We start from the raw sequence: 57671 nt of genomic DNA, 5'->3' as shown, positions 1-57671 counted from the left end.
AAGTGCAGGAACAATTCAGGTTACCCCTTTATTTGCTCCAGGTGGTCAAAGCCCTTGAAACTGATTTTATAAAGCAGTGAATAAATCACTGGCAATACAATCAGGGTCAATACCGTAGCAAAGCCCAGACCAAAAATAATAGTCACCGCCATGGATTTGAAAAAGGCATCGAACAGCAGGGGAATCATCCCCAGCATGGTGGTCAGTGCTGCCATACAGACGGGCCGGACCCGGCTGACCGAGGCATGGAAGATGGCTTCATGTTTCTCTCTTCCCTCTTCCAGTTCCAGCTTGATCTGTTCCACCAGCACAATGCCGTTTTTGATCAGCATGCCGGAAAGGCTTAACAGACCCAGCAGCGCCATAAAGCTGAAAGGGGCATTCAGTAACAGTAACCCTGCTACTACACCAATCAGTGCCAGGGGGACGGTACACCAGATAGCCACCGGCTGTCGTACTGTATTGAACAGCAGAACGGTGATCAGGAACATAAATAGATACCCCATGGGGATGGAGGCAAAGACCGCTTTCTGGGCATCACTGGAGGTTTCGTAAGAACCGCCCCATTCCAGCTGGTAGCCCTCAGGAAGGGGGATTGCCTCAATGCTGCTCCGTACCCGGCGGAAGACACTGTCGGTGGTCTCATCACTCATCAGGTCCGGGTCAGCCATGACCGAGAGCATTCGTTTGCGGTCCCGGCGGACGATCAACGGGTTTTCCCACTCAGTGTCAAAACTGGATACCGCCTGGGTGATGGGCACAAAGCTCTTGTAATCAGCGCTCCATACCTGCAGGTCGGTGATGCTGTCGGCATTCAGTCGCTCAGCTTCAGGGGCCCGGACAATCAGTGGCAGCAGGTGGCTGCCTTCCCGGTAGACGCCCATCTGCTGGCCGGAGTAATTCATCAGCAGAGCGCTGTCCAGGGCCTGCTTGGACACTCCGCTGCGTCGTGCACTGGCTTCATCCAGGTGGGGGCGAACGATGCTGACCTGGTTACGCCAGCCATGCTGGATACTGGTGGCCAGGGGCTCATTGCGAAGCACTTTCATGGCTTGTGCGGCCAGTGAGCGAAGGACCGCCGGGTCAGGGCCATAGAAACGGGCTTCGATTTCCGCTTTGGGGGAGGGACCGTTCTGAAGCCGCTTGATGCGATACTCCACGTTGGAAAAGTCGTGTTTCAGAACGGTTTCCACCTGGGGTATCAGAGAGTGGATGCTATCCAGATCGCTGGCTTCAATAATCAGTTGTCCGTAACTGTTGTATTGCTTTTCCGGCATATAGGGCAGCACAAAACGCTGGGCCCCCCGGCCAATCACTGAGGTTACATTACGGACCCCTGCCATCCCGGTCACCTGTTGTTCAAAGCTGAACAGCTCTGCTTCGGTGGCCCGGATATCGGAGCCTTCCGGCATCCAGAAATCAACGAAGAAGATCGGTGTGTTGGACGGTGGAAAGAAGACGTTTTTAACATGTCCGAACCCAAGGATTGCCAGGAACAGTGCCAGTACGGTCAGGCTAATGGTGGCAGGGCGGTGCCTTAGGGAGCGTGACAGCAGCTGTTTGTAAAGGGTAAACAAGGCGCCTTGATAAGGATCAAAACCTCCATTGTCGTCCCCGGTCGTTTGCTTTTCCGCACTTTTGCGTTCTATGTTTTTGAAGAGGATGTGACAGAAAAAAGGCGTCAGCGTGATGGCTGTGATCCAGCTCAACAGCAGGGAGATCATCAGCACCTGGAACAGGGATTTACAGAACTCACCGGAAGCGTCTTCAGAAAGGCCAATGGGGGCAAAGGCCATAATGGCAATGACGGTTGCTCCCAGCAGGGGCCACTGAGTCTGGCTGACCACTCGTCTGGCTGCCTCCAGGCGGCTCAGCCCCCGCTGAATGCCCACCTGGATGCCTTCAGTGACCACAATTGCGTTATCCACCAGCATGCCCAGGGCAATGATCAGCGCCCCCAGGGAGATCAGCTGCAGGTCAATTCCCAGTACCTTCATGACGATAAAGGTGCCGAGAATGGTGAGTAGCAGTACGGCCCCCATAAGCAGTCCGGAACGAACACCCATAGCCAAAAGAAGTACCACAATCACAATGGCAATGGATTCTGCCAGGTTGACCAGAAAGCCATTCACGGAGGCGGAAACGGCCGCGGGCTGGTCATAGACCGTGATCAGCTCAATGCCGACGGGGCGTTCGGATTCCAGGTCGGACAGTGCCTGGCGAATGGCATTACCCACATCCACCACATTGACTCCGGAGGAAAAGGAGATTCCCATAGACAGCGCCGGCTGGCCGTTAGAGTGATAAAGGGTATCCGGGGTTTCATCGTAGTCCTTGCGAACGCTGGCAATGTCTCCCAGCCTGACCAGTTGTGTGCTGCCGGGAGGGCTGACAATCAGCTGTTCCAGTTCGCGGATATCATTGAACTCACCGGTGGGGTGAATCCGGATGGAGTGGCCATCCACAAACATCCGTCCGGCATTGGATACCACATTCTGGTTCTGGATCAGGGAGAACAGCCAGTTGGGATCGATGCCCAGAGCGGCGGTTTTGGACCTGGACAGTTCCAGAACCACCTGTTCCTGCCGGGCGCCCACCACAGAGACCTTCTTGACTCCGGGCACCATCACCAGTTCCCGCTTCAGAAAGTCCGAGTAGTTCTCCAGATCTCGTGGGGAGTAGCCTTCACCGGTGATGTTAAACAGCATGCCGAACACATCACTGTAGTCGTCCAGGGTGATGGAGGGATAGACGCCGGGAGGCAGGTCTTTCTGGGTATCGTTCACCTTTCGTCTCAGCTCATCCCAGATCTGGGGCAGCCTGGTTTTGTCGTATTGGTTCTTCATCTCCACGGCAATCTGTGACGTACCACCGCTGCTGATGGAATCAATGTGCTTGACGTACTCCAGTTGTTGTATTGCCTCTTCCAGGGGCAGGGTGACTTCCTCTTCCACCTGTTCCGGTGAGGCGCCCGGATACTGGGTGATCACCATGGCCTGTTTGATGGTGAACTCCGGAAACTCCAGCTGGCCCAGGCCAAAAAAGGAGAGACTGCCCCCCACTAGCAGGATGGCCACAAACATCCAGCTGATGACCCGGTGGGAAATGGAATATTCAGCGATATTCATGGTTACAGCCCCCTCTCTTTGCGAAGGGGTTTTACTTGCATTCCGTCGTGCAGTTGGCTGAGGCCTGCGGTGACAATCCGGTCTCCGGGGGAAATACCCGACAGGATCTGAACGCCGGACTCGGTAATGCGCCCTGCCGTGACCTCAACCGGAGCTACCTGGCCTGATGCTTCATCGTAGCGCCAGATAACCGTTCTGTTGCTTTTGTCATCCCGGGTGATGGCGGAAACAGGCACCATCATAAATGCCTTATGGTGGCTGGCGTCCATAACTTTGGTCAGGTCAATAATCACGGTGGCGCTCATGCCCGGTAATACATTCAGGCCCTCTGGCGTTTCCCGGGTGAAGATGACCTCATAACTCTGGGTACCCGGAGTGACACGGGTTGCATGCTCTTTGTAATTGACAGGAAACAACTTGCCGGGGGCACCTGGAAATTTGACCATGGGCTGATAACCCTGTTGAACGGACTCGCTGTTGACATGGGAGACAATGCTTTCAGGTACCTGAATGCTGATGTCCAGCATGTCACTGCTCTGCATGATCAATACCGGTTGCTGGGCCTGAACCTGCTGATGGTTTTCTGCCAGTTTCTGGGCAATCCGGCCACTGAAAGGTGCTTTGAGTGTCGTGTATTCCAGCTTGTCCCTGGCCAGCTTGAGGGCTGCCTCTGCGGATTTCAGTCGGGCGCTGGCGGTGTCAAAGTCCGCCTGGGAAATCACCTTCTTACTGATCAGGGAACTGGCCCGGTCAAACTCTACCTTGGCCAGCTCAAAACTGGCCTGGCGATCCTGAAGTTCATTGCGGATATCCCGGTCATCCAGATGGGCAAGTACCTGACCCTGCATGACCTTATCGCCCTGATTGACCATCAGGCGATCCAGCAGGCCTGGAATACGAAAGGAAATTTCTGCTTCTTCTGTGGCCGTCACTTTACCCGGGAAGCGTCGCAGCTGCTGTTTTCCCGGGTCTTTCACCTCAAACAGTTTTACCGGGCGAATCACCGGCTCGTGAATGACTTCTTCCTGGTTACAGCCTGACAGAAGACTGGCCAGGAGCAGAGGGAGAAGTGCCCGAAGGGCTTTTGGCTGAAAGCCGGTTCTGGAGGAAAAATGAGCTTGCAGTCTGCTCAGGACTGAAAGCGGTGGTCTTGTTATAGCCTTGAAAACAGCCATGGTTGTCTGACTCCGGTTAACTTTGCTTCGTCCAGTCACCCTACTCAAAGGGGGGAAAGGCAGGAGGGGGGACGGAATAGAATATAAAAAGGGTTTGGAGGGCAGCTTTACTCAGAATCCTGCATGAGTTCAGTGACCAGCCGCTCTGCAGTTGTGCGACTGTTGTCGATCAGATCTTCAGAAAATGGCTCTGGCCAGCCCCAGCCCTTTAGCAGGCTGTCCAGGTTGGTCAGCAGTATGGAAAAGCGGTTGTTGTTCTCCGCCTCCTGGTGCTTCAGGCCAAAGCCTGAAATACTCAGCTGGAAAAGCCCCTCACTCATGCCCCGGATGCCAATCAGTAGAACATTTTCATCAAGAGTACTCTGGTTGCCTTCGCTGGCGGGGCGGCTGTTGATGAGATCCCTGATCAGACCTTTCACCACACCGACGGTCTCCAGATAGATGCTGTCAAGGGCCAGCAGTTTTCCCTGGGAAGCCCTTTCGCAGACATCAGGGCTCATGGCAATGTGTCTCAGGCAGTAGTGATGGGGTTTGCCAGTGTAGTAAAGCCAGGCCGCCATGTTCAGAGTCACCAGCCTTTCCATGGCGCCAGACGGAGCGTCGACAACCCGTGAAAACAGCTGCTGAATGGTGATCAGCACCTTTTCTGCGCAGCCCAGCAGCAGATCCTCCTTGCTGGAAAAGTGGGAGTATACGGTTCCCATGGAGTATTCGGCCTGGCGGGCGACTTCGGACATTTTCAAATCCAGAAACCCCTTCTGTTCCAGCAGGGTTAGCGTGGCCTGGATAATGTCAGACTCGCGCAGAAGCCTTTTGTCCAGTTTTGACATGGTGGTTGGCCCACAGTAAACGTTCGATGGCAGTAGCTTAGGTGGTTTGCAGATTTTTGTCGAATAATATTCGAATATTGTTTTTGCGTGGCCCTCACCCCGGCCCTCTCCCAGAGGGAGAGGGGGAGAAGAAGTGGGTCCCTCTCCCCGGGATAGGGAAAAAAGATGCGTTGGTGTTTAACTCCGGTCTGCCCCCTCTCCCTTCGGGAAAGGGTTGGGGTGAGGGAAGAGGTGAAGAGTGGGGAAAGGCTGGATTTGCTTCATCCTCTGCCAGGATATAAGTTAATAAAAGAGCGTCCTGGCCGACAGGAATAAGATTCCAGGTTTGTTTTTCATGGAGGAATCAATGCTTCTGGCCGTTGTTGTTGCTGTACTGATTGTTGCTGTTACTGCTTACCTCTCTCTTCTTGAGTCTTCGGTTATCGGAATTGATGAATTAAAACTGGTGACGATTCTGAGCCGCAAACCCCGCAACAAAGAGGCTATCAAGGCTGTCTTCAGGCACAAGCGGGAACACCTGTCTTCTATCGTGTTACTGAGTACTCTGGTGAGTATTTCAGGCAGTACCTATATCGGTGCTCTGGCGGCCAGGGAGTTCGACGATATGGGGTTGGCGGTATTTACGGCGCTGCTCGCCTATTGCATGCTGGTGTTTGCCAAGATGTTACCCAAGGTTCGGGCGGTGCAGGTGGCAGAAGAAGTGGTGATCAAACGGGCCAGTCTGATCCGGTTGATCTACAGGATGACCCGGCCCGTGTTGATGCTGGCGCTGTTCTGGGTAAAGTTATTCCCGGGTAAAGCCAGTGAGAAGCAAAGCAGTGATGAGCTTCGCAGCATTATCAAGCATTACAACAAGCGGGGAGTGATTGGCAAAAGCCAGAGGCGGATGGCAGAAGCGGCCCTGGTGGCGAACCAGCGAACACTGGCTGACCTGCTGGTGGAATCGGGCCCTCTGGTCTCCCTGCCGCTCAATGCCACTGTGGCCACCATTGAAGACACTCTTCGAAATAACCCCTGTAAGCGGTATGTGGTTCTGGACGGTGACCAGCCTGTGGGAGTGGTACTTTATCGCCACCTGGCGCGATCCCTGGTCAGTGGTCAGGCTGACGTGGCCATTGGTGAGTTGGTTCGCAGAACCATCAGCCTGCCACCGGACACCCCCTTGTCCGAAGCGGTCAGTGAATTTCAGGAAGCCCGGGTGTCCGTGGCGATCCTGCCGGGAGAAACCCCGGAAAGCACCCGGTTTATTACGGTCAAGCAGGTCTATCGGGCGTTGTTGGGCGCCGCCTGAAACCAGGCCCCCGATGATTGTTGCTGGTTTTGTCCGGCTCACTTCATAAGTTGAAGGTTCTGGCAACCATTGGCTCCGATTGCCTTCTTTTTTTGCTCTTCGGTCCAGGGTAATGCGTTCAACCGTATCGACGCTTTTTGGCGCTATTATTCAGTTTTCTACTGTCTTGGTACGGTTAACCCAACGTTCATGTTATTTCCTACCGATTCCGCTGTTCTCCTCATTTTTGTACTTTCCTGGTCAACAGGAGACAAGCAGTGGTGCAGTTTACAGGAAGTGCCAATCAACGGTCAGCCGTTGAAGGTTGATGAAAGCAGAGGTCTTGAGGCTTTTGGTGTCCAGCCGGTCCCCACCAGCAGTACGGTTATTGTAGGCATGATGGCGGGCGTCGATGGAGAGCCTCCTGAACCGCCCGGTGGCTCCAGTTGGCCAAAAGAGCCGGAAGACTTTCTGGGGGATACAGAAGAGAGACCCGTTGAGTCATGGTGGAGCTGGCTTGCCAGACTGTTCTGGTTGGGGGTAGAAGGTAAGTCAGCGGCTGCAAGCCTGGAGAGGGAGGTTGATGGTTCTTCGGATAGCCTGTCACCTGAACAAGGCTATGCTACCAGCGATGATCTCTCCACAGGCCTCACTGAACAGTGGGGTGACGATCAGGTAATGGTGGCAGGGGAAGAGTCAGCCTTGGGGGATGATCTGAGCTCTGATGAGGTGGTGGAAATGCCCTCGTCTGTCTCATTGGGCCTACAGGAGAACGAATGGTCCCAGGCTTCGGACGCCACAACTGTCATTTGTTTGGGTTCTGAAGAGGGGAGTATCGGGGGGGCTGGAACCAGTATCGCCCAGCTCTTGCGGCAGGTTTGTGAGGAGACGGATGCTGCACGAAGGCGTTTGGCTTTTCAGAGGCTGTTACAGGCGCTGCAGGCAGAAGTGTCATCTCTGGAAATGGAGAAAGAAGTCTTAGAGAACAGGCGGTCTCAGAAAAAAACGGAACGGGCTCGGCGTATAAGAAAGGCGGCCTCGGAAGTGTTGAGGTTGAGGGCGGAAATGCTGGAACAGGAAGCCGGGCGTGAGGCTCTGCGTAGACAGAGTAGAAAGCTGACGCGCAGAATTTGGCGGCAGTTCAGGCAGTTGTTTTGTTGTAAAGCCCCTGATCCGGAAACAGCGGGCTCTCAGGATGAGTTGAACCATTGACCTGGCTGCTCCGGGTACAGTCGTCTATGGATTATAAAGCCTTCAGTTCTAAAATAACGTGCCCCCAGTCGTCTTCAACGATTCCTGTTTCTCTAACCTCCAGGCGCTTTTTGAAGTTGGGGGCATTGACCAGCAGCGTGTGAAACTCGCCATCTTCCCCGGTTGGGCAAATACCGGCCTGGCGGATTTCATCGGCAATCTCTGGTGTCAGGATTTGCCCCAGCAGGTGCTGGCTAAGCCTGTCTTTTTTTACGCTGACAATCAAGGTTTCAAACCGGGCGGCAAACAGGTCTTTCAACAGCTGTTCCCTGTCGTATTGCCAGAGGGGGAAGTGAGGTGTCACTCCTGAATCCCGCAGGATTTTTTCATACCAGTCTTTGTGGGCCTGCAGGTCAATGTCACCAAAAAACAGCTGGTGGGTGTGATGGTCTTTCTGTACCCGCTCAAGCGCTGTTTTCAGACCTGCTTCGTATTGTCCGAAGCCTGCCTGACCAAATACGATGGGCAGACCAAGACAATCGGCCTGGGCTTCCAGTACTTCACGATGCAGGCCGTGGGCACTGGTCTGTTCGCTGTCTTCCTTCAGCATGGTCAGCAGGCAGGTAGGGGTAAATTCTCGGTTCTGGCTGTGCCAGAGGGCAAAGCTGGCGTCTTTGCCGCCACTCCAGGAGGTGCAGAAGTGTTTATTGATTTCAGGGACTGGTGTCATTGGTCATTGGAGGGGTCATTAAGGGATCGGGTATTCTACCGTAATGGCGGCCCGGCAATCCAAGGAAAGAATGCCGCTTAAAGCATAAGTCATAAAAGAAAAGCCAGGTCGTAACGGCAGCAGATGGCACCCGGTTCAAAGTCAACTTCCAGGTTCATAAAGTCAGCAGGACTTTGCTCTTTTAAAACAATTGTATTTCTTGCTTCCGCTGAACGGCTCTGAAATACAGTATCTTTTGGCGCAATCCTGTCATGGGATGCATTGTTAAAATAGGCTTCTGTTGTCAGTACTCCATGATCAATATGTTTCATTTTGATATGGATATGAGCGGCGCGAGGAATGGGCGTTTTTCTGGACCCCATTGCCATTAGAAGGTACCAGCGTGGCTGAATGGTTTTGAAAATGTAAAAGCCGTTACTGTCGGTTTTGACGCGGGCAAAATAGCCAAAGTGAGGGTCCAGCTCATCTTGCCTCCACCCGCGGGGATGTTTGTAGTTGCCGTTGATGTCCGTTTGCCAGATTTGAACTTCAGTATTTGGCAGGGGGGATCCATTTCTACTGAATATCGTTCCGAATAAATAGAGCCTTTTCCCTTGAGCCTTTCCCTTTCCGATTGAAGTGAGGTCTCGGTTCCAGGGAATCTCAACGGGTGGGTACAGGGGGCCATCTTCTGTTGCAGCTATAAATGGAAGGTCTGTTCTCTTTTGAGCGGGTGAAAGAAGCGCCTCGTTAGCGTGTGAATCATGAAAGAGACACTCTGTCCCAACCAGTAAAGAGCTGTATTTTATAAAGCGCCTGCGGGAAAGCAGTTGATTGATTCCGGTCTGTTTCATTGAGAGTAAGCCAGAACTGACATATACAACTGTTAAAAGGCTAGCCCCCTTTCCTGCAAAATCAAATGGTGACTCATATAGAGCGCCTGGCACCGATACGATATCGCCTTAATGCTCTTTGCACTGTGAACGCTGATGTTCGCTAACGGGTAGGCAGAAGCCTGCTTCTTATTCTCTCCAGGCAGGACATACCAGCCGTTCCGGCGTATACTGGCGGCCATTCTAGTTTGTTCCTTCGTATTGACTCCCCAAGATGACTCAAACCCTTGAAACTGATGTAGTGGTAATTGGTGGCGGTATTGCCGGCCTGTGGCTGTTCCGTTCTCTCAATCTGAAGGGGTACCAGACGGTGCTTCTTGAACAGGGCGATCTGGGCGGTGGGCAGACCATCAAGTCTCAGGGGATTGTCCATGGGGGCACCAAGTACACGTTGACCGGTCAGCTGACCAAGGCCTCCCAGGCCATTGCCTCAATGCCGGAGCGGTGGCGGAAAGCCCTTGCGGGCAAGGGAGGGGCAGAAGAGCCGGATCTCAGTCCAGCGAACATTCTGTCGGAATACCATTATCTCTGGTCTCCGGGTGATATTGGTTCAAGGATGACCTCATTCTTTGCCAGCAAAGCCCTCAGGGGGCGGGTGGATGCCCTTGGCAAAGAGCAGTTTCCTGCCATCTTCCGGCATGATGGGTTTCGCGGCAAAGTGTATCAACTGAACGAGATTGTGCTCGATATCGCCTCAGTGGTGAAGGCCCTGGTGGCGGGTCTGGAAGACAAAACCGTTCGAGTCCGCTGGGGAGATGAAGGTAATGCCCGGCTGATCAAAGGGGCTGATGGATCCATTGACGGTATCGAAATCCATCAAGGCAGCAAAACGGTTTTGTTGAAAGCCCGCCGTTATGTGATGGCGGCAGGGGAAGGCACAGCCGGACTGATGGAGGAGTGGGGAATTGAGGAACCCAAAATGCAGGTGCGTCCATTGCACATGGTCATGGTCCGGCACCGTCACCCGGAGCCTATTTATGCCCACTGCCTGGGTACGACCCCTCTGCCGAGAATTACCGTCACCAGTCACCCCGATAAGGATGGTCAGTGGGTCTGGTATCTGGGAGGAGGCATTGCCGAAGATGGGGTCAATCTATCACCGGAAGCTTTGATCGCCACGGCCCGTAAAGAAATGAAAGCACTGCTTCCCTGGGTGAATCTGGATGAGGCGCAATGGGGAACGCTGAGAGTCAATCGTGCGGAGCCGAAGCAGAGTCGTTTACTGCGACCGGATGCCGCGTTCTGTCAGGGAATGCACAACGGCATTGTTACCTGGCCCACAAAACTGGCTCTGGCGCCCAACCTCTCTGATGAGGTAATTGGAATGCTGCAGGAAGCGGGCATTGAACCAGGAAGTCAGGCTCAGTCCCTGCCTGAGGGGGTTGACCGTCCCGGGATCTGTCCCAACTTCTGGCAGAATGTTTTTGTATAACCGGACTGAAAGGTAAGCAGGCGGATGACCAGGCTGGAACCAAAACGCATTGCCGGAACGACCATCAGTGTGTCGCCCATGGGGTTTGGCACCGTGAAGTTTGGCCGTAACCAGGGCGTCAAATACCCGGAGCGGTTTACCATTCCCGATGACCGGCAGGTACTGGATTTGCTGTCCCTGGCCAGCGAGCTGGGGATGAACCTGCTGGATACGGCACCAGCGTACGGTACCAGCGAAGAACGCCTGGGAGCGCTGTTTGCCCGAAATAAGGGGCTTCGGGACCAGTGGGTGATCTGCAGCAAAGTGGGAGAGGAGTTTGAAAACGGTGAATCACGCTTTGACTTTTCTGAGGAACATATCCGCTATAGTGTTGAGCGCAGTCTGAAGCGACTGAATACCGATGTGATCGAACTGATGCTGGTTCATTCCAGCGGTGATGACGTCCGGATTATTGAGCAAACCGGTTGTCTGGATGTGCTGGCCGACCTGAAGCGGGAGGGAAAAATTCTGGCTTCCGGTATGTCTACTAAAACCGTTGAGGGGGGGATTCTGGCACTGCAGCACTCGGATGTGGCCATGGTCACCTATAACCTCAGCGAACAGAGTGAAAAGCCAGTGATCGACTTCGCCCATGAAAACGGGAAAGGCATTCTTATCAAGAAAGCCTTTGCCAGTGGCCACGCCTGCCTGGATGGAAAGGACCCTGTGAAAGAAAGCATGAAGCTGGTGTTTTCCCATCCCGGGGTGTCTGCGGCGATTGTGGGAACCATAAACCCGGAGCATATGCGACAGAATGCTGAGGCCTGCTTTCTGTCCCGGTGTTGAATAAAGCTGGCAGCCCTTTCTGTGATCAGTTCTCGGGAATTGCCAGAACCTGAATCAGCTCCTGGTGGTTCCCGACGAGATCTTGAAGGGTGTATTGATCCAGAACCTTCAGGAAGGCTTCCAGTGCTTCCCCCAGAACCCCCTTAAGCTGGCAGGCCGGTGATATGCGGCAGGCAGGCTCTTCACAATTGACCAGTGACAGGCTGTTTTCCATTTCGCGAATCAACTGGCCGATGTTGATGTCCCGGGGGTTTTTGCCAAGACGAAACCCGCCCCCCTTACCTCTCAGGGTGTTCAGGTAGCCAAGCTGCCCCAGCTTCTGGACAATTTTCATCACATGATTTCGGGAGAGTTGATAGATGTTCGTCACTTCTGTGATGGACAGCAGTGTATCGTCCGGTTGTACGGCTGCGTATATCAGTATTCTCAGGGCGTAATCGGTTTGTTTATTGAGCTTCATTCCTCTCCCGGGATGTCTATGCTTTTCTGTGCTTTCAGTCAGGAGTGCTGTCCAGTGGGCAGAATAATAGCATTCACTGACCCTGGTTGGCATCGTGGAGAAAACGGAGGTGGATTTGATGATGAATCTATATAGACAACCACAAAAGAAGTATATAGGATGCATCTTAAAAGGCGCATATAAAATGCATGTTTTTTGTTGCAGAGGTATTCCAGGATGCTCAGCCCTGAAACTGTTCGAGTTGTAAAGGCCACCGCCCCCGTTCTGGCTGAACACGGTGAAACCATCACTGCTCATTTTTATCAGCAGATGTTTCACCACAATCCGGAGTTGCTGGATATTTTCAACTCCAGTAATCAACACACCGGTGATCAGCCAAGAGCTCTGGCGGCGGCAGTCTACGGTTATGCGGCCAATATTGACAATCTTGGTGCCCTGACGGGTGTCGTTCAACGCATTGCTCATAAGCACGCCAGTTTCAATATCAGGCCGGAGCATTACCCCATTGTCGGCAGGCACCTCCTTGAGGCGGTGGCTCATGTTCTGGGTGATGGGGCGACGGATGAGATTGTGTCTGCATGGACGGAGGCCTATCAATTTCTGGCAGATCTGTTTATTTCGGTGGAAGAGGGCATCTATCAGGACAGTGAAGACCGTGAGGGGGGCTGGAGAGGGACCCGGGAATTCCGGGTGGTCAGAAAAGTGCGGGAAAGTGACGTGATTACGTCTTTCTACCTGGAACCTGCGGATGGCGGTCCTGTGGTCAGCTTTCGACCAGGGCAGTATATCGGCATTTATCTCAACCCTGAGGGACATCCCCACCGGGAGATTCGTCAATACAGCCTGTCCGATGCACCCAATGGGAAGTACTATCGTATTTCAGTCAAGCGGGAAGTCCAGGAAGGGTTCGAAGGACTGGTGTCCAATTACCTCCATGACTGGGTTTCTGAAGGGGATGTGGTGGAGTTAAGCCCACCGGCCGGGGATTTTTTCCTGAATCTGGAGACTTCGAAAGTATCTCCTGTGGTGCTGATCAGCGGTGGCGTCGGGGTGACTCCAATGATGAGTATGTTGAATACCCTGGTGGATCAGAGTTCGACACGACCGGTCCGGTTTGTCCACAGCGCCATCAACCCCAGTGTTCATGCCTTCTCAGAGTGGGTCAGGGAGTTGGCAGAAGCCCATGACACTATTGACAGTGTCGTCTTTTACGATGAGCTAGCAGCTGCCACGTTTGACGGTGATGTTCTGGAGGGGCGTGCCAACCTGGATCGGATTCGGGAGCGAATTGAGCTGGCCGATGCGGACTACTATTTCTGTGGCCCGGTGGGCTTTATGTCCATGGTCAACAAGACCCTGAAAAGCTGGGGAGTTCCTGAAGAGCGAATCCACTATGAGGTATTTGGACCCCACAAGGATATTTGATGCCATTGCAGGCTCTGTTGACTACCTCTGATTAACAGAGCCTTTCCCTGGTTACTTAAGGTAAGGCAGGAACCGTTATGCGGTTTCCTGCTCCTGCTCCTCCCGGATTTTCTCGACAATGGCTGTGGTTGAGCAGTTGTCCAGAAAAGCCAGAACCTTCACTTCGCCACCGTATTCATGAACGATGGGGGCGCCCACTACCTGATCCAGGCTGTAATCTCCGCCTTTCACCAGAACATCCGGCTTGATCTGCCGCAGCAGGTTTTCCGGGGTATCTTCATCAAAACTGACTACCCAGTCCACCGCTTCCAGCCCGGCAAGCACTGCCATTCGACGATCCACCGGGTTGATGGGGCGACCTTCGCCTTTGAGCCGGGTGACGGAATCATCGCCATTAATAGCCAGTATCAGGCGGTCTCCCTGCTGGCGGGCCTGCTCCAGATAACCCACATGCCCGGCATGAAGAATGTCAAAGCAGCCGTTGGTGAAGACTATTTTTTCACCGTGGGCGCGAGCATCTTCAATGGCAATCAGTAACTGTTCAGCGGTGACAGCCCCCCTTTCCACTCCAAGTTCGCGGTGCACTTCCCTTCGGAGTTCCGGCATGGAGATGCTGGCCGTACCCAGTTTACCCACCACAATACCTGCAGCAATGTTGGCCAGTGCTGCGGCCTGGGGCATTTCAGAACCCGCGGCCAGGGCAGCTGCCAGTACCGAAATAACCGTGTCTCCGGCACCAGTGACGTCAAATACTTCACGGGCACGGGCAGGCAGGTGGACTTCCGGCTCATCTTCCCGGATCAGAGTCATGCCATGTTCACTGCGGGTAATCAGAAGGGCTTTCAGCTCCAGATCTTTGAGCAGCTGCTGCCCCTTGCTGACCAGTTCCTGCTCGTTTTTGCACGGGCCTACCACCGTTTCAAACTCCTTAAGGTTTGGCGTAATGATGGTGGCTCCACGGTAACGGTCAAACGCAGTCCCTTTCGGATCCACGAGAACGGGGATATTGAGGGTTCTGGCCTGGCGGATCAGTTGCTGACAGCCTTTGAGTGTCCCCTTGTTGTAGTCCGAGAGGACGATGGCACCGGCATCGGTCATCAGCCTTGTGGCTTTTTCTTCAATAATGTCGGGGCTGAGGCCTTCAAACGACTCTTCGTGATCCAGCCGGATCAATTGCTGGTGTTGAGAAATGACCCGCAGTTTAGTAATGGTGGGAATGTCACTGAGTCGGGCAAAGTCACAGGCGACGCCTGCGGCTTCCATCCGGGTATGCAAAGCGTCTGCAGCCTCATCATCACCGGTGGCGCCGATCAGCCAGGCCGGGGCGCCCAGGGTGGCAATGTTCAATGCCACGTTTCCGGCCCCTCCGGGCCGATCTTCAATCTGGCCAACCTTGACCACAGGAACCGGGGCTTCCGGGGAAATCCGGGAAGTGGCTCCGTGCCAGTATCGATCCAGCATCACATCACCAATGACCAGTACTCTGGCTAGGTCAAAACGGGGAAGCGTCAGTTTCATCAAGGGGTTCCAGTCTGCTCAATTCAATCCGGTGCCTGACAGGTTTTCACGCCTGCTCAAGGATAACACCTTCGGTATTACACTCAGGGCTCAGTTCGTCCTGAAACTGCATTCTGTGCAGTTTGGCATAATGCTCGCCCCGGGCGAGCAGCTCATCATGACTGCCCTGTTCAATAATGCGACCATGGTCCATCACCAGAATACAATCGGCATTTTCAATGGTGGACAGTCGATGGGCAATGACCAGGGTGGTCCGGTTTTTCATGATATCATCCAGGGCTGCCTGGATGTGTCGTTCCGATTCGGTGTCCAGGGCGGAAGTGGCTTCATCCAGAATCAGAATAGGGGCATCTTTCAGCACGGCCCTGGCGATGGCCAGGCGCTGCCGCTGGCCACCGGACAACAGTACCCCGTCTTCACCTACCAGGGTATGCATGCCATCGGGCATGTCTTTGATAAACTCGTTGGCGTAGGCGGCCTCTGCAGCCAGCCGGATATCCTCTTCGTCAGCCGTCTCTCCCAGAACACCATAAGCAATATTACGGGCAATGGTGTCATTAAACAGGGTTATGTTCTGGCTGACCAGGGCAATATGGCTGCGCAGGTTCTTTAGCTCGTACTCTGTCAGGGGAATGCCATCAATCAGAATCTCCCCCTGGCTATGGTTGTAAAAACGGGGCAGCAAATTAGCCAGAGTCGTCTTTCCGGAACCGGACCGGCCTACCAGAGCGTAGGTTTCCCCCGGTGCCATGGTGAAGCTGATCTCCTGCAGGGCCGGTTGTTCGGCTTGATCATAGGTAAAGCCTACCTGGCGGAATTCAACCTGACCTTCGACCCGCTCACTTTGATAATGGCCTTCATTAGGCTCCGGCACTTCATCCACCATTTCAAAGATGGTTTCTGCGGCGGCAATGCCTTTCTGGATATTGGCATTCACTTCGCTGAGTTGCCGGATGGGTTTTGGCATCAGGGCCGCAGCGGTCACATAGCCCACCAGAGAGGCGGTGGAAGCGTCACCCTTGATCCACAGTACCATAAACAGCAGCACGGCCAGGGCAATGGAGACCAGAAACTGCAGCAGAGGTGTGTTGATCGCAGCAGCCCGTTCCATAGCCAGGTTCTGGGCGGTGTTTCTGGCACTGGCGGATGTAAAACGCTTGTTTTCATAGGCTTCTCCACCGAAGCCACGAACTTCACGGTAGCCGTTGATGGTTTCAGAAGTCACATGGGTGAGATCGCCCATGGAAAACTGGATATTCTGGCTGATTTTCCGGAACCGCTTGCTGGCCACTGACACCACAAAGGCGATGACCGGAGCCACTCCCATAAAGATCAGGGTCAGTTTCCAGTTGGTGTAAATCAGGAAACTCAGCAGGAACAGAATGGTCAGCCCCTCCCGAACCGCAACCCGGATGGCTTCTGAGGCGGCGGACGTCACCAGGCTGACGTTGTAGGTGATCCTGGCGATCAGGTGGCCGGAGTTGTTGTTGTCAAAAAAGACATTGGGAAGGGTTACCATCCTCTCAAACATCAGTGTTCGCAGATCATGGATGACGGATGTGGACACTTTGGCTATATAGTAGTTACCCAGATAGGAGCCAATGCCCCGGACGATGGCAATCAACACCATCAGGGAAGGAATCAGCCACAGGTCTGAAATACCGGCATCACTGAGCCAGGAAGTGTGCTGGAGCAGCCCTACAGGCTGACCTTCCAGGGCCTGGACGAAGTACTCCAGCAGCTTGGCAAAGGCGGGCTGGGTGAGTGCGAAAATAGCCAGCCCGAAAAGGCTCAGGGCAAAGTAGCCGCTGTAGGGTTTCACGTAACTGAGCAGGCGAAGATAAATCTGTAAACTGCCGTCGCTGGATGGTTCTGACATGATTAAGGAGAAGTGTCTGTACGTTTAATGAAGCGAAGTCTGCTAGGCGGCCATGCACATGCGATCACTAACGGGCAGGCTATACAGTCCGCTTTGGGTTACAGAGCTTATCCCGGGTATCAACAGGGCACTGAATGAACCTTGAAAGGCCTAGGTTTCCTGTGGCCACTTACCGGAAAAAGGTCAAAGGACGCATTCTAGCATAGTGTGGCGGTCAAGAGCATTTTCAAAGTTTGATAGTCCTTCCTGGGTTTACCGGGGAACGGGCATTGTCATGGTTCTTTGTTTTCTTCAGTGATATCAGGCTGTTTAAGAGTGAAGGTATCGTCTATTCATCATGATCCTCGTTTTCTGTGTCCTGGTGTTCTCTAAGGAAGGGTGACTCCTCAGTGGTATCTTCATCATCATTTCCTTTCTGTGTAAAGGAGGGCTGCATAAGTGGGCTTGCCTCATCGGTATTGTCGCCACCTTCCAGGCTCTCTGTCTCAGAGGAGGCCCTTAACCCCTCCTTAATTGCCTGTAAATCACTAGGCGATAAAAACCTTCCATCTTCCCGGACTCGTATTTCTACCTTCCGGACGAGATCAGCGCAATTGGCATAACCGTTGTTATTTGAAGAAGTACCCTGAGCCTCGATCAAGTCTCCATCATCGGTGCTCTCGACACTTGCACCAAATGAGGTCATATCAATACATACATTTTGAGCTGTTTCTGAGTTTACAATGGTTGCTAACGGTTGCATCTCAATGCAATCGCCATTCATTTGAAAACTTGTTTGGTCTTCAGGTAGAAGGGGTTGGTGGTTGTCATCGAGCAGATCCTGCCATTCGGTCAATTTGTCGGAACTTGGATCGTCTTCCATAGTTGAGTAACTTCCACGAGGCTTGAAGTACTTGAAAATTTTCCATCCGGCTAGAACTAATCCAGCGGTAATAACAGGGGGAAGCCCCACTGATACTCCCCATTTAAGCTGTCTTGTAGAGAAATCCTGGGGGGTAACCTGAACAGTAATGGAGGTGCTGGAACAGTGATTAAACTGATTACACACTTGCATGTGTGCAGGGAAGTCGATTGAAAGCTGCCAGCCCCCGCTATGGCTGAGTGACACCCCGCAGTTCGGGCTGTACAAAATCTGGTTATTTTCCCAGTAAAAAGGGCAGTTTGAGTGCTCCTGCCAGCGCACTGAGGTTGTGAGGTGAGAGAGGTCTTCAATATTAGCCATATTGGCGTCTATGACCATGAGCTGACCCACCAGGAAATGGTGTCCACTGGCATCCCGCTCATCGTAATCAAACTGATAACCGGGCTGCCCAAAGCGAGGCGCCGATGAAAAATGTACGATAAGCACCACTCCTGTCGTAGCGCCTATGACAACAATGCGCCGGCCGTTTTCCGGATCGATGGCAATGCCAGTTAGGCCCGGTGACCTGCCCTTATGTTTGATCAGCAGAGCCTTGAGGTGTTGCCATTTTGAAAGGTGGCTGTTCCAGACGAATGAATGAACATGCTGGTTTGAGGAAACGTAGACACAGGGAACCTCGTCATTCACGGGAATGGCACTGACCACACTGTGTACACCGTCAAAGCTGTCAGCCTCCTGGAGGTTTTCGTCCGTAAAAGTGGCTGACGGTTGCCATTGTCCACTGGAAGCATTCTTCTGGTAAAACAATACGCTGTTGGTTTCATGGGCAACCACAACCAGAAACTGGCCATCTGGGGTAAATGCCATGCCAGTGATGCGTCTCAGACTTTCGGTAGTGTGTGAAGAGTCCACAGCTTCAGGTGAAGACCATTGGCCCCATTCTCTGTTAAGCTCGCTGTCAAGATGATTGAGGTTGAATTCAAGCTTATAGACCGTGCTGAATGTTCGGTAATGGTCTGATTCATCACGCTTGTTAAGAGCAAGGTAAAAAGCACTGGAGGATTGAGCGGCAATGATAATGGCTACATCCGGGTCCTTGCCGGCCGGTATCTTGGGGGAGTTCCAGTACTGCCAGTTGTCGTTAACCTTGATGTAAGCGGTGAGCTCAGAAGAGTCTCGGCTACTGACTAAAAGCACTTGACCACTGTGATCGTAACAGGCTCGATAAGGGTTTTTGAAGGAGTTGGGGATATCGGTGTTTTCCCGGGTCAGAGATTGAGTAAATATTAAAGAGCTTCTTTTATGCCTGGTGCCGCTTGCGTCGGCATCTTGAGAGCCTTCCGCCTCCTGGGAACCGATGGCTGGAAACAGTAAGGCAATGGAGTCTGAATGTTCTCCAGGAATAGCCAGTTCCTGTGTGACCGGGTTTATCGCCAGTTCCCGCGAACCTCTCTGAAGAGAATGGTTGCCCAGGGGAATCGGAAAGGGTTCCATAAATTCCAGGGTTTCCTGATTGACTGAAAACAGGCTGGTCAGTTTTGGGTCTGAGATAAGGATATGTCCTTTATGGAAGCAAACACTGAACGGTTGTGGTACAACGCTGGGGTCTGTGTACTCTAGAGCAATTGAGTCAACCAGCACCAACTCACCGGCGACCTCTTCCGCCTGGGTATTGGCCAGGCTCATATCCGGTTTTACGTAGAGCAGACATAAGATAAGGAACGAGCAGAAATAAGCGCTGTTTTTTATTGCGTGGGCTTTTCTCACAACAGCACCTCCCGGTTTCGTTTAACGAACATTGAATGCTTCATCCCGGTAGCGAAGAAAAGGTTCAATGAAAAACTCCAACGCTCTTCGTGTTCCGGTTTTCACTTCAGCGCTGACCACCATTCCCGCCTGAAGCGGTTGATTTTTCCCATTAATTAGAACACTTTGGCGGTCAATATGAATATAAGTTGGGTAAACCAGGCCCTGTTCCGGTATAACCACTGCATCTCTGGCAATACTCTGTACAACGCCACCAAGATAGCCATAAAACGTATAAGGGAAAGACTCAATTTTAATATCCACGGGCATGCCTTTCTGAATAAAGCCAATGTCTTTGTTTAAAACCATCGCTTCGACCTGAAGCTCTGCTTCATCTGGGACAATAGTCATCAGTGATTTAGCCGGTTCAACCACCGCTCCTCTGGAGTGAATTTCCAGATGATGAACGGTGCCACTGACGGGAGCGGAGATATCACTTTGGCTGTTTCGCTCGCGGGCTTTTCGAAGTGCCTGTCTTAACTCTTCCAGTTTATCATTAAACTCATTGATCTGTTGCATTCTTGATTGCTGAAAATTAAAGCTCTGTTTACTTCTTTCACTAATTGCTGACGCCAGTGCTGCTTTTGCTTCCTGCAGCCGGTGTTTCTCAACCATTAATTGCTGATAGGCGGATACCTGTTTTTCACGGGCAGACAGCCATTCTGTTTTTGAGGCGTGGGACTTTTCATATAAGGCCTTGATGTTTCTTTCCTGTTCTTCATAAAGGGGCAGCAAAACATGGTACCGTTCGATTTCTGACTGGATTGCTTCAATGGTCGCCTGTCGCTGGTTTACAGCATCCGCCATGGCGTTGTCACTGCTTGAAAAGAAAGCATAGTCAAAATCCAGCAATTGTTGCTGCGTTGTCCATTGCTCTTCTGTGGGAGGAGAAGACAGCAGTGACGGTTTATCCGAAAACCATGCCTTAAGGTTTGGGTGGGTCGGTTGCTCATTGAGAATGGTGGCCAGAAGACAGCGGATTCGGCCTTCATTCAACTGGAGGTAAAGCTGGTTTGATTCAAGGGCATGGACATCGGCCATGGATTCAATCCGGTTGAGCCTGACCAGTACCTGGCCTGCGCTTACCCGGTCGCCTTCTTTGACCAGAATGTTTTCTACACGGCCGGCGATCAGTGACTGAATGATTTTGACCTGCCCCACCGGAATGATTTTACCTTCAGCGACCGCCTCGGTATCCAGAACGCCAAACCAGCTGATCAGGAGGGAGAGGGTAAGCACCATGCAGATAATCAACATCAGTGCTCTGCTGAACTGGGAAGGAGGGGACTCCAGGGCTTCCAGGGCTGCGGGCAGAAATTCGGTTTCCTCCCGGTTTCGTTTGAGAGGCGGGTGCTCTTTTTCCCGGGCCAGTGTTGATTTGACCAGCTGCCAGTAACGCCGAATGTCATCAATCATGACGCTCCCCTGACTGGAAGTTCCATAATGAGGCGTATTGTCCCTGCTGAGCCAGAAGCTCCCGGTGACTGCCATCTTCAAGGATTTGACCCTTATCGACCAGAAGAATCCGGTCACAGGCGCTGATGGTGGACAGCCGGTGCGCAATAACAATGACAGTGCGGGATTGGGCGATGTCTTTCATATTCTCCTGGATGACTCGTTCGGACTCATAATCCAGGGCTGAAGTGGCTTCATCAAAAATCACTATTTTCGGATTGTTGACCAGAGCGCGGGCAATGGCCAGCCTTTGCAATTGACCACCGGAGAGGCCCACTCCCCGCTCTCCCAGTTCTGTGTGATAACCCTGGGGCAGCTGGCAGATGAACTCATGGGCGCCGGCCAGCTCTGCGGCATGAATGACACTCTCCATATCGGTGGCAGGAACACCCAGGGCGATATTATCTCTGATGGATCCTGTGAACAGCACGTTGTCCTGCAACACGATACCGATTTGTCGACGGAGCCATGCGGGGTTGAGTAAGGCAGTGTTGTGGCCATCAATGAATATTTTTCCGGACTCGGGTATATACAGGCGTTGAATCAGTTTACTGATGGTTGACTTGCCCGAGCCTGAGCGTCCGGCAATACCCACCAGCTGGCCTGCCGGGATATTCAGGGTGAGGTGCTTCAGAACTTCAGAGCCTGAGGGCGTGTATCGAAATACGACATTATCAAGGTGAATGCTGCCCTTGATATCCGGCATTGCCGGTTGCTGAAGATTGACTTCGGATTCCGGAGGCGTATTGATAACATCACCCAGGCGGTCCATTGAAATGCGAAACTGCTGAAAATCCTGCCACAGCTGGGCCAGGCGCAGAATAGGGCCTGCAATCTGTCCTGAAAGCATATTGAAGGCAATCAGCTCACCCACGGTCATGACACTGTGAATGACTTCAATTGAACCTTGCCACATCAGCAGTGCTGTAACGACTTTGCTGACCAGCTGAACCGACTGACTGCCGTATGTGCCCAGCATGACTGCCCTGAAAGAGGCGCGGGCATAGCCGGCCAGTTGCTCTTCCCAGCGTTCTCTCATCTGGGGCTCTACCGCCATGGCTTTCAGGGTTTCGATACCGGTCAGGGACTCTGTCAGGAAGGCCTGGTTGATGGCACTGCGATGGAATCGTTCTTCGGTTCTCTTTCTCAGTTCCGGGGTAATCCAGATTGAAATAATGACATAAAAGGGAATGGAGCCGACCACAATCCAGGCCAGCTTCCAGGAATAAAAAAACATAACGGCAATGAAAATAAGACTGAAAAAGAGATCCATAACCAGTGTCAACGCACTGCCGGTAAGAAAGTCACGAATATTCTCAAGCTCTCTGACCCTTGCCACCACCTGGCCTACCGGACGACTGTGAAAAAAAAGAATGGGGAGGCTGAGCAGGTGTCTGAAAAGCTGGGTTCCCAGCTCAATATCCACCCGGTTGGTGGTATGGGTGAATACATAGGTGCGAAGGCTTCCCAGAACGACTTCGAAGGTTGAAATGCACAGCAGAGCGATGACCAGGACATTCAGGGTCATCTCAGCCCGGTGCACCAGCACTTTATCCATAACAACCTGAAAGATCAGGGGAACGCAAAGTGCAAACAGCTGTAAAAAAAAAGAGGCAATCAAAATGTCCCTGAACAGCTTTCGGTATTTGACGATGACCGGAACAAACCAGCTGAGGTCAAAGTGGTTGAGGGTGTCCGGCAGTCTGTTTCTACGGGTGATCAGCACCGAATGCCCCTGCCATTCCATAAGTAAGTCTTCCAGAGGTATGGATGTGGGAGGCATACCCGCCATCTGAATCAGTGCGTTGTCCCCCTGGATGGCGGCAATAATAAAAAATGTGCCCTCTGTGTTGATGGCGATCAGTGGCAGGGGGTACTTGCTGATTCTGGAGGGTTTTATCCTTTTTTCTCTGGCTTTCAGGCCTGTTTTTCTGGCGGCACGAACCATTGATAATGGTGTCAGGTCACCACCATCGGGGCAGAATTCGTGCTGTATGGCCTGCATATCCACCGGTTTTTTCAAGTACTGAAACATCAGGGAAAGACAGAAAACACCCGAGTGGTGTATCGCGCTTCCTTTTTCTTCCATAGTATTAAGCTCAATAAAATTTTATTGTTTAACCTGTTGTGTGATCAGTGTCTTGGTCAGTTATAAGAAAACCGGGTGGTTTCAGTTATTCAAAATAACGATTCTGGATAAACGACTGATGCTATCAGTAATTTCAAACAAATTTAGACTAAAATCAGAAGGTTTGTTATTTACTCATGCTTTTCTTGTTTTCCAGGTGTAAACAGAAACCTCATTAATGTGCTGCCCTCATTGTTTATCAGAGGTCAGGCGTTTTTGAAGTCGGGCATGGGGAGGGTTACCTATGGAAAAATGGACGTAATCAGGAAAATGATGCTGAACGAATAGCTCCGATTAATAAAGGATGAAAGTACCAAAACTGTTGATGCTTTGATTCTGGAATCGAGCCTCCTATACGCCTTTTTCATATCTGCATGACTTAATGCCAAGAAACTGTTTTTTAACTCAAGGGACTTAACAATGGTTCATTCAAACGGCAAGCTGTCCCGTCCGGTTGAGCCGGATTATAAAGCGTTTCTGGCGCTTTCCGAGCAATACCTGACCGCCAGTGATCGTGAGACCCCCTTCTATTCAGAGTTGTTGAGTCGTTACAGAAGCTATCAGGCTCTGGAGGATAAACTATCCGCTTCCGGCTGGCTGGCGGTTCAGAAAATAAAAGAGGCTGCAGATCTTTATCTACAGAACGAGCCCTTTAAGAAAGTATTTGTTCAGAAAGTACTTCAGCCCCTGGACCGTTTCCTGGATGCCAGTCAGCAGAGAGTACCGGCAAAGCTCCATTTTCTTTTATTGCAACCGCCCAGTGATATTGAGCTTGATTACCTTAAGGCCTGGGTGAGGGTCAACACCCATGTGGAAGTCATCCTATGGGTGGACAGCCGGGCAACCCTGGCCAGCATTCTTGATCAACGGATCAAAGACTGGGCCTCTGAGGGGCTTGAGCAGGCCCAGGGCATAGAATCGTTTTCCATTGAGCTGAGTCGCAAAGTACTTCTGAAGCAGAGAGAAGCGAAGGAACAGATTCTGAACGATTTCCGGGCCGGTCACTCTCTGGACGGTGCGATCCGGAAATTTCTTATTCATCAGATGGGCGTTCATGATGAAGCGTTGGCAAAGGATGAGGCGGAGCGACAGGGAAAGATCCGTGATGCGGAACGTCAGATATATCGTCTCAGGGATGAGCAGAACCTGGGTGATAAGTTCCAGGTGTGGGATGCCCAGGAGATAAACGCTCTCTGGACGGATACAACGCCTCTGACCTCCACGTATTTTAACGAGCTGTTGGCCGGGAATATGGCCGGTGCAGAAAATCTGGCCCGTTATCAGGTGTTGTATAAATTTGGAGGTATTGTTATCCGGCCTGACAGCCTTCCCGGTGTCGACCCAGGCTGGCTGCCAGGGTCGGATTTGGCTGACCTGCCCCCGGAACTGTTGGAGGGAGGAGTTGTCCAGGCTGTGATGGAAAGCCGGCCGGATGAGTTCAGCCATCGCAGGGAAAAGCTTGGACAACCCTTTCAAGGGGGTTACCTCGATTTTCTGAATCAGCTGGAATTACTGAAGCCGGGCACTCGACAGCGGTTGTTGAGAGCTGCTCGTGAAGTGTCCCGGCCATTTCTTCCCATTGATCAGCCTCTCAGGGTGATTCCCGGCTCTGTTCTTGTGTCCCAGTCAAGAGGGCAGGTCTCAGACAGCATTATGGCTGCTGCTCCGGGCGCTCTGGTCACAGGGCAGGTGTTGAAACGGATAGAGGAGGCTTATCAGTTTCTGGAGAGCGCTGACGTTGAGAGTGTTTACGATCAGCATCAGGCCGCTGAACTGTCCTATCGATTAATGGCGGAAGCCAGGGATATGGGGTTTCCCGTGTACCTGAGCCGGGCTGCATATTATCGTCTGGATCTGGTTCGTGGTGGAGATAACCTGAACCCTGTGCTCAATGGTGCAGAGGTGCTCAGGCAGGCCATTGCCGATGTCATTCAGTCTGTGGAAAGACGCAGAGTTGCACCGGAGTCACACCCACTGGGGCAGCAAGTGGCCCGCTGGGTTACCCTGGCGACAGAAGAACACCTGGCACTTCCCGTTGAGAAGGGGCGCAGGTACTGGGGGGGGGGCACTGCTTCTGGTAAAGAACATCACTCCCAGCACATTTTGCCGATGGGAGCAGGCAGGGACATTCAGGCGGTCAGTGAGTTTCTGCATAAGAGGTACTCCGGAGAGTCCACACCTTATAAGCCCGTTCGCCAGGGTGAGACCACCGCATTTAACCCCTTTGGAGAAAAGGTTCCTTCCGGTCAACTGGAGCTGGTAGGACGGTTATCCAGCGATGGTTATTTTTCTGGCTGGTCTAAGGAGAATCTGGCCCGCTGGCTGGCCAGTGGGTGGGTGGATGGCAAACAGTTGAAGGTGGTGGTGCACTGCCTGGCAGATCGAGCGGTAACCGCGGGACAGATTTCCGGTTTCTTTCAGAGTGTTTTAACGGCGCTTTCCCATAGAAGGAATGCCAATAGCGCGGGGAAGGCCGATAGCAGTAAGGATCTGAAATCACTCAAGGTCGAGGTGGGGTTGACCCAGGTTGATGATCTCGGGCAGTCCTGGGTGGCGTCAGTCAGTACTTCCGGTCATCTTACCTGGCGTAAGGGGGATGAACGACACTGGCATTTTAACAAAGAGCCTTCGGGTCAATGGTCTGTCCAGGCTTCCGACAGAGAGATCGACAATCCGGGCGTTTTTTTAAAAAATGACCTGGCCCGGTTCATGGATTACTCGAAGGGTTATTATGGGGATGTTCTGAGGCAGCAGGGCTATACGAAGGAAGAAGGCCTTTTTTATCAGCAAAGCTGGAAAACCGGCCGGTTCAGGATTCAACTGTTGCTGGATGAACTTCACTTTGATGACAGCCAGCAGCCCGACTATTTTTTTTCACCCGGTCAGATTCGGGAGATAAGAGCCTGCATAGAAAGCGCCTTTTCCCTGCTGTCGGCCTATGCCGATTTGCCGCAGGACATGCCAGAGGACTTCACCCTTCTGGTATCACTGCGCTCCTGGGTAAACAGTGGCCTGTACTTTACCGGTGAGGGGATCACCCTGATTCTGGACGGCAGCTTTCTGGACAGTGATGTCCCCCCCTTCAGTGCCGCCAGTCTGGCAGACCAGGTGACGGAAAGTGAACGATCCGTTGCTATTCTGCTTCATTACCTGTCCATGGTTGTTTATGAGCGCCGTCAACCAAAGGTATTCTGGCAGGAGTTCAGTGCTTTTCACGGTGATGCGGTGGGGTGTGATGGCCTCCAGAGGTTATCGTCTGCGCCGGAGGGGATCAGGGAGGATCAGGCGGTTTGTCCGCTGGCGATTACTTCTCAAATCAGTTTTGTGGCTGAATCTCTGGCTGGCGTCATTCACGGAGAGGTATTACACCCTGCTTCGGCAGCATCGCTACAGGCTTATCTGAATGGGGAAGCTGGAGCTGCTTTATTCTCCACAGTGCCTCCGGTGACAGCCGGACCCACAGTTACAGCCGGACCCACAGTTATAGCTGGACCTTCAGTGACAACTGAACCCACAGTTACAACTGAACCCACAGTTACAACTGAACCCACAGTTACAACTGAACCCACAGTTACAACTGAATCCACAGTTACAACTGAATCCACAGTTACAACTGAATCCACAGTTACAACTGAATCCACGGCGACAACCGAGCCAACAGCAGTACCAGAGTCGACCACAGTAGAAGCAGACAACCTTAAATCTGAAGCCTATCGGCAGTCACTGTATTATGGCTGGCGACAGCGGCTGCAAAGTATTAAGACCACGATCAGGCAACAGCAGGAGCTGGCCTGGCTGAAAAACACCCTGGAAGAGGCGGAAGGTTGGGATAACCGGGGAACGATTCAGGTGCTTGCCAGTGAAGAAGACGGCAATGAGCGCTTTTTTCAGCTGACCAGCACCCGTCGTTTCACTTTGCTTCAGGACTATGACTCGGGAGCCATTCTTGAGTTTGTTGAACATGATCCCCGCCTGGCGAGCCTTAAAGCCCCGGACAAATCTGCCCGCCGGAATGGAGGGCGAAAGCGCCGTTCTCCTGAGACAGATGACACATCCCGTATGTCTCTTGAACAATGGGCTGGGGAACTGGTCCGTGGAGACGAAGCCCTGGAAACTTCCGGCCTACCGAAGGCGGTATGGGAGGATTTGAAACGGATAGCCCGCGAGAACCAGGCCCTGATTGCTTTTCGCCCTGTTAACCTGGATGCGACGGATCTTCTGGATTATGGCCTGGGGCCGGGTATTCGTATTGCCACCAAAGGATTGGATATCAAGGGAAAGAGCGCAGACTGGGGGTTGCAGGCAGGGTTGATTGCCTATGATGCCGCGCTGTCCAAAGTGTTTGGAAAAGACGGACTGGAGCACCGGGCAGACATTGAAAGTGGCAACCGGCAAAATGCCCATTCAGCGACGTTACCCGGTTTGGCTGCGGTGCCTTTGAAAATGGATATGGAGGCAATACAGCGGCGGTTTAAACAGGGTAAGCTGGAGACGTTGACGGTGGTCAGTGACCATGAATGGGTTGCCAGCATTACTCGTTCCATTGAATCCCCCGGAACAGCCAATGGCGGGGGAGTACGGACACCGGGAAAAAGGCCGGTTGTGTTTGAATATCGGTTGCTTCGACAGCCGGATGGTCTGTGGGGGGTTGAATACAAAAGTGCTGACTATGGGCGGGAATATCCAGAGTACAACGACTTTCGTCCTTTGAAGGTGATGGCTGAGCTGGATGAGGATGGCACCCCAAGATTGTTGACAGCTGATGCTGATCTCTTTGCTCTGTTTAAGCGGATGGACAGCGTTTCAACAGGGCCAGACGAGAAATTTCGCGAAAGGGTGGGGAGGGCGGCTCTTGCTTCAGAGGGAAGCCTTAAGCCTGGCCAATCACGAAGTGAACTGGTCAGGGCTCGCTGGCAGTCCGCGTTTCAGAGGGTCAAGCAGGGGCTGGGCCAACGGGAAAGACGACGGTTTGACCCCAAAAAGGGAGTCCTTATCCACTTTCAGGAAAACATCATTAATCAGATCAATGAAGCAGCGGATAGCAGGGGGCTGCCAAAAATCTGCCATCACGGAACTGAGCAGGACAATACCAAATACCCTGAGAAAGATTCAAAAATTTTATTCATCGACCCGGATGGGAACGCCTTTCAAACGAAGCAGTTTAATCAGGTACCCAGGGTCTTCAAATATTATGAGGTAGCGGAAAACTTCCTGACCTATCGAAACCGGTCTTATAAGCCAAAGTCGGATGTGACTTTGAGGCCAGCTTCAGTAAACCGGGTGGTTGGCAGGGATGTCCGCATTACCTTTTACAGTGAGTTTGACCTGACCCCCCTGCTGGATATGGCCAGGCAGAAAGAGGCTCAGCCAGCCCCACGACCGGCAATGGCTGTAACGCCGCCAACAGTGACGGTGGGTGACGGTGCGTTGAAATACCATGCTTTTGGGGTTGGTTACCAGGTTGAGCAGGAGGGGGATGGCCGTTTGCTGACGACTCTCTATCCCCAGGGGGATGACCAGCCCCCATGGAAGCTGGTCAGGGTAGAATTTGATACCGCAGATTATGATAAAGGTGTGGAGGATGGGCAGTTATCTTCTGCACGGCTTCAGGAAGATATTGATAGGGTCAGTGGTTTTTTATTAAAAGGGGAGTTGAACGATAAAATTAAACGGTTTGCGGATTCTCTTTCCCGGGAAGCCGGTCTGGATCAAGGCAACATTCGTTTGGTTGTCCGGCCTGAGAAAACATTTGTGGAGACAAATGTACGTTTAGGCAGTGGTGATGATATTGTCATTGAGCTTGGTTCAAAAGATGTTGGCCAATTAGAGTCTGTAGCGGTTGAGAAAGCGGTTTCGCAATTATATGGTCTTGCCCTGCTCAGCTATTTTTCAGGGTTCAGTGACGAAACACTGGCAAGCTCTGTTGAGTCCATATGGGGGGTGAGTGGAGCCCGGTTAGGGGAGGTTGGTGATTATTTTGGGATGGACGAACGGTTTCAGCCTGTTCGTTTGTATGACAATAATGGCCGGGTGCTCTATCAAGATCTGGTGACTGACTTAAACCATAACTTCAAAATAGCGTCTGGTGATTTTGATAATATGGTGGATGGGTTAAAAAGTCTTCTGAAATCTGGAAGGCTCAATGAAGCCGTTAACAGGGTCCGTGATAACTGGGGGAATTATAAACGACCTGAAATGTTACTGTTTTTAGAAGCCCTTTCTATTTGTTATGTTGAACTTGAAAAAAGTGGTGATGCGAAGGATTTCAGGTTATCCATGGGGGTGGATAATATACAGTGGTTTTATGCTCACGATGAGGGTGATGAGTATCTAAACAGTATTAATGATGATGCTCTTGACGATCTGAATGTGGCTAAAGATCAGGCCGCGGAAAAACTGATGTTGATTGCGGAAAATTTGGAGTCTATTCCCCGGGATCACCTGGTTCTGTATTTGGAGGAAATGGCGTATGGTATGCCTGCTGATGAAGCAAGGAAGCTTTTTTCTGAGGTTCTTAAAAATCCTGAACGAAAAGTTGTATTAAAAGAAAAGCCGGATGTTGGTGATCAGGAAGTTGCCTCTGCATTAAGTAAGATATATGACTTTCTTAAGTTTGATGAGGCGTATATTAATCTTGTTGATGATATTGAACAACGTTTGCTTGGGGAGTTGATGGGCGACAGCTCTTTTGAATCCCTGATGAGAGGAGAGCTTTTAGGGAATGATAAAAATCTTAAAAAAGTGTTCAAAATTATAAAAGATAAATACAGCAAGGTTTTTAGTGAGGTTACCGGTCTTAAGGTGTCTCCTATCAGTCTGGAACTTAAAAAGAGCGGTGATCCCGGGGAGTATGGGCATTACAGCAAAAAAGAAAAGAAAATGGTCGTTTTCAGTGAGCCATTGCTTGAACGGAGTTCAGGCTCAAGTGTGAATAGAGGTTTTCTTAATGTCTTTGTTCATGAGATGACTCACCATATGCAAAAAGAGTTGGTGGAGCATGTCAAGAGTGAAAAGGTTGAACGGTTAAACATAAAACATGAAGCCAGAGTCTTCAGGATTAATGAAAAGCTTTATCTGGTCGGTGAGGGGGAAGACTATGCACAGTATCGAAACCAGCCGGTTGAACAGGATGCATTCAATAGAGGATACGGTGTATCTAATAAATTTTATAAGGAGGTTTTTGGGGAAAGTCCACGCTCATCGGTTTCGTATTATGCTGAAGACAGGCAGTCCGGTACCTGGGTAGCGATTCAGCCATTACCAGAAGAGCTGACGCTCAAGATGCGTGAACACAGAACGGCTTATGGTACTGATGCCAGCCGACGGAGGGGGATTGTCGTAAGAGACCTCAAGACTGGGGAATCGGGAGATCAGTTAAGAGACCTGCTTAAAGTTTATGATGGCAGAAAAGACCAGAGAGGCCTTCTGACCAGGGATCCAAGAAACCTTCATGAAGCTGGCAGGATTCCTGGATCCGCCATTCACGCTGGACCTGGTAGCGGAGAGGATGACAGTACTGGATTGTATTATTTCAAACGGCTGAATAGTGAAAACCGTGTGGCTGTCTGGGTATCCCAGGAATATCAACAGGCGGTCAGGGCAGCAGGAGGCAGTGTCAGGGAGGAGTTGAAGAAGCTGAATACACTGGGTAGCCGCTTTGGAAGGGTTTCAGATTCTTTTACGGACTATTCAGATCAGCTAAAGCAGCCATCAGTGACCCAGGGGCCTGGAAATCTTGGGCAACTGATTGAACGGGGGTTGATGACGGGAAGCCGCCAGGAAGGCCAGGTAAAAATTCCGGAAGGGGTGAAACAGCTCATTGTTCTCAAGCGCTTCGATCGCCTTCAACCGGGTGAAACACTGAGCCAGGCCAAAGCTTTTGATCCGGTGGCCTTGGAGGATGGCAGGGGCTCGTTCAGTGTGGTTCATGTTGACCCGGATGAGGGGCGTGTCAGTGGTTCAACATTGAACTGGTTGTCCCAGAATACCGGCTTTTTTCCGGAGCTGCTTCGTTCTTCCTACCAGGCATCGGGGCGTGCAAAGCATCTCACAGATCAGCAGCTTCAGAATCAGCACTCTTTGATCAGGAAAGCGCTGGGGCTTCCCTCTCCGACCTCAGAACCCTTATATCCACAACCTCCAGCGGCTCCCAGGAAGCCCGGTGACCTGTTGTATCAAGATGCCTTGAAAGGCGTTCAGGTTTCCAGTGAAGTGCTTTCTGACACTCAAAGAACCAGTATGCTGGCCGTTGTCCAGAAGGCAGAGCATGACCCTGGGCACCGATTGGAATTGAGGGTTGAAAAGGAGGGAGGAGAAGCCCGGGTCAAGCTGGTTACTCCATTCAACCTGGAGGGTGACTCAACTTACCAGCAGGCCAGAACGGTGTTTTTTGACACTCTGGGCAAGGTGCCTGAAGGTCAATCGTATTCACTGACCACTCTGGTGTCTGATTATAACCGGCAGCTTAAGTCGGTGACTGGCAGTGAAAATCCCCTCTATCAGATGCAAGTCATTAACCCTGTTGAGTTGAGGGTGGATCATAAGCAATTGGAGGGATTCTCTCGAACCAGCCAAATAGGGGCTGCCTATCAAGCCCTGGCAGATCCGTTCTCTGCACTTGACTCCCTGGGGTTTTCGGCACCAGGGCAGCAGGAAATGATTCGCAGGTCAAGAATAACGGCGACAGCATTAGCCCATGAAATAACCGATCAGCCCAGTCACCTCCTGAAGGCCTTTTTGACCCACTTTCTGGCAACCGAGTATGAGCATGGCATGGGGGGCAGCTCAGCTCCCTGGGAGCAAGGTGTCCATTTAAGAACATCGACGACGGATGCAGTGGTGTCCATCCTGGCGGAGGATGATATCCGTATCCTTGAGCGCTATGTGAGTGAGCAGGGAATGGAGCAGGTGGGCAATCGACTGCTGCTGGCTCTGGATGATATGGCTGATGGCAGGCTTGGAGTCAGGTTCGGGGCGTTAAGACCGGAATATGCCGCCCTGGGAGCTGACTTTCGGACAGCGGTCTCTGAAGTATTTGGTCATGCACTCCAATTACGTTTCGACGATGGTCAGCCATCGCCTTCTTTTCAGCTCCCTGATACCGGGCAGGACAGTTCGTGGCAGCCCGTCAGGCCAGGCAGTCAGGAGTTGGTGTTTCATCGACGGTCTGCTGCGGGGCGTCAGCCAGTATCGACTCCGCCGGGCTCTGAAAACTCCGTGGTAACCGTTCAATTGAGCTCAGAGGATACCCCTTTAAATCGACTATCAGTTCATAGTCATCTATCTGGTGATTTAACAGGACAGCTTGGGCTGCTTGCTGATGAAACCGCCCTGGGCAAGACGCCTGATGTAACGCAGGCTTTTCTGGAAAACGTTGAAGCCGCTTACAAACAGTACGGGCCTGAGCAGCAGGAATATCTGGATACCCGGCTCAATGGCATTATTGAAAGGCAGGATGGTGAAGCCCTGGAGGGCATTGCCAGGCAGTTACTGGATCACCAGGCCAACGACGGTAGCCGTTATTCAGAGGGTTCCGGGCTGCAGAGATTGGCGCACCGTTTGATCAGACCAATGTTGACTCTGTTTGCGGGTGAGCTGTCATCCGGTGAGAATCGACAGGAGAGTCTGCACACGGTGTCCCGCTTGATGGAGGTGACCGGTCGCACTGGATTGACTCTCAGGATGCCAGGCAATGAAAAGCCTGTCAGGGTAGAGCTGTCCTCACAGCTTGATGTGGGCCGCATGGTAACAATGCGCTCGGGTGACATTAAGCTGGGAAGTTTTGACCGGCTTAGCCTCAGACCCGGTGAAGGCTTTGTTATAGAGCAGCAGAGCCGACAGCAGATAACGCTGCACCTGACCGGAAGCACTATGGATACCATGGTTTTTCCGGAAATCAGGATCAAGGTTGACCTGGATCGGTATAAAAATCCGGCTCGGCAGTGGTCAGGTTCTGTACAGAATGATGTTGAGAGCATTGCCCGGCTGAATGCTGAGGGGGCGTTGGGTGGGTATCGTCGTCTGGCCCAGCATCTGGCTTTTGAAAGTCAGGTGGATCTGGCGGCCGGAAGCCCGGTTGAGGTTGAATTACGGCCGGATCTTCCACTGGAAAAAAGTCAGGTAGTCTCGCCCGGGCCTGAGGGTGAGGCCGGTGAGCCAGTCAGGGTGATGATCGGCATGGCCGATCGCAGCTCGATTGGAGAGCGCTTTGGTCGTAGGGTCAACGCCTTATTGGGGGTGGCAGCCAGTCGCAGTTTTGACCATTCCCCCAGACAGGTAAAGCAGTGGAGTTATTCCGTCAGTCGTCCTGGTGGGGAGGGGACAGAGTCGGTTGTTATGGCGGATGATCCGCGGCCAGCGGTGGATAATGAACCCTCCGGTGTGATTGGCCGACGTTTGAACGCCATGCTTTATGGAACTCGAAGTGAACGCCGACAAGTAAAACCGTTGACTCAGAAGTATTACGATCTTTCTGTGTCAGAAGGCAGTTCTGAAAAAGTGACCCTTCGGGGAGAGGCTGGCCGGCTGAAAGGTTATTACCACAAGGGGCAGGGAAAGGACTCCGGGGACAGCTCCGGGAACAGAAAGGTGGTGCTGTTTTTGCAGGGGACCCACAGTTCCTGCGATGAACAGGCGAACATGCTAAGGGATTATTATCAGGAAAAAGGCGTCGATGTTCTTGCGGTCAACTTTCGGGGGTATGGTGACAGCGATGGAGCCCCCAGTGAGAAGGGTTTATACCATGATGCCAGGGTCATGTTTTCTTACCTGGTTCATGATCTGAAGATAGACCCTGGCAGAATCATGATTCATGGCTATTCCATGGGGGCTGCGGTAGCCGCTGATCTGGCAGAATACGCCGCCAGTCATGATCGGGCTGTTGCCGGTGTGCTTCTCGACAGGCCCATGCCTGGATTAAAGCAGGCCCTCAAAGGACATGGTGTTTTTAATGCTCCCCAATTTGCAACCAGAAAGCTAGAGAAATCCCTGGGTAAGTTCAACCTCTATGAGAAGCTGCAGGTTCTGCCTAAATCCACCCCGTTGATGTTGATGACCGACAAAGAGGGGCTCGGCACTGAGGGAGAGAAACTGAGAAGAAAGCTGCAGTCCGAGGGCTTTCGCGTCCAGGGTGAGGCTACCCAGTGTGATCACGAAGAGACAGTCAAACTGATGAATAGCTACGGGGATCGTATACTCCGTTTCATCAACAGCGAGAGCTCTTCAGAACATAAGCCTCCAAGACCGGCTTTCACACGTCAGGATACGACCGTTGATCCCCGTAGTCTGATTCAGCAGATATGGGGGCTGGATTCTGATCAGCTGGATGATCTGGGTAAAACCGTGGGGCTGACCAGCGCGGGGGAACTGGCCCCATTACCAGAGGACGTGGGTGAAAGCCTGTACCGGACCCTGGTGGCGGAAGGGCCCCACGACCTGCAGATTCTCAGGGGCAGCGCGGATGATTTTACCCGGGCTATTCGCTGGCTCGACTCCCTGGAATCAGAGCAAGCCCAGAGGGTACTTGCGGATGCGCAGGCATTTATCAGGCAGCATCCCGGGGATCCATCGGTGGTCGATTGCGCAAAGGCGCTCATTACGGTTCATGATGAACTGCCCAGTTTTGAGGCAAAGCGGCAGTTCAGGATAGCCATTGGTGCAGAAACCTGGCAGACGTTGTCGACTCACTCCAGTGTTGCCAATGATCCAGAAGATCAAAGCCGTTTAGCCAGTTTGGCTGAGTTAGCCGAAATGGGCGCCAGGGCTTTTCATGTTACCAGCCTTGATGCTGACGGTTTGGAGAGGGTTCCACCGGCCTTCAGGGAGCGAACTCAAGCCATTGTCAGAAAAGGGAATCGTGGAAGCTTTTTTCTGGTCAATGGTCAGCCTTTCAAGCCCTCTCAAACCAGAATTTTAAAACCTGCTATCGGCCCGGCTGCCTTTGGTATTGAAATTGCCGGCCGTTGTAAAAGGGTGGTTGGCGGAGCCTGTGCTTTGCAGTTTATTGAGCTGGACAAGCCGGGAGAAAGGCGCGTTATTTATGTTTCTTCCGATGATGTCAGTGCCACTGATCCGGTCTCACGGTTTCAAAGCATAGAGCTGGTTGAGTTTCAGGGAAGTCTGTACCGGGTGCTTGAACGCTCCGGAGAGACCTCCATCAAAGGAGTAAAGGCTGAGGGAATCACTTCTGTCGTTGAAGCCTGGCAACGCTTCAAACCATCACAACCTTTAAGGGAAAGCAGCTATGAGCTCTCCGCGGGAGCGCTTAAAACTGCGGTTACCGTTCTGGTAGAGCGGGAAAGTGGTCATATTTTTCAACAAATAGAAGGTCAGAATAAAGCGGTTCAGTTTATTGATGAGGACGGTGTCTTCAGGATTTTCTCCGGTACCGGTGTACTTACTGATCTGGTGAAAAGCGATCAGGCCTCCGGTGGAGAGGGCTCTCAGCCGCTTGGAGTGCCGGTTGACCCCATGTCTGAGTGGCTGTTGCTGTATGACAAGGCCAGTGAAGTCAGTGCCGATGAAACACTGAAAGCGGTAGACGTGGCCGAAAAGTATGTGGCCGAAGCTGACAGCCCTTTGAAAATGGTTGAGGCCAGCAAGGGGGCGGTGGGTGTGGTTGTGGCTCACCCGGATTTTCAGGAGGGAGGAAAGCACTACTCGTTTACTGAGCGGTTTATCAATGTCCTTAACTCTTTTTTTGAAGAAAATGAGACAGGGAAGTCGCTGGTCCGATATCTGCAGCAACAAGGTGATCTGGTGGCGCACCCGGCCCGACTTAAGGGGCTGGACCCAAGCCTGGGGGACGGGGCATACCCTGAAGGCCTTAAGCTGGTTCTTACTCTGGAGCCCCCTGAAAGTATACCGGGTAACCGGATACGCCCTTATGATTCGGAGGCCGCGGCGGGCACAAAGCCATTAACAAAGGGTTCCGCTACACGACTGTTTATTGACCCAACCATGGGCTGGGCCTGGGGTGACCTGAACTACTACAGTCGTTTTTCTGAAGCGGTAGTGGACATTCTCGATGCCAGTTCCCGCGTTGCAGGCAGGGGGCCGGAGGGGCTGGCTGATGCGGCTAAAGAGGTGTTGGACACTTATCGCACGTTAACGGCTCTGGAGATTGAAAACCGGATAAGAACAAAACTGTTTTATAAGAAATACCCATTAAGTGAGGTATATGGGGATCTGAAACAACGGGAGAAAAGTGACATTAAGACCGTAACCAGTGACAGTAACCCCCGAAGATTTGGTTTTGAAACAGAGGTAACAAGTGTTTATGCAGAGGACAGCAAAGGTAAGTTGAAAGTCTCAGAGCGACGAAAGGGGCTGGTGCAGACCGTTGGTAGCCGAAGGGGATATCCTCTGTTTAATCTTTCAACCGATAACAGTACTCTTGGGGCCTGTATTGAAGTGATCTCCGGCCCTCTTTCTGTTGAAGAATACAATGAGGGAACCTATTACAGAGTTTATGCACTTCTTGAGGAAACTCTCAGGGAAGTACCCAGGGACGGTAAGGTATATCTTCAGGAATTTGTTGACCGGTTTAATGGTAAATTAAAGACTCTGGAGGGTGATACTGACGAATACCAGTTGCGATTAAATCCTGACTACGTAGGGGCAAGTAAACTGGATGAGTTTTATTTTACCTACCGCCTGGATACTTTGGAGGACGGCTGGAGGCTTGGCCGGCAAATGACCCTGAGCATTGATTTTGAAGCCATTGGCGACCCCTTATCAATGGCTTCAGAACTGGTGTATACCAACAGAAAAACAAATCGATCACTGTTTTTATTATCTCAGTCAATGGCTGCAGATTATGCAAGCAAAATAACCGGTCAGCCCAGTGCCAAGTTGAAGTCTTTTCTGACGCTGATGTTTTTTAATCAGCTGGCTTACTACAACCTGATGGACCCTGAACGTCAGGTTAAAATGAAAATGGAATATCTCTTCAGGGTTGGAGATATTGAGCCGCTGCTCTCTATCCTGGATGATTCCGATGTTGAAGCTGTCGATCGTTTCTTCTCTTCCAGACCTACAGATCATTTTGCTTCAATGATTGAGGGAGATATTCTCTCCCAGTTTAAATTGAACCTGGAAACGCTTTTGGAAAACCGGGTTCAGAAAAAGCAGAATCTGATTCATAAAATACAGAGTATCAAGGATGCGGTTCAGGCAAGACAGCAGAATGGCCGGTTGCAGCTGCCCGTTCAGCAGCCTGATATTGATAGCAATGTTACCAATGTACCCTTATCGTCAGGAAGAAGAAGCTTAATTGATGTTGGTATTCTGAACCCGGCCTCACGCCTGCCTATTGCCGAGAATGATGGCCGTTATTTTATTGCCATTGAGGTCAGGCACTCTGAAAATCCTCTGTTAGAGAAGCTGATAAGTCAGCCGCCTTCAGTATCCGGGGTCGATGGTTGGCTGTCACTGCTGCAGGATCCGGGGGCTTTTGGCCGGGATCCGGCGGCCACCCGCTACTTTATCGAAAACCTGGAAAAGACGGCCGGTTTCTACATCCATGGCAGGCAGCAATTTCTCTCGCTGGTCAGGGAAAGAGTGGCTCAATTGAGAAGTGATGCCCTGGTCCAGGTGCAGGAAACCCTGTTGGAACTGATTCGAGAACAGGGGGACAGTTACACTAAGGCGCCTGGTCGTGCTGATTTGCTGAATGCCCTGGTGGAAGTTCAGGTGAAACAGCTGAACAGTCGTCTGGCACAGGGGCAGGTAACTACCGGTGACCAGGTCTATGGGCTGATTGAACTGTATAAGCGCTGTGAGTCCCTTCCGCAAAGCCTAGAAACCTACGACGGTGAGACAATCCTGATAGAGTTTGATCCTGAAAGGTCAGGCTATGACTACGAATACACCATCAAGGATGACCGTCAGGTCATGGTAGTGGGAGTTCGGGATGACCTGGCTTATCTCAGACAAGGGAACAATTACCGGGTAGTGTCTGACACCCCAGAGCAAATTGAGATTGAAGTGGTTTCGGATCACCAGAAACAGAAAGGATTGCTGCCAAAAACGCGGCTGGTGATCAACAAGGAGGACTATAAGCAGGCATTTATTGAGAAAAGGTTAAGGCCCCAGCAGTTACAGGCGGATATTGATGCGCTGGTGAAGCAGTTTGTTGCAAAAGACAGTGCTCAAAGGCTTTTGGCGCTCCAGGAGCGAGCCGGGAGTAGCCTGGATGTGAACAGTGGCAGGGAGGTGCTGGTTGAGGTTATGCCGGATTGGCGCCCTGAAGAAAGCAAAGTTCGTCTTTTTGATGGGACGGATCCGACCCGTCCGGTTCGTATTCAGGTGGGTACCCGGCTTTCCAGGGGGCAGGAATATCCGGATGTGGCGGAAAAGCTGTATCCCCTGGCACTGGCCGCCAGTTACAGTGATAGTCCTGGAGACCCTGGGGTTCAGGAATCCAGGGTTGATCGCAGAAGAGCCATGGTCAACATCATCTGGAAACAGAGTGATCGCCTGGTGAATTCATTTGGTGAAACCATTGGCATGACCAGCCTTGGGGATCGGGTTCCGTTACCGGGGTCAAACAGGTTGTACTATCACATGCTGGTTGGCCATCATGACTTGCAGATTCAGCAAGGTACCCTGGGGGATTACCATCATGTCCTTCATCAATTGGTGGACAATGGTGGGCTTGAGGAAGCCATGGGCAGGGCTTTTGCCTTCTTTGACGAAGCAGGGACAGAAGACAGAAGGTTATTCTCCCGGGCCGTCAGTGATGTTTATGAGTCTCTGGTCCAGGAGGTCTATGGCAGCAGAGAAAAAACCGCTGAATTTCTCAGGGCCATTGGCAGCCACAACCTTTCCCGGTTAAAACGAAATGCAGAACCTCAGGCAGTGGCAGGGTTTGAAAGGATGGAGTCTACCCTTCGCTCCGTTATGAGAGAGGTGAGAGGGAATGACGGGCTTGCTGCTGTTGAGTTATGGGGAGAAAGCAGACCGGTTCTGGTACTGGACCCCTCTGAGGCCGATTATTCAAGTGCTCACCCCCTTGAATATGTTGTTGAAGACGTTGATGGAGGGCGTAAGCACCCTGTTGTTCGCAGTGACACTGATTCTTATGAGGTGCTGCTTGATGTCAAAATTTTCCGCAACACCGATAATGACCTTCTGCTGGTTAAAGAGGGTGTGCCTGGCAGGTACGGGAGAAAGTGGGTCAAATTAAGGAGTGAGGATTCGCTCTCTGATATTCAATATCATCTGATGAGGCTTTCAGGCTCTGGTGATGATAGACCCCTTCCCACGGATAATTACCAGAAATACAGGCTGGTTCGTTTTAAATCAAACCAGCAGTATGGTATTGAGCTGGCCCTCCCCCCCCAGGGGCAGGATCTTAAAAGCCTGAAACCCGTTATTAAGGATCTGTTAGCCAGGTCTGGGCCTGAAGCGGACTTTAATCGTAGCGTGCTTTCTCTATTTACTTCGGATAAAGAATCCAGTCGGGATCAGGGATACCATCAAATTCTGACAAGATTGAACCAGGTTGATGACAGGGTATTAAAAGAGGCTGAAGTCAAGGACAATAGTTTTGGATACAACGATGTAAAAAAATACCACTTGAAGGGCGGATTGACAGTTATTGTCAAGGATTTTGGTGGCTTTGTAGCACTTAATAGTGATGATAAAAGAAAGCAGAGATACGATGCCGCCAAGGAGGTATTTGCATCACTTTTTGATCAAAAGCTTAAGTTGGGAGTGGTCGCACCAACGAGTCTGCTGAAAGGGGCTGATAATAAAGTGGTGGCTTTCTTTGTGCCGGACGGTGTTACCACGGTGAATCCTAAAGGAGGGTTCAGCAAGGATTTTCAAAACCTGCCTGGTCTTGAACGGTTCTCATCCCCTATTGTAGTTCTGGACTTTATTTTTAATACTCAGGATCGGGGGGATTTTGGAAACTTTATTGCACGAGCCGATGGTCATGCCTATGCCATTGATCATGAGTCCATACTGAGGCCGGGAAAAGTACTGGCCCCCAAACTCTATGTGCCTGTCAGTGATTTGACCAAAGAAGCGTTGCAGTTGTTTTTCCGGTCCCGGGAAATATGGCAGATTTTTAAAACAACGGACTGGGGAGACTTTTTTGACCGGAGTATTTCTGATTTGCCCGTTGGAAAAGAAACCATTATTAAAGAATCTTTTCTTGATAGAATCAATTTTGTGCAAAGGGAAGCCGCTCACTGGATATCGGAGCTGGGGGAAACGGCATTTTTTCAGGAAGCTGAAAAGGTTTATGCATCGTCCCTGACGCAGCGTCAGCGTGCAATGTATGACTATACCCCTGTTTCCGTGATGCCCATTCTTGAAGAGGACACTGGTGCTCGTCTGGTTGAGGTGATGGATATCAACAGGCGGGTGGCCGGTGATGATGAAACCGGTGGAAGCAGGTTGTTTACTTTTTCCGACCCGGATTTAAGGAACGTTGCCTTTTACGTGACTGACGAGGCCTTATCGGCCCCGGGTGACCGTTCCGGAGTGGATCCTGTGGTTAAGGGCGTCAGCCGTTCCCTGGAACTGTTTTTTTCTCGCACAAAAGAAGGTCAGCAGCTCAGGGAGAGACTGACCCGTCTGGCTGCAGACCTGCCCAGGCCAGCTTCCTTATCAGACATTCCCGGAATGGAGGGCGCCTCTCTGAAGGGGGCGCTGCCAGAGCAGATAAAGGTGATGGTGGTTCTTGGGAAAGCGCCTGCAGAGGCTGTGCAGGTACAGCTTTATCAGAAGCAGAATGGGTTTGTCACCCTGCATATCGACCTATCCCGGATGGGTCCGGAAACCGCGATCAGTGATACCACAGAATGGTTTCCAAAGCTGGCTCAGGCCTTTTCCGGATTGGTGCCTGATGGTGATGTCCTTACCTATGAAAACCGAATTCGTGCGCAGTTGAGGCTACCGGCTATTAAAACCAGCCCTTCCGACGATCTGGCAACGGTGGATGTTCTGCCTCGGGGCTGGTCTAGCGAGGTGGTTGCTTTCAGTTCCAAGCCGATGACCAACATTATTCCAGCAATAGAACCGGAAATGATTGCTGAAACGCTCAGGCCATATAAAGGTAAAAGGTCTTATATGCGCCTGATGCTGGATGCCAAAGGATCCATCCTTTTAAAAGCGGCTGTCCTGGACAGTGACCTCGAGCGCTCGCGTACAGAAATTGCGAAGAAAGCACTGGCTGACATACTGGCTGAAACGCATCAGAAACCGGGTGAACTTCATAAGCTGTCTGATCTTCTTGGGCGCTATAACGCCTCCCTTGATGACAAATTAGGAGCCGCTGCAGAGCGTTTTAAATTTGTAGCTTCGGACAATGATCTGATTCCCTTCAAAAGCATAGAAGTGATTCCTGACAGGCATTTTGGTTTCTCCGTAAGAATATCATCAAGCCGAAGAACGGAGGCGATGAACTACAGGGCCTGGGGAAACCCGTTATCTGGACTGGGCCTGCTGATGTCCAGTGCCAGTGATCAGGCATTATTGACTTTATGCCAGATGGAAGCTGAGGGACTGGCAAACCGCGTTCTGCCAGAAGGTGTCAGGGCGGATGATGCCCGTTCCCTGTTTACAGACTTTTTATTCCAGAGCATCAAAAAGGCAAGAGGCCTATCGTCAGATGAAGGCTCTACAGGGTTTCGGCCACTGACTGGAACGGCGGAGGCACTGGCAGGGGCTGTTTCCCAGGAAACCATTGAGCACCTGGATAACTATATCAGACAGGTGGAATATGACTCTTTCTCTGCGGGTATCCGGGAGGCAGCCCAGCGGATCATGACAGCGTCAGGAGCAGGGCAGGAGGTTGTGTCCGGCACTTTGTCTGGAGACAGTGGCGAAGTATTCAATGAAGGGATGCGCAGCGTTTTTGTTGAGGCGCTGACTGTCAGGAAGGGAATGGGGGATGCTTTCCAATTGCCTGTTGTCCCTTTGAGGCGGCGCCGGGGGCGAAAACCGATCGATCCTGTTGCGCTCTCAGAAAACCGTCAGCCTCTTGTTCAGCAGGGCGACCAGCTTTACTGCATGGTTGAGGTCGATGCTGAGCTCCCCATGCTGAGGCACGACCTGAGCCCTGAAGTGCTGGATGCTGTTTTCAAACTTAACCGGCAGCAGGGTATTGGGCAGTCGCCGTTTGAAGCCGATGCGTTTGTCCAAGCGATGGAAGCCGCCTTCAGTCACGGTTTTGTGGACAGTGATAACCCTCCGGAATTTCTGATTCGTTCCGTAGAAAAGACACTGAACGGCCTGGATGTGGAAGGGCTGCACCGCCTGGAGTGGGCTTTGATCCGGAGGGTGCAGCTGGAGGAAAACAAGGGTGGTGTCGCGGGTAGTGGTCAGTGGGAAATTAGAAAACGGGCAGCGGGTATTCTGCTTAAGCATGAGTTGCAGGACATTGCCAACCAGGTGGCTGAGGGAAAGGTTCTGGAAGAAGGGCAATGTAAGCGAGTCGATAAACTGACCGCCCTGACCGGTGTTGAGAAACTGTCCATTAAACTTCCTGGAAAAAAAGGAGGAGCTGACAGAACAGTGGATGTTCTGGTGAATCCCACCCTGACGCTGGATGCTTCCTGGGCCGATATGGAAGCCAACCGACTGGTCCTGGGTACAACCCGAACGGATGGTCTTTCTGCGCTTGGGGCCCAGGCGTTGCTGCAGGAGCTGGTGCGTCCTTCCCGTGAAGTTGCAGGGGAACGACTGATCTCCCTGGGGGTAAGGAAGCACTCCGGCAAAGGAAGTCCTCTGTCGCCTTCCAGGGTAAGGGTCATGTCGGCCAGGCTGGATTTTGCCGCCAAGCTCGATCGATTGGGAGCGGCCGTTGAGCTGGCAAAGCGGTTGGATGAATTTGGCTGGAATGACAGCGCAAAACAAATCCGGCAAGCCGTCTCTGACAGCATAGAAATGCTTAAGGGAATCGATGTTACGGATTTAGATCGTTCAACCGGTCAGGGAGGAACCCGGCAAACACGCTCCATGATCAATATTGGCGCCGCTGAATTTCAAAAGCGTGTGAATCGGCTTACCCTGCCGGATTTACCTCCACCCATAGAGTCGAATCTGCCGATATCGGTTTGTAAAAGGGATGCAGGTGCCAGTTGTCGGCGTGACCCGGTGGAATGGGCTGAACGGGTTCTGGATGAGGTGGATGAAAGGCTTAACAGGGCCCTGCCAGAAAGTGAAGCGGAATCCATAAGAGAAAAATACCAGGATGGAGACCCACTGAAGAGACTGGACTCTATTGGTTCCTCTCTGGATGAGTTGTTGAGCAGTTATGACGAATTGTCTGATGATGTTGACTCTGACGACAGTGGTTATGATTCCAACACTGAAAAAGAGCAACCGGGCAAGAGTCAGAACTCTACCCGAAAGACGGAGGTTGAACTGGTAAAGGCAATGGATGCCTTTTTTAATCAGGAGTTTGTCTCAGTGGCCGGTGAAAGCCCGGCAGATGATAGTAAGCTGCAGCAGAAAATGATGGTGAAGCTGCTGGAGTTGGTCACCAGCCGTAATTCCGAAATAAAAACCGTTGATGCCGCCATTGATGCTGCCATACAGGTGTATGCAGATGCCGGCTTTGGGGAAGAGATCGAAGAGATCAAGGCATCCATTCGGGAAAACGATGAGTTTAAAACCATTGTTGAGTCAATGGATTCTCCAAAAGGGATTCATGAAGCCAGTGAGGCGTTGAACCTGTCCGTTGCCTTCAGGGAAAATGCCGTTGATCGCTGGATTCATAAGCACGGGTATTTCGACTCCCCGAAAATGCAGAGGGTCCGGCAGTTTGGCAGGAATTTGTCCAGCAAGCCCTGGTTTGGCAAGGCCCAGATGGGGGTCGGTGTTGGCATGGGGCTGTTTGGCCTCGGTCAGAGCACGGTATCCCTGCATAATCTCAACAAATTCAGAGACAGTTTGACACCCGAAGCCTATGCCATGGGGATCACCGGGGTGGCTTTTGGTTACACTGGAAGTATTTATGGACTGGGCAGAACGGCCCATGCAGTGGCCTCCCGGGCGGCAGGTTTTGCGGATGAAGGGCTGGGGCTGATTGGTGCAGGGATTCGTAACGCCCCCAGGCTGGTAGGGAGAAGCGCGGTCAAGGTGTCCGCCAAAACAACGGCCAGGCTGGCCCGCTTTGCACCGGTAGCGGGCTCGGTTATTGCGGTTGCTGCCGGTGTGTTTTCTCTGGTCTCCAACGCCATGGCGGCAGAGGAAGCCCGCAAGGCCGGTAATATTGATCAGCTGGCGTTTTATGCGGTCAATGCGGTTCTGGATGGCATCGGGATTGTTCTTGATGTAGCCAGTGCTATCTGTGAAGCCTCTGTTATTCTCGCTCCGGTTGGATTTATCCTGGATGTGATCGCCACCTTCCTTGGGCTGTGCCAGATGATCATTGGCTTTTTTGCTCCTCCCACCAATGCCCGTCAGGATTTTGATGCTCTGGTCAAAAGCAAAGCGTTTACCGACTTTATCGACAAACTGGCCGCGGATGCTGCGGAGGAAGGTTATTCCAAGTTCGCCTGGCGGGAAAGTGCCGACCCGCATTTAAAAGACCGCTTCAAAAAATACAAAGATGATTTGCGAACCGTCCAGCATGAAGTGCTCAGGGAGCTTCAGGGGAAACGGGATAAAGGCATAAAAGTCTGGGATATGGATATGTGGTCTGAAACCCTGGTGGATGCCACCACGGATAAAGACGACTATGTGGTGGCAAAGGGTGACAAGTCGGTTTATGGGTTAGGCGGGGACGACCAGATTTTTCGTGAAATGCATCAAGGGAGATCTTACGGGGGAGCGGGTGATGACAAGATTGTGGGAGGGGTCTATCAGGAGGGGAATGCCGGTAAGGATAAGCTGATTCATGGGCTGGGAGATGTAACTCAGAAAGGAGGGACCGGTGATGATGAAGTTCGTCCGGGCACCGGACTTGCGGATATTGATGGTGGGCCTGATGTGGATACTCTGCTTCTGCCCAGCCCCCCCCTTGAAAACAAGTTTGGGGATGTCTCAGAGCCGCATTTTTTGAGGATCGATGGAAAAGAATACGACCCCGGCGTCTTCTATAAAATGCAATGGAAGGTGGATGACTGGGATACAACAAAGGTTCATTCCCCTTCGGTTTCCGCCAATGTCAGGATGGATCTTCTGAACGCAATTGCTTTGGGTGATACTTCCTTTTCTGGCTCCGGCGTTTCGGGAGGGACGGCTGTCCCCTCCACGGTTTCTCCCTCTTCTGTATCAGCTATTCCGACGGCGGGTACTACTCCAGCTCCTCCCCGGTTTCCGTATGTATTTAAGGTTGATCTTTCCCGCCAGCGGTTTTCCAACAGCTTTACCGATCTTCTACAGCGATACCATGAACGCTTTAAAGGCGACTTCAGTGTGTTAAAAACACTTTATGGAATTGAGCGCAAGGGCAGCCTCCGAATTTCCAATTCCGGCATGAATTTTATTAATTATCACAGTGATCCTTCGGCATTTCTGTTCAGTCCTCACAGTGATCTGGAGGCTTGCGAGGGAAAAACAGAATACGATCGCAGTGAGAGTCTTTGCCCGGACAACACCGATGTTGTTCCCAGCGCCAGCATCCAGAAACTCGCATCTGAGGCCATGGCCCGAAGCAAGATTCCGTCATCGGACCTTTATAAAATCGGAGAGGTGACCCTTGGCAGGCTCAGAAGGGCTCTGGTGAAGCATACCCGCTCAGGTAAATACAAATCGCTGTATCAAGAATTGATGTCGGGAGATCATAAAGACCATACATGGGTCACCGGGGGAGGGAAGATCAAGAATGCCCATGCCATAACGGTTGATAAGCACAGGCTTCACTCGGCCTGCAATGTTCTGAGTTTTAATACAAAAGGGGATCTCAAATGGGGAAGCCACACGGAACCCAGTGATGGGTGTAAAATGATGGTCGAAGGAACCCGGTGCTGGTGGAGTGGCACATTAGAGGATACCAAAGAGGGTTGTTGTCTTTATTATGAAGTGCTTGGGGTTGACTTTGTCCCGGAAGAAGAAGTTTACCAGGGGGCGTTATATCTTCATGCCGGTGGATTTCAACAGGGTAATGAGCGCCAGGTAAGGCTGTATTTTATTGGTAATGAAGGCACCCTGGTCGAGTTTGATTATCAGCAGTTACTGAAATGGGCCAATATCAAAACCTGGTACGATAAAAGTAAAGGCCACCGTAACACCCATGACAATAATCAGGTTGTTCGCTTTTATGCCACTCTTATGGATCTGGCCGGCAGCCACGGAGTGATTAACAATATAGAAAATGTGGTGGGCAGTGCTTACAGTACGACGTTTACCGGTGATAACCAGAATAATTTAATGATCGGTCGCAGTGGTCGTAACTTTTTTGATGCCAGGGGGGGGGATGACCAGATTGTTACCGGTGATGAGCTGGATGTTGTTGATGCGGGCCCTGGAAATGATACGGTGATCATTAAAGTGACCGATAAAGGACGAAAGTATGTGGATGGGGGAGAAGGTTATGACCGGGTTTCCTATGCCCAGAGTGAGAAAGGGGTTTCTGTTGATTTAAGCAGAACCCGCCAGGATCTCGATAAAGGTGATGCATTTACCGGAGTTGAAGAGTTTGAGTTGACACCTTCTTCCGATACATTTGTTGGGAATGATGACAGTCAAACGGTCAGGCCTGGTAAGGGAGAAAATAAAGTCTGGATGCGGGGAGGGGACGATACGGCTATTTGTGAGGAAGGAAAGACGGAACTATGGCTGGAAAAGGGCAGGAATAAAGCATTTCTCAAATCGGGCACTCATGTGGTTCATGGAGGTGAAGAGGATGATCAGATCTTCTTTTCAGGGTCTTCGCATACCGGCCATTTCATTGAAGGCGGCGGAGGGAGAAATCAGCTGATCAGCAGTGATCGCCCTGAGATTTTTCTGGATTTTATCAGGCCCGCTGATTATTCACCTTCTTCAGCCCAAGGACATGAATGTGGAAAGTTCGAGCCTTTTAATATGGTAATAGAGCTTTCGGATAACCAGTTAAGGTTTAAAGTTCCGGGAATTTATGATTCGGATTATGTCAATGAAGAAGACGGCCCTAATAAGGGAAAAAAGGGTAAGTTTCTGGTTGAAGATTACAAGTTTTCAGAAAAAAGTTTTTACAGGATGTCTTTTGAGGTTGATGGACTATCGAAAAAAATAGAAAGAAATATAAAGGTGAGTGAACTGGGTAAGGGAGATGTTGTTTTAAGTTGGCCGAGCTTGGTGGGACCAGATTTACCACTGGATTTTTCTCTGGAAGATATTATTGATCGAATTGCCGTTGAAGTAGATGTTCAGTGGGAGCCCGAGCATGACACAACGATAAAATGCTATAACGGTGGCCAGCTGGTGCGTGAAACGAAAAGTAAGGATATCAATAAAGACAATATACAGTGTGCGTCCGGTGAAAAAAGGGTTGAAGGTGTCAAGACCACCTATATGAAGCAATGCCGGTCTCAATGGCAATCGTTGTATTCGAAGCATACCCTGCCTTTTTCAACGATCGACCTGACTTTCGAGCATGAGGGCAAGCGACAGGTTGAAGGTATCCAAATGATAAAGACTCAGGACGGTGATGATGTTCTTACCGGCAGTCCTGACGAAAACAACATTCTTATGGCTGGAAACGGGGGCAATACATTAACGGATATGGGGGGGGATAATCAGTTTTCTACCGGGATGGGTGATAACACAATCAATGCAGGTACAGGGTATGACACCCTTCAGTATCCAACGGTTACCCATGTCTGGCTAAAGGAACGGCCCTTTATTCCTTATACCCGGCACCGTATTTCAGTGAATATGATTGAAGGTTACGTCGATCATACCTGGAAGGCAAAAGATGGAGTGCATCCGGACAAGACATTCCGTGACACGTTTACTGGAATAGACAATATCGTCGGCACCAGTAATGCCGATCGGTACCGGGGATCCAAAGCGGGTGAGCACTATACCACCGGCGGAGGGAATGACTGGGTGGATATGGGGAAAGGGAGTGACATGGTGGTGGTTATGCAGCAACGGCTTGCCCCGGCATCTGATGGCCAGAAGGGCTTGCCTGAGCCTTTGCAGCTGAAGCTGCTTGATGGGGGAAGTGAAGTCGTCCCCATAGAAACCACTACCGAATCCCCTGCAGAAGCCACTACTGAAGCCACCACTGAAGCCGCTGCTGAAACCACACCAGAAGTAGATACCGTAATGTTCGAAACCCTTGAAGGGGTTTGGGTTGACCTGGCTGACGAACAGGCCCGGGTGGGGGAAGGTGTGGCATTTCCACTTTTGAATTTTGAACGGGTCACCGGCAGTAACTGGAAGGATATTCTGTTCGGAAATCATAAAAATAATGTCTTTACTCTCAGGGAGGGAGAGGGAGAAGAAGCCTATGGCAGGGGGGGCGATGACTATTTCTTTCTGTCACAGGGAACCCATCTGATTTCCGGAGGACCTGGCAGTGACACGGTTGATTACAGCACCCATGGCCTGCCTGAAGGAAGCCGGGGGATGATTGTTCTTTCTGACCGAAATGTGTTGCGGGGTGTGTTGAAAGATGCGAGCTGGCTAATGGAGTTCGATTGGTTTGCTGAGGTGCAGGCACTGGATCAGGAGGCTGAGTTCAGTCAATGCCCCGATGAGGAGATAGAAGACGAGTGGAGTCTCACCCGGGAAGAGATGACAACGGTGAGCTCAGGCAAGGCCAGTAGTACAGAAAAACCGGTTACCGAAGCGCTTTCATCCACTGATTTTTCTGCAGGTACATTATCAACATCAACATCAACATCAACACCATCAGCACCCGCGACGTCGACAGTGATGAGGGGAGAATCGTCAACTCTGGCTGAAACCCCTTCCCTGGACTTTACAACGGCAGGTTTTGTTCAAACTGATGCCACACAGGGAGTGCCTGTCGGAAAGCGAAATTGCCGGGATGGTTATGTGGCTTACCGTTCAATTTCGGGTGACCGGCCGGGTACCACAGAGACCGCGACAACGATTGAAACAACAGAGGATGGGGGCTCTACCACCAACACAGCGGGTACGGAAACGCCTCCTGTTCCCGGCTTAGTTAAAGACCGTTTGTATGGTATTGAGAACTCAGTGGCCTCCTCTGGCGATGATCTGATTTTTCTGACCGTATCCGGGGCAATGGCAAGGGGCTTCAAGGGGAATGATCAGCTGTTTGATCTGTCAGAGGGAGGAACCCTGATGGGGGGAGAAGGTGCTGACCACCTTTATGCCAGCCGAATGAAAAGTAGTAAGGGAACCACAACCCAGGGGGGAGCGGGGGAAGACATTCACTATGGCGGCCCTGGTGACGACAAGATGATCGCGGACCAGGATGCGGACTTGATGCAGGGTGAGTCCGGTAAAGATATCTATGTCGTTTACCTGGCGGCTAAAGGCTCCAGAATCGTGGACCCTGATCATGAGAATATGCTGGTTTTCAAGGGGGATAATATTGCCAGCAGTCACATAGAGCTGGAGCTCAACGGGGATTACAGTGAGCTTGCCTTTAAGTACAAAGGGGCTGCATGGGTGACCATTGATCTGGGGGCGGTGGAACGGAGAATTCGTCCTGATGGCAGCCTGGATACAGAGCATTTTGTCGGGCAGCTTTACCGCCACTTTTCTTATATACAGCTGGTTAACACCTATACACCGGAAAAGGCGGCTGTTGAGGGAACAAAACCGGTGCCTGCAGAACCCCCCTTCACCAAGGAAGCATTGAAAATTTTCTATTTTGACCGGCTGAACGGGGATCTCAGACTGGATAACATTATGGCGGCTACTCCCAAAGCCCCTATGGTTCGGTCTGGTCTGGGCAATGATGATTTGAGGGTGAGTGGAAGTGCCGTTAATCATCAAGCGGGTGTCGTTTATGAGCTACGGGGTGAGCAGGGGCATGACTCGTTTACGGTTGAAGGAGACTACGCCAACGTGTATCCGGGGGATGGACATAATAACTTGTCCCTTGGGTTTGAGGGCAAAGCATTTGTCCATTTTGATGAGACAGAGGCCCAGAGCTTTAAGCTTTCCCTCCCTTTCCCTCCTTCAATGTTAAGGTCACAAAACTGGTTGCCCGTGGGAGGAACGCTGGGGCAACTACCCGCCCATGGCGATCCTGATCGAGCTGTCAATCATGGGGGATTTGACCAGGCCGTCGTGCTGACTGATCGGGATCAGTGGCTGGAGGTTCCGGGGCTGATGACGGGTGGAACGATGATGGTGTCTCTGTGGGTAAAAATTGCCGGTTTATCCCAGGGTGATCTGTCGATCCTCAGCTTTTCCGAACCAGGAGGCCGGCATACCATTGAGGTCACCAAAACCGGGAGTGGTGATCTCATCCTGAGTTTTTCCGGTGAAAATCCGGAGGCCCTGTTCCGAAAACAACTGCCCGGCTTTTTCCAGAATGACCAGTGGGTGCATATGGCACTGGTGGTGTCTCGGGCCGGTGACATTAACCTCTATAAAAATGGAGAGTCAGTAGCCGACCCGCTCAGGGGACCGAGTCTGAAGCGAATGGCAAGGTCCCGGAATTATTTGGGGAGAACCGTTACTGGATCCGGGCCGGGTGCTGTGAGCCCCCATGAACAGCTTTACCTTGATAGCCTGATCGTGACTGACGAGATACCCGAACAGGAAATGCTAAGGCAACTGGTCCAGTCAGAAAGCGGGGCACTGTATGTCGTCACTTCTGAGTGCGGCAAGGTTCAGGCGATGATGACGGATTGTCCGGACTATCTGGAGTTCCAGGAAACCTGGTATCTGGATGGTCAGCCTGCAGTCAGTGCCTGGTTGAATGCAGGCCCTTCGGGCTCTTTTCCCGAGCCTGACGGTCGGCATGTTTTTGTTGCGGATCATCAAAGTGTTGCTGGCCTGTTTCCCCAGGGTGATGGCTGGAAAGTGGTGGATAAGGCTCCGGGAACGGGGGATCTGCTGGTGGTGGAAGCCAACTGGGACAATCAGGTGCTGTTTAGAAAATACGGCAACGACCTGATTATTTACCGGTTCAGGGATGGTGAAAATTACCAGACTGTTCCCCTGGCCCGCATTGTTGACCGGAGAAAGTACAACGAGTTCTTTGCACAGGATCGCATTGAGAGAGTTGAGCGAATCCAGGTGAACCAGAGAGTGATACCCGTTGATGAAATCTGGTCGCTGACCCAGGCCTTTCCTGCTCCTGACCAACTGCTGAAAGGAACCCATCTTGAAGATATCCGGGTTATTGAGGAAAACGGTCGGCTGCTGTTGTTTCTAAGAGGGGGAGGGCTTCGTAAAACGATGACGCTTGAGCAGTTGTGGCCTCTGGAGTGGGCATATCAAAGGTTGGAGCCAGAGCAGCAGCTGAGCATTCAGGTGACGGTTAAAGGAGAGGTTGATGGACAGGCGTTGACTCTGGCCTGCTCACTGATGGACTGGCTCGGCATGGGCAGAGCCTGGCGTCGGTTATTGCAGTCACAGGGCTCGACCTGGAGTGAAGAGAGTGACTTGCTGGCTATGAATGCCAGCGATGTCTTTGAAAAAACATCGAAAATCCGGGCTCTGCCCTCTTCAGCAGAAGAAGAGCCATCCGCGACGGCCTTATGGTTGGGCACGGGTGCCGATGATGTCTGGATGACTCAGGGAGGCGCAGGGGCTTTTCTGGGGCTGGGAGGGGAAGACCGGTTCACGGTTCGGGATGTTAACTGGGATTACCTCGGTGGCGGGGAAGGAGAGGACACCCTTGAGTTTGCCCATCAGAAGTCACCGGGATATGTGGTGGTGGATGGTGCGAAACAGCAGTTGATCATTGACCAGCAGGCCAGGGGATTGTTTGCTTCCTTTGAAACCCTGGAATGGAACTCACCTCATCCGGGACGGGTGATCCCGGCGCCTGGGATGTCCCGGATGGTGGTCCGCAATGGGCGTCTGGATGTTGTTACCGGAGAAGATCTCTCGCACATCGTTGTTCAGGAACAGGGGGTGTTGACTCTGGAGGAGTCTGGCCTGGAGTCCGTAATCGTGTCGTGCAGCGACCGGCCAGAAGGGCTGGAAAGCCTGCGGTTCAGCAACCCGTATAGAAAGGCATCCGATGTCATGGTGGAGCGCTTCCAGCCAGCCACCCGCCTTGAAGACGTTCAAACAGGAGGGGACATGACCCTGGCCTGTTTCCTGACGCTTGAACAGGTACCGTTGGGAACGGTCAGTCTGTTTGAATTCTCCGGTACCGCCCAGCAGGGGGGCATTTCAATAAGAACCGACAGCCACCTTAACTTGCTGATAAAGCTGTTACTGCCAGACGGCACAGAGACAGAGCAGGTGATTGCCGGTTTTTTCGAGCTGAATCATAAACGCCATATGGTGGTCACATTGTCTCGTCGAGGGGGCACTGTATACAGGGATGGCGAGTTTGCCCACCGCTTCTCTTTTCCTCTCTTGCCTCGGACTGTACGGACTGTCAGTCAGGCAGAAGAGGGAAGCGGGGTGAAGGTTGATGGACTGGTGTTTGCCAACAGGAGCATCAGCAGCCGAACAGCCGGGTTGCTGGCAGACAGTCCTTCCGGGAAGATGCTTCGATTCAAACACCGGCAGGCTGAAGACCAGGGGATTGTTGTTTATGGAGAAGGGCCGGAGACCATAGCGGTCAGCGGGCAGATCTATTCACTGGCTGACTTTGTTGAGCTGGCGGCTGATTTTAATGAACCTGACGGCCTGGATCCATGGCCGTGGCCTGACTCTGATGAGCTGGAGGCTGATGATACGCTCTCAACAACGACAGAGCATCCAGTGTTGTCATCCTTGCCTGCTGTGCCGACGACTGGGGGTGAAAGTGTTGCAGTAACTGTTGCCAGTCCTCCTCCTGAAAATCAAACCGACCCTGCCACTCACGGTCATATGGGGTTTAATTTTCCGGACCTGCCCTTAACCATGATTAAGCAGGAACGACCGGAACAGCCCGAGATTCCAGAGTTTGAAAACCTGGTTTCAAGAGCGGCTTCCATCCACGAGCGAGCTGCCAGCCCTGAGGAGAGCTGGCAGTCTCTCAGAAACCTTCCCTGTTATGGTGATGAAGAGTCCAGTGGGGCCGGAGTGACTCTGCCTGCTGAAACCACGGTTGCGAACCAAAGTGGCTCTGTTCCACCGATGTCCCCGGTTTTACCAAAAGGCGTTCGCAGTGTTTCAGAAAGCGCTGTTCAATGCGATGGTTCCGGTGCCTCGTTGTATGGATCACAAACGGTTTCTGATTCTGAGGCTGCCTCTATTCAAGCAGTTGTGCAAGGGAAGCAGGCCAGGTCAACGGTCAAGGGATTGTCCTGTTATGGTCCCTGCTCTGCCGTGGAGCAGAGCCAGGATGGCCATGATGCTGAACCCCATGAGGACTTGCTGCCGGAGAGGGGGGTGAAGTGTATTTATTCCTGTTCTGGAATTTACGAAAAGGATAACAAAGGAAAAGTCAAGCAACGGTTGCAGCCATCCACTTCCGGCCAGCCGGTGCATTGCGGAGTTCCCTGCAGCGCCCATGACCTGTCCATGGACAGCTCTAACGAGGCTTCACTTCAGGATGTGGACGTAGACCTTGATCTTCAACAGATTACTTCCGGTCAGGCTTATCAGTGGCTGCTGGAAGGCACGGAGAATTTCCGGTGGAACAGTAAAGCACCGGTCTTATTAAAGGGTAATAGTGAAAAGAATATTCTTGAGCTGGGAGCGCTGGCCCAGGATGGGCAGGTCCGCTCCGGTTATGGTGATGATGAGATTCTGCATTCATCCGCAGGTACGCTGACCTATGAATATGAAAAGCAGGGAGGAAAAGACTTTATTCAGGTGTTGGGTGAAGGGGATCTGTTTGTTGAACTGGGGAATGAGGCTGACTGTGAAAGGATGACCTTGACGGAGAAAAGGGGGCTTCTGGAACTCAGGTTAACGGAAGGTGCAAATCGGCCCCATGACTATTTGTATATGGCGGGTAAGTTTGATCCCGCTAAACACCGTTTTCAGCGAGCCAACCTGTCCGGTGTTCGGTGCGGTTCCCATACCTTCCGTTCCCAGCAAGGGCTTGATGTGCTGATCCAGAGCATAAATCAGTTCAAAGGGTTCACCAGCCCGTCGTCTTCAACCTCTACCGGTTTTTCAGGGATGACTCAGCCCCCCCCAATCCTGTTGACAACCGCTTTTGCTGGTTAGGGAGATTGACGTATGAACTCAGAGATACTGCCTTTTTTCGTCAAGTTCAGACGTCTATCTGAGTGGTTTCTGACGGTGTTGTTTATGTTATGCCATGGAGTCTCTCAGGCGCAGGGCCCTGGTTTCGGTCAGGGGCAGTTGATTCAGCATATTTCCCAGCCTGTTGGGCAGACCCGTATCCTGTTGTCTTATCCACAGGGAGGAGCAATGCTGGTGGAAAGAAATAGAAGCATTGTGATCACTGAGCAGGGAGGGGTTTTTGTCTTTAAATACGCCAGTAAAGATGAACAGTGGGTCGTTGATGATACGTTGCAATTGCCAAAGGGCTCCAGACAGAAAAGAAGGGTGGTAAAAAGTCCTGATGAACAATGCCTGTTTGCCAGCGGCGATGGAGGTGATGAAGGCTATGACGCAAGTTTTGTTACCAGTCTTTACTGGGAGGACGAACAACTGGTGTTAGGGTCTGAGCAGGGCTTTAATGGGGTGGTTGAGCAGGCTGTCAGTCCTGAGAGTACTTTTCTTGTGGCTTGTTCCCCGAAGTCAGGAGTGATGCGGGTATACAGGATAAAGGACTGTTCGCTGGAGCAGCGCAATGAGTTTGTGGCCGGACAGGGGCGGTACGGTTTTCTTGAAGGGTGCCATGGTCTGGCCTTCAGTGACGATGGTCGACTTTTCTGTGTGGGAGGGAGTGGAAGTCATCGAATCGGCTGCTTCAGTCTGGATGACCTTGGAAACTGGTCAATGAAACAGGAGCTATCTCAATATGGGGATAACGAGAGGTTAAAAGAACCCATGGCGCTGACCTTTTTGAATGATATTCTTTATATCGTGCTCAAAAAGGGCGTCGTGGTTGCTTATGACCGGCAGGGAGCTCAGGCCGCAGGTGACTCGGGTTTTACCGGGAAAAACCATGGGTTATTGTGGAACGGACGCAGGGTTTACCCAAAAACAGAATCGCTGGCGGACGGGGAAGTAGACCTGCTGTGGCGGCCTTTCAGAAAGGAGGGGCTGATCACGCCTGTTAACCATAATACCCTGCTTATCGCAGATAGCATGGGAGTTCATACTATGGAGTGGGTCAATGGCTTCCTTGAGTTCAGGAGAACGATTATTCATTATTCCAGGGCTGATAGCTGGCGGTTGACTGAAACAGGGCTCGTATCCAGTCCCGTGTGGTTGATGATGACGGATTCTGCCAATCACAGCGTCACGCTATTTCCGGTCATTGAATCTTCGGCGGAATCCCTTCGTAGCCCTCCTGTTTCTATTTATATGTTGTTGCCATTAATGCTTGTCTCTTTTTATTAAAGTTATTAAAGCCTCTTGCACAGATGCGGATAAATTCGATAGCATGTGCCGTTTTTTATTTTCTGCAGCTTTTAGTGACTTTTAGTAGCTTTGAAGGAAGTGATGCATTTCTCAGTGTAAAGGTTATTCCCTTGTGTACCGATGGTGTACAAAGCTGCGTACAAACCAGTGAACTCAATTATTATGACCGATAACACCGAAGCTCGCAGTGTTGGGCAATTAAGAAATGTGGCCATCATCGCTCACGTTGACCATGGCAAAACCACCCTGGTTGACAAGCTGTTGCAGCAGTCTGGCACGCTTGGTCGGAAAGACCAGGGTGCCGAGCGCATCATGGATTCCAACGACCAGGAAAAAGAGCGTGGGATCACCATTCTGGCCAAGAACACCGCCATCGAATGGCAGGACTACCACATTAATATTGTGGACACCCCCGGGCACGCGGATTTTGGTGGCGAGGTTGAGCGGGTTCTGTCCATGGTGGACTCGGTGTTGCTGCTGGTGGATGCCGTCGATGGCCCCATGCCCCAGACCCGTTTTGTGACCCAGAAAGCCTTTGAGCAGGGTCTCCACCCGATTGTGGTTATCAACAAGGTGGATCGTCCCGGTGCTCGCCCCGACTGGGTCATGGATCAGGTCTTTGACCTGTTTGACCGGCTCGGGGCAACCGATGAGCAGCTCGACTTCCCGGTTATTTACGCATCTGCATTGAACGGTGTTGCCGGTCATGAACCGGATGATCTGGCAGAAGATATGACTCCTCTGTTTGAGATGATCACAGAGCGGGTTCCAGCCCCATCTGTTGACCTTGATGGTCCTTTCCAGATGCAGATCAGTGCCCTGGACTACAACAGCTATGTGGGTGTTATCGGAATTGGTCGCGTGACCCGCGGTGTGTTGAAGTCTGGACAACCCGTGATTCTGGTGGATCGGGACAACAACCAGCGCAAGGCCAAGGTTCAACAGGTGATGGGCCATCTCGGTCTGGAAAGGGTTGACGTTGAACAGGCCAGGGCGGGTGATATCGTCTGCATTACCGGTATCGACAAGCTGAACATCTCCGACACGCTCTGTGACCCGGATCACCCGGAAATGCTGCCGCCTCTTTCTGTGGATGAGCCCACTGTCAGCATGACTTTCCAGGTCAATGACTCACCGTTTGCCGGGCAGGATGGCAAGTACGTCACTTCCCGGAATATCCGCGAGCGCCTGGAGCGGGAGCTGATTCATAATGTAGCCCTGCGTGTGGAGCAGGGGGATGATGCGGATAAGTTCAAGGTGTCCGGCCGGGGTGAACTGCACCTGTCGGTCCTGATTGAGACCATGCGCCGTGAAGGGTTCGAGCTGGCCGTTTCCCGACCTGAGGTGGTGGTTCGTGAAATAGAAGGTGTCCGACAGGAGCCTTATGAGCATGTGGTCGTTGATATCGAGGAAGAGCACCAGGGACCCATCATGGAAGAGATGGGGGTCAGAAGGGCTGAGCTGAAAGACATGGTGCCCGATGGCAAAGGCCGCGTGCGACTGGATTTCATCATGCCCGCCCGAGGTCTGATTGGTTTCCGCTCCCAGTTTCTGACCCTCACTTCAGGCAGCGGTATTCTGACGTCTATTTTTGACCATTATGGTGAGGTCAAAGGTGGCGAAGTAGGGCAGAGGAACAACGGTGTTCTGGTTTCCATGGTCAATGGTAAGGTGCTGGCCTATGCACTGTTCAGTCTTCAGGAACGGGGACGTCTGTTTATTAACCCTAATGTGGACGTTTATGAAGGTCAGATCATCGGACTGCACAGCCGGGATAATGACCTGACGGTGAACCCCACTAAAGCCAAGCAGCTGACCAACGTCCGGGCTGCCGGAACGGATGAAAATATCATTCTGACACCGCCGGTTCGCCACTCTCTGGAGCAGGCTCTGGAGTTTATTGATGACGATGAGCTGGTGGAAGTGACGCCCAACCATATCCGCATTCGCAAGAAGTTCCTGAAGGAGCATGAGCGCAAGCGGGCCAGCCGGAATAAGTAAGAGGTAATGTTTCCAGGCAGCACTGTATGGGTGTCTGCCTGGAGGTATTAACTGTAGTAGTTCAGACCTGATCTGACAGTCACCGATTTTTCAGAGGGTGTCTGTCAGGTCAAATTCAGGCTACAAATTTTTCCTTCCAGATCTCTTTGCCATCTATCAGAGTTTCCATTGGCGTTCTT

20 protein-coding genes are annotated in these 57671 nt (G+C 51.8%); 8 read left to right on the top strand and 12 right to left on the bottom strand.

The window, feature by feature from the left end; all coding sequences use genetic code 11:
• Positions 1 to 20: 20 nt before the first annotated feature.
• From ACNRUY_RS00700 to ACNRUY_RS00690, 3 genes are all read right to left on the bottom strand, one after another.
• Entirely contained in the window at positions 21 to 3128 is a 3108-nt protein-coding gene (locus tag ACNRUY_RS00700) for an efflux RND transporter permease subunit (RefSeq protein ID WP_488109714.1), read from the bottom strand.
• 2 nt (positions 3129 to 3130) lie between these two features.
• Complete coding sequence (locus ACNRUY_RS00695; protein WP_488109713.1) at positions 3131 to 4303, bottom strand: efflux RND transporter periplasmic adaptor subunit; 1173 nt, start codon at positions 4301 to 4303, stop codon at positions 3131 to 3133.
• A gap of 107 nt (positions 4304 to 4410) precedes the next feature.
• Entirely contained in the window at positions 4411 to 5133 is a 723-nt protein-coding gene (locus ACNRUY_RS00690; RefSeq protein ID WP_488109712.1) for a TetR/AcrR family transcriptional regulator, read from the bottom strand.
• A gap of 334 nt (positions 5134 to 5467) precedes the next feature.
• Between ACNRUY_RS00690 and ACNRUY_RS00685 the strand changes: the two genes are divergently transcribed.
• Both ACNRUY_RS00685 and ACNRUY_RS00680 read left to right on the top strand, forming a co-directional pair.
• On the top strand, positions 5468 to 6424 hold the full coding sequence (locus ACNRUY_RS00685; protein ID WP_488109711.1) for a CNNM domain-containing protein: 957 nt from the start codon (positions 5468 to 5470) through the stop codon (positions 6422 to 6424).
• Between the two features lie 276 nt (positions 6425 to 6700).
• Positions 6701 to 7615, top strand: coding sequence for a hypothetical protein (locus ACNRUY_RS00680; protein ID WP_488109710.1), 915 nt, complete (start codon positions 6701 to 6703; stop codon positions 7613 to 7615).
• Positions 7616 to 7646: 31 nt separating this feature from the next.
• Here the strand turns inward: ACNRUY_RS00680 and ACNRUY_RS00675 are convergent, their stop codons facing one another.
• From ACNRUY_RS00675 to ACNRUY_RS00665, 3 genes are all read right to left on the bottom strand, one after another.
• The gene (locus tag ACNRUY_RS00675; RefSeq protein WP_488109709.1) at positions 7647 to 8324 is read right to left on the bottom strand and encodes a Dph6-related ATP pyrophosphatase; all 678 of its coding nucleotides are present in this window, start codon (positions 8322 to 8324) and stop codon (positions 7647 to 7649) included.
• Between the two features lie 89 nt (positions 8325 to 8413).
• Positions 8414 to 9157, bottom strand: a complete 744-nt coding sequence (locus ACNRUY_RS00670) for a dioxygenase family protein (RefSeq protein ID WP_488109708.1) — start codon at positions 9155 to 9157, stop codon at positions 8414 to 8416.
• Between the two features lie 32 nt (positions 9158 to 9189).
• Complete coding sequence (locus tag ACNRUY_RS00665) at positions 9190 to 9378, bottom strand: hypothetical protein (RefSeq protein WP_488109707.1); 189 nt, start codon at positions 9376 to 9378, stop codon at positions 9190 to 9192.
• 32 nt (positions 9379 to 9410) lie between these two features.
• On the opposite strand from ACNRUY_RS00665, the gene ACNRUY_RS00660 reads away from it, so the two are divergent.
• Both ACNRUY_RS00660 and ACNRUY_RS00655 read left to right on the top strand, forming a co-directional pair.
• Positions 9411 to 10628, top strand: coding sequence for an NAD(P)/FAD-dependent oxidoreductase (locus ACNRUY_RS00660; RefSeq protein WP_488109706.1), 1218 nt, complete (start codon positions 9411 to 9413; stop codon positions 10626 to 10628).
• 24 nt (positions 10629 to 10652) lie between these two features.
• The gene (locus tag ACNRUY_RS00655) at positions 10653 to 11453 is read left to right on the top strand and encodes an aldo/keto reductase (protein ID WP_488109705.1); all 801 of its coding nucleotides are present in this window, start codon (positions 10653 to 10655) and stop codon (positions 11451 to 11453) included.
• 25 nt (positions 11454 to 11478) lie between these two features.
• Here ACNRUY_RS00655 and ACNRUY_RS00650 read toward each other — a convergent pair whose 3' ends face one another.
• Positions 11479 to 11913, bottom strand: coding sequence for an Rrf2 family transcriptional regulator (locus ACNRUY_RS00650; protein ID WP_488109704.1), 435 nt, complete (start codon positions 11911 to 11913; stop codon positions 11479 to 11481).
• A 216-nt stretch (positions 11914 to 12129) separates the two neighbouring features.
• Here ACNRUY_RS00650 and hmpA point away from each other — a divergent pair, with 216 nt between their 5' ends.
• Positions 12130 to 13338 (top strand): NO-inducible flavohemoprotein, encoded by a 1209-nt coding sequence (gene hmpA / locus ACNRUY_RS00645; RefSeq protein ID WP_488109703.1) that lies wholly within the window; start codon positions 12130 to 12132, stop codon positions 13336 to 13338.
• Between the two features lie 75 nt (positions 13339 to 13413).
• On the opposite strand, the gene hldE is transcribed toward hmpA, so the two are convergent.
• From hldE to ACNRUY_RS00620, 5 genes are all read right to left on the bottom strand, one after another.
• Positions 13414 to 14856, bottom strand: coding sequence for a bifunctional D-glycero-beta-D-manno-heptose-7-phosphate kinase/D-glycero-beta-D-manno-heptose 1-phosphate adenylyltransferase HldE (gene hldE / locus ACNRUY_RS00640; protein ID WP_488109702.1), 1443 nt, complete (start codon positions 14854 to 14856; stop codon positions 13414 to 13416).
• A 46-nt stretch (positions 14857 to 14902) separates the two neighbouring features.
• Entirely contained in the window at positions 14903 to 16735 is a 1833-nt protein-coding gene (gene msbA / locus ACNRUY_RS00635) for a lipid A export permease/ATP-binding protein MsbA (protein WP_488109701.1), read from the bottom strand.
• Positions 16736 to 17063: 328 nt separating this feature from the next.
• A complete protein-coding gene (locus tag ACNRUY_RS00630) occupies positions 17064 to 19364 on the bottom strand; it encodes a hypothetical protein (protein ID WP_488109700.1) in 2301 nt (766 codons plus the stop codon).
• Between the two features lie 21 nt (positions 19365 to 19385).
• Positions 19386 to 20819 (bottom strand): HlyD family type I secretion periplasmic adaptor subunit, encoded by a 1434-nt coding sequence (locus ACNRUY_RS00625; RefSeq protein ID WP_488109699.1) that lies wholly within the window; start codon positions 20817 to 20819, stop codon positions 19386 to 19388.
• Positions 20812 to 22947, bottom strand: a complete 2136-nt coding sequence (locus tag ACNRUY_RS00620; protein ID WP_488109698.1) for a type I secretion system permease/ATPase — start codon at positions 22945 to 22947, stop codon at positions 20812 to 20814. The genes ACNRUY_RS00625 and ACNRUY_RS00620 overlap by 8 nt, the downstream gene beginning before the upstream one ends.
• A 459-nt stretch (positions 22948 to 23406) precedes the next feature.
• Here ACNRUY_RS00620 and ACNRUY_RS00615 point away from each other — a divergent pair, with 459 nt between their 5' ends.
• The 3 genes from ACNRUY_RS00615 (at position 23407) to typA (ending at position 57492) form a co-directional block, all read left to right on the top strand.
• Positions 23407 to 54162, top strand: a complete 30756-nt coding sequence (locus ACNRUY_RS00615) for an alpha/beta fold hydrolase (RefSeq protein ID WP_488109697.1) — start codon at positions 23407 to 23409, stop codon at positions 54160 to 54162.
• 12 nt (positions 54163 to 54174) lie between these two features.
• Positions 54175 to 55470 (top strand): hypothetical protein, encoded by a 1296-nt coding sequence (locus ACNRUY_RS00610; protein ID WP_488109696.1) that lies wholly within the window; start codon positions 54175 to 54177, stop codon positions 55468 to 55470.
• A 183-nt stretch (positions 55471 to 55653) separates the two neighbouring features.
• Positions 55654 to 57492 carry a translational GTPase TypA gene (gene typA / locus ACNRUY_RS00605; protein WP_488109695.1) on the top strand — a complete coding sequence of 613 codons (1839 nt, stop codon included), beginning with the start codon at positions 55654 to 55656 and terminating at the stop codon, positions 57490 to 57492.
• Positions 57493 to 57671: the final 179 nt, after the last annotated feature.

The organism is Endozoicomonas sp. Z74, from assembly GCF_057680865.1.
This window is presented reverse-complemented; position numbering and strand designations above follow the sequence as displayed.

Bases quoted from the DNA above. Each gene is read 5' to 3' on its own strand.
- ACNRUY_RS00685 (WP_488109711.1), top strand. From the start codon at position 5,468: ATGGAGGAATCAATGCTTCTGGCCGTTGTTGTTGCTGTACTGATTGTT.
- ACNRUY_RS00675 (WP_488109709.1), bottom strand. From the start codon at position 8,324: ATGACACCAGTCCCTGAAATCAATAAACACTTCTGCACCTCCTGGAGT.
- ACNRUY_RS00610 (WP_488109696.1), top strand. From the start codon at position 54,175: ATGAACTCAGAGATACTGCCTTTTTTCGTCAAGTTCAGACGTCTATCT.
- ACNRUY_RS00665 (WP_488109707.1), bottom strand. From the start codon at position 9,378: ATGGCCGCCAGTATACGCCGGAACGGCTGGTATGTCCTGCCTGGAGAG.
- typA (WP_488109695.1), top strand. From the start codon at position 55,654: ATGACCGATAACACCGAAGCTCGCAGTGTTGGGCAATTAAGAAATGTG.
- ACNRUY_RS00650 (WP_488109704.1), bottom strand. From the start codon at position 11,913: ATGAAGCTCAATAAACAAACCGATTACGCCCTGAGAATACTGATATAC.
- ACNRUY_RS00615 (WP_488109697.1), top strand. From the start codon at position 23,407: ATGGTTCATTCAAACGGCAAGCTGTCCCGTCCGGTTGAGCCGGATTAT.
- ACNRUY_RS00655 (WP_488109705.1), top strand. From the start codon at position 10,653: ATGACCAGGCTGGAACCAAAACGCATTGCCGGAACGACCATCAGTGTG.
- ACNRUY_RS00620 (WP_488109698.1), bottom strand. From the start codon at position 22,947: ATGGAAGAAAAAGGAAGCGCGATACACCACTCGGGTGTTTTCTGTCTT.
- ACNRUY_RS00660 (WP_488109706.1), top strand. From the start codon at position 9,411: ATGACTCAAACCCTTGAAACTGATGTAGTGGTAATTGGTGGCGGTATT.
- ACNRUY_RS00690 (WP_488109712.1), bottom strand. From the start codon at position 5,133: ATGTCAAAACTGGACAAAAGGCTTCTGCGCGAGTCTGACATTATCCAG.
- ACNRUY_RS00700 (WP_488109714.1), bottom strand. From the start codon at position 3,128: ATGAATATCGCTGAATATTCCATTTCCCACCGGGTCATCAGCTGGATG.
- ACNRUY_RS00625 (WP_488109699.1), bottom strand. From the start codon at position 20,819: ATGATTGATGACATTCGGCGTTACTGGCAGCTGGTCAAATCAACACTG.
- ACNRUY_RS00695 (WP_488109713.1), bottom strand. From the start codon at position 4,303: ATGGCTGTTTTCAAGGCTATAACAAGACCACCGCTTTCAGTCCTGAGC.
- ACNRUY_RS00670 (WP_488109708.1), bottom strand. From the start codon at position 9,157: ATGAAACAGACCGGAATCAATCAACTGCTTTCCCGCAGGCGCTTTATA.
- hmpA (WP_488109703.1), top strand. From the start codon at position 12,130: ATGCTCAGCCCTGAAACTGTTCGAGTTGTAAAGGCCACCGCCCCCGTT.
- hldE (WP_488109702.1), bottom strand. From the start codon at position 14,856: ATGAAACTGACGCTTCCCCGTTTTGACCTAGCCAGAGTACTGGTCATT.
- msbA (WP_488109701.1), bottom strand. From the start codon at position 16,735: ATGTCAGAACCATCCAGCGACGGCAGTTTACAGATTTATCTTCGCCTG.